The following is a 56358-nucleotide window of genomic DNA, read 5'->3' on the forward strand; positions in this document are numbered from 1 at the left end:
CCGCTGCGCCCGGCTGCGCCGCGCTGGCGATCACCACTGAGCCGATGGTGGTGACCCGCTGCGCCCGGCTGCGCCGCGCTGGCGATCACCACTGAAGCCGGGTTACCCTGCCTCCCATGCCGAATGCCGCCAAGACCGAAGCGATCAGAAGCACGGTCCACCGCTACATCGAGCTGGTCGCCAAGGGCAGCGCCGACGACTTAGTCGAGCTGTACGCCGACGACGCCACGGTCGAGGACCCCGTCGGCGGCGAGGTACACATCGGGCGCCAGGCGATCCACGGCTTCTACTCCGCGGTCGACAACCTGCAGCGCGAATGCGAACTGAAGACGCTGCGCGTGGCCGGCAACGAGGCGGCCTTCCAGTTCCGGTTGACCGTGACCGCCGGCGAGCACCGGATGGTGATCGAGCCGATCGATGTCATGGTCTTCGACGGCAGCGGGAAGATCGCGGCGATGAAGGCGTACTGGTCACCCGACGACGACGTCGACCAGGGCTAGCCGGGCGATCAGGCCCCCAACAGCCACGCGTGTTCTTCCGTGTAGAACACGGCGAACCACATGGCGATGTAGTGCAGGATCGCCGCGATCGCGGTGAAGGCGTGGAAGAACTCGTGATAGCCGAACGTCCGCGGCCACAGGTCGGGCCAGCGTAGACCGTAGAAAATGCCACCGACGCTGTAGAACACGCCGCCCACGGCCAGCAGCACCATCGCGGCCACCCCGGCCTGGTGCAGGATCGTCGGCGCGTACCAGATCGCCACCCAGCCCAGCAGCAGATAGAGCGGTACGCCCAGCCAGCGCGGCGCCGTCGGCCAGCAAACCTTCAGCGCGATGCCCGCGAGCGCGCCGCCCCACACGATGCACAGCACCACCACGCCGGTGTCCTGCGGCATGACCAGCCGCGCGAACGGCGTGTAGCTGCCGGCGATGAAGATGAAGATCATCGAATGGTCGAGCCGCTTCATGCGAATCCGGGCCAGGTCCGACTTCCAGTGCACCCGGTGATAGGTCGCGCTGACCGCGAACAACGCCACCGTGCACGCGGCGTAGATCAGCGTCGAATGCCCGGCGCGGGGCGAGGACGCCGCCCACGACACCGACACCAGCGTGGCGCCGGCGATGATCGCCAGCCACGCCGAGTAGAAGTGGATCCAGCCGCGCATCCGGGGTTTGCCCAAAACATTGGCGGCCCCTTCGGCGAGTCGCTCGACGGTGTTGCCCGGGGCGATCGGCTCGGGTTCGCGCTCAGGATGCGGGACGGTGCTGGTCTGGCTGCTCATGTCTCCTGTGGAATGTCGCTGCAACGGGGGACGCCGGTGGCCAAGGTGCCATGGGCGGGTGTAAGAGCCAGAGTAGCCAGGGATGGTTACGGCGCGGTGTCGACTTCTCGGCCGGCTGCTCGGATGACCGGCCGAAATCGCAACCCGGAATCCATTGCGCCTGGCAGTAGGGTGTGTGTTCGTGGAAATCATCCCGCGGCGACTCAAAGAGCCGCTGTATCGGATCTACGAGATGCGGCTGCGGCAGGGTCTGACCGCTTCCAAGTCGGAACTGCCCCGCCACATCGCGGTGCTGTGCGACGGGAACCGCCGGTGGGCGCGCGACGCGGGATACGACGACGTGAGCTACGGCTACCGGATGGGTGCGGCCAAGATCGCGGAGATGCTGCGCTGGTGTCAGGAAGCCGGCATCGAGATGACCACCGTGTACCTGCTTTCCACGGAGAACCTGCAGCGCGATCCCGACGAGCTGGCCGGGCTCATCGAGATCATCACCGACGTCGTCGAGGAGATCTGCGCGCCGGCCAACCGCTGGAGCGTGCGCACCGTCGGCGACCTCGAGCTGCTCGGCGAGCAACCGGCCCGCCGGCTGCGTGGGGCGGTGGAGTCCACCCCGGTCGTGGCGCCCTTCCACGTCAACGTCGCCGTCGGCTACGGCGGCCGCCGCGAAATCGTCGACGCGGTGCGGTCGCTGCTGAGCAAGGAACTCGCCAACGGCGCGACCGCCGAAGAGCTGATCGACACCGTCACCGTCGATGCGATCTCGGAAAATCTCTACACCTCCGGTCAGCCCGATCCCGACCTGGTGATCCGCACCTCGGGCGAGCAACGGCTCTCCGGCTTCCTGCTGTGGCAAAGCGCGTACTCGGAGATGTGGTTCACTGAGGCGCACTGGCCCGCCTTCCGCCGCGTCGACTTTTTGCGCGCGCTGCGCGACTACAGCCAGCGGCATCGCCGCTACGGGAAGTAAATCCACTGCCCGTGTGACTCGTGGGGCGGCTGATCCCGCCTGACTGGCGCGTGTCAAATATTTACCCGATAACGGGAATAGCCGGGTGAACCACCTCGTCGTTGTATCCGTGGCAATAGCCAACACCGCCATCGCGAGGAGTAATCACATGATGCTTGTTTCTGGTGAATCCGGCCTCACCACGCGGCCCCTCTACGACGCGACCGACTCGCTGTTGCGTTTCGCCGTGCGCGCCGACGCCACCCTGACGGGACTCTTCGGCTTGGTCATCGCCTTCCTCGCCGACCCGCTCTCGTCCCTGACCGGCCTGACGTCCTTCGAGAATTACGCCATGGGGGCCTTCTTCGTGATCTACGGCCTCGTGGTGTTCAGCCTCGGGGCGTTGCCGGACGTGCGCGGTGTCGGCATCGGCGTGATCGTGGCCAACATCTTTTTCACGCTGTCCTCGATCGTGGCGGCCGAAGCATTGTCGCTGACCGTCACCGGGGCCGCGCTGACGCTGGCCAGCGGCGCCTACGCCGCCGCGTTCGCCGCGCTCCAGTACCTGGGCGTGCGTCGGCTCGAGACGGCGTAGTCGCGCCTAGAGCTTGCGCAGCCGCAGCCGGTTGATGGAGTGGTCGGCGTCCTTGCGCAGCACCAGCGTGGCGCGCGGCCGGGTGGGCAGGATGTTCTCGACCAGGTTGGGCCGGTTGATGGAGCGCCAGATCTCGCGGGCGGCGGCGACGGCCTTGGTGTCGTTGAGCGCCGCGTAGTGGTGGAAGTGCGATTCGGGATCGGCGAAGGCCGTGCTGCGCATGGCCAAAAACCGCGAGATGTACCACTGCTCGATGTCCTCGATCCGCGCGTCCACATAGACGCCGAAGTCGAACAGGTCCGACACCATCAGGGTCGGACCGGTCTGCAAAACGTTGAGGCCCTCGAGGATCAAGATGTCGGGATGCCGCACCACGTGCTTGGCCCCGGGGATCACGTCGTATTTCAAATGCGAATACACCGGCGCGCACGCGTAGTCCGAGCCCGACTTGACCGACGTCACGAACCGCATCAGCGCCCGACGGTTGTAGCTTTCCGGAAACCCCTTGCGATGCATCAGGTTTCGCCGGTCCAGCTCGGCATTGGGGTACAGGAATCCATCGGTGGTCACCAGGTCCACCCGGGGATGATGGTCCCAGCGCGCCAAGAGCGCCTGCAGCACACGGGCGGTCGTCGACTTGCCGACCGCCACGCTGCCGGCGACCCCGATGATGAACGGCACCGGCCGGTCCGGGTTTTGCTGAGGTTCACCCAGGAACTCTGCGGTGGCGGCGAACAACCGCTGGCGCGCCGCGACCTGCAGGTGAATCAGCCGGGCCAGCGGCAGGTAAACCTCTTCGACTTCGAGCAAGTCGATCTGTTCACCCAGACCGCGCAGGCCGACCAGTTCCTCCTCGGTGAGGGCCAGCGGCGTCGACATACGAAGCGCACGCCATTGCTTTCGGTCGAACTCCACATAAGGGCTCGGCTCGCTAAGCCGCGGCATAGTGCAAGTGTTGCAGGAGCGCCGAAATGCCCGACGGCTGGGCTGGCGAAAAGTCGGCGCTGGATAGACTGGCGCCGTGACTGCTGCACCTGACGCCCGCGCCACCACCTCCGTGATGTCCGCCCCGCTCGCCGAGGTCGATCCCGACATCGCCGGGCTGCTGGGCCAGGAGCTGGGCCGCCAGCGCGACATGCTGGAAATGATCGCGTCGGAGAACTTCGTCCCGCGCGCGGTGCTGCAGGCCCAGGGCAGCGTGCTGACCAACAAATACGCCGAGGGCTTGCCGGGGCGCCGCTACTACGGCGGCTGCGAGTACGTCGACGTCGTGGAGAACATCGCCCGCGACCGGGCCAAGGCCCTCTTCGGCGCCGACTTCGCCAACGTGCAGCCGCATTCGGGCGCCCAGGCCAACGCCGCTGTCCTGCACGCGCTGATGACGCCGGGGGAGCGGCTGCTGGGTCTGGACCTGGCCAACGGCGGCCACCTGACGCACGGCATGAAGCTGAACTTCTCCGGCAAGCTCTACGAGAACGGTTTCTACGGTGTCGACCCGATGACGCATCTCGTCGACATGGACGCGGTGCGCGCCAAGGCGCTGGAATTTCGCCCCAAGGTCATCATCGCCGGTTGGTCGGCCTACCCGCGGATCCTCGACTTCGCGGCGTTCGCCTCGATCGCCGACGAGGTGGACGCCAAGCTCTGGGTGGACATGGCGCACTTCGCGGGCTTGGTCGCGGCCGGCCTGCACCCCTCGCCGGTGCCGCACGCCGACATCGTGTCGACGACCATTCACAAGACGCTGGGCGGCGGCCGCTCGGGCATGATCCTCGGCAAGCAGGAGTACGCCAAGGCGATCAACTCGGCGGTGTTCCCCGGCCAGCAGGGCGGACCGCTCATGCACGTCATCGCGGGCAAGGCCGTCGCGCTGAAGATCGCGAGCACCCCCGAATTTGTCGAGCGGCAGCAGCGCACCCTGTCGGGCGCGCGCATCCTCGCCGACCGGCTGTTGGCCGCCGACGTCGCCAAGGCCGGCGTATCGGTGGTCAGCGGCGGCACCGACGTGCACCTGGTGCTGGTGGATCTGCGCAACTCCCCGCTCGACGGCCAAGCCGCCGAGGACCTGCTGCACGAGGTCGGCATCACCGTCAACCGCAACGCCGTGCCCAACGACCCGCGGCCGCCGATGGTCACGTCGGGCCTGCGGATCGGCACGCCCGCCCTGGCCACCCGCGGCTTCGGCGACGCCGAGTTCAGCGAGGTCGCCGACGTCATCGCCACCGCCCTGGCCGCGGGGCGCTCGGCCGACGTGGCGGGGCTGCGCCAGCGCGTGACACGGCTGGCGCAGGAGTTCCCGCTGTACGACGGCCTCGAAGACTGGGCGCTGGTGGGCCGCTGACGCCCGTCCGGTCGGGTTCGAGGATCAACGTCACCACTTGCTCCGACACGACCCCGCCGATTTCATGAACCTGTGTACGCGGGTTACAGTTATCTCATGGCCGAAAGACCCGTCGCTAACGCGCTGACCCTGGAACTCGAGCCGGTCGTCGAAGCGAACGTCGACCGCCACCTGTCCACCGAAGAGCTCTGGTTCGCCCACGATTACGTGCCGTTCGATCGGGGCGAGAACTTCGCATTCCTCGGTGGGCGCGATTGGGACCCGTCGTCAATGACGTTGCCGAGACCGCTGACCGACGCCTGCGAGATCATGCTGCTGCTCAAGGACAACCTGGCCGCGCACCACCGCGAGCTGGTCGAGCACTTCATCCTCGAGGACTACTGGGGCCGCTGGCTGGGGCGGTGGACCGCCGAGGAGCACCTGCACGCCATCGCGTTGCGCGAGTACCTGGTGGTGACCCGTGAGGTCGACCCGACCGCCAACGAAGAGGCCCGCGTCCAGTACGTCATGAAGGGTTACCGCGCCGACACCTACTCGCAGGTGGAGACCCTGGTGTACATGGCGTTCGTCGAACGCACCCACGCCGTGTTCTGCGAGAACCTGGCAGCCAAGCTCGAGGAGCCCATCCTGGCCGGCCTGATCGACCGAATCGCCCGCGACGAGCGGCGGCACGAACTGTTCTTCTCCAACCTCGTCGAGCATTGCCTGGGATACACCCGCGACGAGACGATCGCGGCGATCGCCGCCCGTGCCGCCGACCTGGATGTGCCCGGCGCCGACATCGACGCGTACCGCGACAAGGTGCAGAACGTCGAAAAGGCAGGCATTTTCGGTCCGGAGCAGTTGCGTCAGGCGATCTCCGACCGCATCACCGCGTGGGGGCTCGCGGACGAGCCCGCGCTGCGGCAATTCATCGTCGGCTGAGCCGCGGCCCCTCCCCGCCGATCTCTTTGGGGGGTCGTCGCGGCCCGTCATGTCGGCGCGCCTGCACAGCGGGCACGCGACCACGGGAGTAGCGTCGTTCCCGATGGTCAGCGTCATGCTCTGCTGCCAGGGCGGCACCTCCCGTCACCACAACGGAAGGACCGGCCCCGGTCCTGGTGCTGCGGTTCCCGTCGACATGCCTGTGCGGGTCCGCGCGGGCTCATCCCGCTCGAGGAGCGCTACGTGACCGATATCCGGACCTACGTGATCGACACTTCCGTGCTGCTGTCCGACCCATGGGCGTGCAGCCGGTTCGCCGAACACGAGGTGGTTGTTCCGTTGGTGGTGATCAGCGAGCTGGAGGCCAAACGCCACCACCACGAGCTGGGATGGTTCGCCCGCCAGGCGTTGCGCCTGTTCGACGATCTTCGGCTTGTGCATGGGCGCCTGGATCAACCCATTCCCGTTGGGACACAAGGCGGTACGCTCCACGTCGAGCTCAACCACACGGACCCGGCGGTGCTGCCCGCCGGCTTCCGCAACGACAACAACGACTGCCGGATCCTGAGTTGCGCCGCCAACCTGGCCGCCGAAGGGAAACGAGTCACGTTGGTCAGCAAGGACATTCCGCTTCGGGTCAAAGCCGCCGCGGTGGGGCTGGCCGCCGACGAATACCACGCCCAAGACGTCGTGGCCTCCGGATGGTCGGGCATGCGCGAGATCGAAACCGCCACCGAGGATATCGACGCCCTGTTCAGCGACGGCGAGATCGATCTGGCGGAAGCCCGAGACCTGCCCTGCCACACCGGAATTCGGCTGCTCGGTGGCAGCTCTCACGCGCTGGGCAGGGTCAACGCGGACAAGCGCGTTCAGCTGGTCCGCGGTGACCGCGAGGTGTTCGGATTGCGTGGGCGGTCCGCCGAACAGCGGGTCGCGCTGGACTTGCTGCTCGACGAGTCGGTCGGCATCGTGTCGCTGGGCGGCAAGGCCGGCACCGGCAAGTCGGCGCTGGCGCTGTGCGCCGGGCTGGAGGCCGTGCTGGAGCGGCGGACCCAGCGCAAGGTGGTGGTCTTCCGCCCGTTGTACGCCGTCGGCGGCCAGGAGCTGGGATACCTGCCCGGCAGCGAGAGCGAAAAGATGGGCCCGTGGGCGCAGGCCGTGTTCGACACCCTCGAGGGGCTGGCCAGCCCGGCGGTCCTCGAGGAAGTGCTGTCCCGCGGCATGCTCGAAGTGCTGCCGCTGACCCACATCCGGGGACGATCGCTGCACGACTCGTTCGTCATCGTCGACGAGGCGCAGTCGCTGGAGCGCAACGTGTTGCTGACCGTGCTGTCGCGGCTGGGCACCGGGTCGCGGGTGGTCCTGACCCACGACATCGCCCAGCGCGACAACCTGCGGGTGGGCCGCCACGACGGGGTCGCGGCGGTGATCGAGAAGCTCAAGGGCCACCCGCTGTTCGCCCACATCACCCTGTTGCGCAGCGAGCGCTCGCCGATCGCGGCGCTGGTCACCGAGATGCTCGAGGAGATCGCCGGGCCGCACTGAGCGGTTTCGCCGCGAAGCTGTATTCCACGACAGCTCCACTCGCGATATGTGTCGCTGGTTGCAGTCTCGCGGTGAGTACGCTTTTACCGTGGCGAAACGACCCGACACCTTGGCCTGGCGCTACGGGCGCACGCTGGCCGGTGTCGTCGCCGCCGTCGCGGTGCTGGTGATCGGCGGGCTGACAGGTCACGTGACGCGCGCCGACGACCTGTCCTGCTCGGTCGTCAAATGCGTCGCGTTGACGTTCGATGACGGCCCCGGCCCCTTCGACGAGCGGCTGCTGCAGATCCTCAAGGGCAACGACGCGAAGGCCACCTTCTTTCTGATCGGCAACAAGGTGGCCGCCAACCCGGCGGGGGCCAAGCGCATCGCCGACGCGGGGATGGAAATCGGCAGCCACACCTGGGAACACCCCAACATGACCACCATCCCGCGGGAGGACATCGCCGCGCAGTTCTCCAAGGCGAATGACGCGATCACCGCCGCGACCGGCCACACGCCGACGTTGTACCGGCCCGCGGGCGGCTTGTCCGACCCGGTGGTGCGCCAGACCGCCGGGCAATTCGGGCTGGCCGAAATCCTGTGGGACGTCATTCCTTTCGATTGGGCCAACGACTCGAACACCGCGGCGACGCGATCGATGCTGATGACCTACATCAAACCGGGCTCGGTGGTGCTGTTCCATAACACTTACTCGAGCACCGTCGATCTGGTCTATCAGTTCATCCCGGTGCTCAAGGCCAACGGCTACCGGATGGTGACGGTCAGCGAACTGCTGGGACCACGCGCGCTCGGCAGCAGTTACGGCGGCCGGGAGAACGGGCCACCCGTCAACGGTCTGCGCGACATCCCCGCCGGCGACATCCCCACGCTGCCCAACACGCCCTCACCCAAGCCGATGCCCAACTTCCCGATCACCGACATCCCCGGGCAGAATTCCGGCGGGCCGAACAACGGTGCCTAGCGCGACGATCGGGCCCGCGACGAAAGGACGAAAGTCCGCTCGACGGTGGATGTTTCACTACGGCCTCGACCTGAGTCTGTCGTATGTGCTGGCGGTCGTCGAAGCGGCCGCCATCTTGATCCCGTTGCGCGGCCACACGTCCGTCCGGGACAACGCCGACTTCGCGCGGCACAGCACGGGGCCGGTGGCGCTGCTCGTCGTGCTCGGCATCATCGGCGTCTCGGTGGCCGGCGCCTTGAGCCTGGCGCCCACACTGCGCTGGTTCGTGGCGGGCGACGAACCGACCCCACAACAGCGCGAGGCCGTGATGAAGCTCGCCGGGCGCCAGTCGGCGATCCTGGTGACGGCCTGGGCGCTGAGCGGCGGAACCTTCGTCCTGCTGAATCTCGGTGGCGGGGCCCGGCTTCTGCTGCCCATCGTGCTCGGCGTGCTGCTCGGCGGCTCGGCCGCCGCCGGCACGGGGATGCTGCTCGCGCAACGCACCCTGCGCCCCATCATGCGTGCCGCCACGCTGGGCGCCGAGCCACGGCTGGCCGTGCCGAGCGTGTACGCGCGACTGGTTCTGCTGTGGTTCCTCTGCAGCGCGTTTCCCATCGCGGTCATCGCGTCCCTGGTCGTTCTGCGCTCCTACGGGTGGCTGATCGAGAAGTCGGCATCGTTGGACGTGCCGATCCTGGTGGTGTCGCTGGCGGCGCTGGTGTTGGGACTGCCGACGATGATCCTGACCTCGCGGTCCATCTCGGACCCGATCGGGGAGGTCGTCGACGCCATGGCGGAGGTTGAACATGGCCGCATGGAAACCTACGTCGGCGCCTACGAACGTTCCCAGATCGGGCGGCTGCAAACGGGTTTCAACCGTATGGTGGCCGGGCTCGCCGAGCGCGACCGGCTGCGTGACCTGTTCGGCCGCCACGTCGGCGCCGACGTCGCGCAGCGCGCCGTCGAAGAGGGAGCCTCCCTGTCCGGCGACGTGGTCGAAGCGGCGGTGCTCTTCATCGACCTGGTGGGTTCCACGCAGCTCGCGGAAAGCCGCCCGCCGCAAGAAGTCGCCGAGGTGCTCAACGACTTCTTCCGGATCGTCGTCAACGCCGTCGACGAACACCACGGATTGATCAACAAATTCGCCGGAGACGCCGCGCTGGCCGTCTTCGGGGTGCCATTGCCGACCAGCGAGCCGGCGTCCGCGGCGCTGGCGACGGCCCGGGCGCTGGCCATCCAACTGCGCCGGTTGCCAGTCGATTTCGGCGTCGGCGTCTCCGCGGGGCGCGTGTTCGCCGGCAACGTCGGCGCCGAGAACCGGTACGAATACACCGTGATCGGCGACGCCGTCAACGAGGCCGCGCGGCTGGCCGACCTCGCCAAGACGTCAGACCGGCGAATCCTGTGTTCGGCGGCCGCCATCGATGCGGCCGGTGAGGCCGAACGCGGGCACTGGGCCGAATGTTATTCCACCGTATTGCGTGGGCGATCCGAGGCCACGCACGTCTCGGCGCCGACCACCTAGGACCAGGGCCGCGTCAGGATTTCGCGACCTTCAGCGCGGCGATGATCTTGCCGACGAGGTCCGCCGACGCGGTGTCACCGATGGGCGTGCTGCCGATGAACACGGTGACCGGCTTGGTGTCGACCGCGATGATGCTGACCGAGTCGCCCTTGACGTTGCGGGTGGGATCGGCGATCGTGACGTCGGCGTCGGCCCGCACCGCCTTGGTCCCGTCCACGGTGATCGACGACGTCTTGACCGGTCCCAGCGTGGGTGTCGCGTTGGCGTAGCCGGGGCCGTTGACCACGCACTGCATCAGTTTGGTGGCCTGCGCCGTGAGGTCCATGCTGGCAACGAAATTGGTGACGCCGACCTCGGCCGTCATCATCCACTGATTCGCCCCGGGCACGTCCTGGGCGACGCCGAGTCCGCCGATCAGGTTGGGGCCCTGGTCATCGGAGAACACCGTCCACCCGGACGGCGCCGCACTGGCCGGGAACGACAGCTTTCCGGCGGTGATCGCATCGCCCCGGGGCATTTCACCGCCGGACACGTTCGGGGTGCAATCGGTGGCGTTCTGTGCCGAATTCTTCGGTTGCGAGACCGACGTGCTCGTCGACGGCGGCGCGGCGCTCGATCGCTTGTTGCCGTGGCCGCCCTTCATCACCACGAGGGTGGCCACCAACGCGATCACGGCCAGCGCGACCAGGCCGGCGACGATCAGCCAGGGCAGCTTCGAGCCGCCTGGGGGAGGGCCGGGCGGGTAGGGCCCGCCGGGCGGAAATGGTTGTCCCGGCGGGGGATACTGCGGTGCCTGGTACGGATTGACGGCGGGACCACCCGGCGGCGGATACGGGTACTGACCGCCCGGCGGGTAGCCGTAGGGACCGCCCTGCGGGTAAGGACCCTGCGGGTAAGCGCCGCCGGCCGGCGGCTGGCCACCCCAATTCGGTTCCTGCCCATACGGATTGCTTCCGTAAGGCCCAGGGCCGTAGGGGCCGCCGCCGGGAGGAGCCGTCATGGAAAAACCACCCTTACACTCATCGACACCGTCGCCGCGTGACGGTCGGGCCTAGTCTTCCGGCTTGACCTTCGCCATGGCCAGCACGTCGAGCCGGCGGTCGAGCTCCTCGATCGACAGCTTGTCGCCGATCAGGCCGCGGTCGATCACGGTCTGGCGAATCGTCTTGCGCTCCTTGAAAGCCTGCTTGGCGACCGCGGCGGCCTCCTCGTATCCGATCGCCGAGTTCAGCGGCGTCACGATGGACGGCGACGACTCGGCGAGCTCGCGCAGGTGCTCGACGTTGGCCGCCAGGCCGGTGATGCAGCGCTCCGCGAACAGCTTCGAGACGTTGGTCAGCAGTTTGAACGACTCGAGGATGTTGCGGGCCATCATCGGGATGTACACGTTGAGCTCGAACGCACCGTTCCCGCCGCCCCACGCGACCGCGGCGTCGTTGCCGATCACCTGCGCGGCCACCTGCGTAACTGCTTCGGGGAGAACCGGATTCACCTTGCCAGGCATGATCGAGCTACCCGGTTGGAGGTCGGGCAGCTGAATCTCGGCCAGGCCGGTCAGCGGGCCCGAGCCCATCCAGCGGACGTCGTTGGCGATCTTGGTCAGCGACACGGCGATGGTGCGCAGCGCACCGGACGCCTCGACCAGCCCGTCGCGCGCGGCCTGGGCCTCGAAGGAGTTTGCCGCCGTGCGTAATTCGCTCAGGCCGGTGGAGGCAACCAACGTTTCGACGACTTTGGCGCCGAAGCCGTCGGGAGCGTTGAGGCCGGTGCCCACCGCGGTGCCGCCGATCGCCAGCTCACCGAGCCGGGGCAGCGTGGCGCGCACCCGCTCGATGCCGGCCTCGATCTGGCGGGCGTACCCGCTGAATTCCTGGCCGAGCGTCACGGGCACGGCGTCCATCAGGTGGGTGCGGCCCGACTTGACCACGGTGTGCCATTCGCGGGCCTTGCTCGCCAGCGCGTCGTGCAGCACCTCGAGCGCCGGAATGAGGTGGCGCACGGCGGCTTCGGTGGCCGCGATGTGGGTCGCGGTGGGGAAGGTGTCATTCGAGGACTGCGACATGTTGACGTCGTCGTTCGGGTGCACCGTGACGCCGTTGGCCGCGGCGATGCTGGCGATCACCTCGTTGGTGTTCATGTTGGAGCTGGTGCCCGAACCGGTCTGGAAGACGTCGATCGGAAACTGGTCGTCGTGGCGGCCGTCGGCGATCTCGGCGGCCGCGGCGATGATCGCGTCGGCCTTCTCCGGGGCCAGCAGCCCGAGGTCCTTGTTGACCTGCGCGCACGCGCCCTTCAGCAGGCCCAGGGCGCGGATCTGGGTGCGCTCCAGCCCGCGGCCCGAGATCGGAAAGTTCTCGACCGCGCGCTGGGTTTGGGCGCGCCACAACGCTTTTGCGGGGACGCGGACCTCGCCCATGGTGTCGTGCTCGATGCGGTACTCGGTGTCATCCGTGGCCATAGAGTGCTGGCTTCCTCGTTCTTCGATCTGGCGGTCAGGGCAGGGGATAGGCGGCAGAACTGTCGCCGGTGAAGTCGATGGCGGAGTATTCGTTGAGCTTCGAAAGCCGGTGGTAGGCCTCGATCATGCGGACGGTCCCCGATTTCGACCGCATGACGATCGACTGGGTGGTGCAGCCGCCGGGGTAGTACTGCACCCCCTTGAGCAGGTCACCGTTGGTGACCCCGGTGGCGCAGAAGAAGACGTTCTCGCCGGACACGAGGTCCTCGGTGGTCAAGATCTGATCGAGGTCATAGCCGGCGTCGATGGCCTTTTGGCGTTCCTCGTCGTCGGTGGGGGCCAGCTGCGCCTGGATGGCGCCACCCATGCACCGGATCGCGGCGGCCGCGATGATGCCTTCCGGCGTACCGCCGATCCCGGCCAGCATGTCGGTGCCCGAGTGCGGCCGGCAGGCCGAGATCGCGCCCGCGACGTCGCCGTCGGTGATCAGCCGGATGCGGGCCCCGGTGGCCCGGACGTCCTCGATCAGCTGGGCGTGCCGCGGCCGGTCGAGAATGCATACGGTCATGTCGCGCACCGACAACGCCTTCACCTTGGCGACGGCCTTGATGTTCTCGGCGATCGGCGCGGTGATGTCGAGCACGTGCGCCGCCTCGGGGCCGACGGCGATCTTGTTCATGTAGAAGACCGCCGACGGGTCGAACATCGCGCCGCGATCGGCCACCGCCAGCACGGAGATGGCGTTGGGCATGCCCTTGCTCATCAGCGTGGTGCCGTCGATCGGATCGACGGCGAAGTCGCACTCTGCGCCGTCCCCGTTGCCGACCTCTTCGCCGTTGTAGAGCATCGGCGCGTGGTCCTTCTCACCCTCGCCGATCACGACCACGCCGCGCATCGACACCGAGTTGACCAGCTCGCGCATCGCGTCGACGGCCGCGCCGTCACCGCCCTCTTTGTCGCCGCGGCCTACCCAGCGTCCGGCCGCCATGGCGCCGGCCTCGGTGACCCGGACGAGTTCCAAGGCCAGGTTGCGGTCTGGAGCCTCACCGCGCGGCCGCGCCTGCGCTGGAGCTCGGCCATTGGCGGTGGACGAGCGGTCGCCCTCAACTGTCATGGTTGCTGATTGTCCCAGAAGCGGATCGGTCCGCTGGAACTGGGATACTCGGGGGATGACCGAGAAGCCGCCGCTGAATGCCAGCTCGGACGGCTCTGTGGCCGACGAGCCGGCCCCGGCCGCCGGGCCCGCGCCCAGGCCGGCGAAGCCCCGGCTGCTGCAGGACGGCCGGGACATGTTTTGGTCCCTGATTCCGCTGGTCATCGGCTGCGTGGTGCTGGCCGGCCTGCTGGGCATGTGTTCGTTTCAGCTCGGCAGCCGCAAGGGCCCCATCCCGTCCTATGACGCCGCGGCGGCCCTGCGGGCGGACGCGGCGACGCTCGGCTTTCCCATCCGCCAACCGCAGTTGCCCAGCGGCTGGCAGGCCAACTCCGGGCACCGCGGCGGCATCCCCAACGGGCGATCCGACCCCGCGACGGGTCAACGCGTGAACGCGGCCATCTCGGTGGTCGGATACATCAGCCCGAGCGGCATGTATCTGAGCCTGACCCAGAGCAACGCCGACGAGGACAAGCTGATCAACTCGATCCATCCGTCGGCGTATCCGACCGGGGCGGTCGACGTCGGCGGGACCAACTGGGTCGTCTATCAGGGGTCCGGCGAAAGCGGCGCGGACGCCGAAGCCGTGTGGACGACCCGGCTAAGCGGCCCGGGCGGCGCGACGCAGATCGCGATAACCGGCGCCGGAAGCAGCGATCAGTTTCGTACGCTGGCCTCGGCGACGCAATCGCAGCCGCCGCTGCCGACGAGCCGATAGAAGGGACTCGCATGGGTGCACCGGAGGCAGATCTGTCCGGATGGTCGGCGGCGCCGTTCAGCGGTGGCGGCTACACCCACGACGTCTACCGCAAGGGCGCCGGCCCCGGTGTGGTGCTGATCCCTGAGCTGCCCGGAATACATCCCGGCGTGCTGGGCTTGGGTAATCACCTGGTGGACAACGGTTTCACCGTCGCCATCCCGTCGCTGTTCGGCGAGCCGGGCCGTGCCACGACGGCCGGTTACCTCGTCGGCGCCATCGGGAGAGCCTGTGTGGCAAGGGAATTCGCGGCGTTGGCGCTGAACAAGCAGCGGCCGGTGTCGGCGTTCCTGCGCGCGCTGGCGCGCGACCTCAACGCCTCGACGCCCGGCAAGGGCGTCGGCGTGATCGGCCAATGTTTCACCGGGGGATTCGCCTTGGCCGCCGCGGTCGACGACAGCGTGCTGGCCCCGGTACTGTCGCAGCCGTCGGTGCCGTTCCCGCTCGGCGCCGCGCGGCGCCGTGACCCCGGGCTGAGCGAGTCCGAGCTGGCCACCGTGGCCGACCGCTGCGCCACCGACGGCTTGTGCGCCATGGGATTACGATTCAGCGAGGACAAACTGGCACCGGGCGAGCGGTTCGCGACGCTTAAGCAGCGCCTCGGGGACGCCTTCGAGGTGATCGACATCGATTCGGGCCCGACCAACCAGCACGGCTTCGGCAAGGCGGCGCATTCGGTGCTGACGGATGAGGTCCGCGAAATCGACGGACACCCCGCCTACGAGGCCCGTAAACGGGTGGTCCAATTCCTCACCGAGCGGCTCACCTAGCGGTTCGCTAGGCAGACCGCCTCGAACTGGCGAAATTCTCGGCGAGATCTGCCGCCTTGGCGACGCTTTCGGCGGGTGTCGTCATCCGACCGGCAAGGTCGCGAGCTCGGATTGCGTACTCCGGCGCCAAGATTCGGCGCAGGTCTGCGACGAGGGATTCCCGGGTGGTAGCTGATAGGCGGCGGTGGGTGCCCACCTTGAGGCGGCGTTTCACCTGGGCTCCCCAGATGATCTGATTGCCGTCCACGGAAAGGACCAGGGTGGGAATTCCGGCGCGCAGACTTGCGGCGGTGGTGCCCGACCCGCCGTGGTGCACGGCCGCGCGGCACAGGGGAAAGATGGACGCGTAGTTCAGCGCGCCGACCACCTTGACGTGATCGGAATGCGGGACGTCGTCGAAGTCGCTCCAGCCGGCGCAAATCAACGCCCGCTCGCCCAACTGCGCGCACGCTCCGCTGATCATCTCGATCGTGTCGGACGGAGAGTCCACCGGCATGCTGCCGAAGCCGAAGAAAATCGGCGGTGTTCCCGCGGCAATCCACGATGCGGCCTCGTCGTCGGCGCCCGTCGCCAACTCCATCGTCAGCGCGCCCACGAAGGGCCGTTGGCGCCGCCATTTCGCCCATTCGGCCGCCAATCCCGGGAAGGCAACCTCGTCGTATGCCTGAATTTCCAAGGCTCTCAATGCGGCAATTCGTCGCGGTGAGGAAGACGTTGTCTTCGGCAGGCCGAGTTCGCCGCGCTGCGCGTCCTCGAGCTTTTTGCTCAGGCGCCACGTCAGCCAGTCGAACACCCGCACCGCGAAGCGAGAGGCCGGTGCCGGCAAGATCGCCACAACCTGGCCGTTGGGACGCATCGGAACATGGTGCAGGGTAACCAACGGAAGACCATGGTATTCAGCCACATTGGCGGCGATTTCCTGATAGGTCTGCCCGGCGAGTACCAAGTCGGCCCCCTCCGCCAACGACTCCAATGTCTCGTTCATGTGCGCCCAAGACTGGTCGGTGACCTTCTTGATTTCGAGCCCAGACCGCGCTATGTCCCGAACCCTCCAGAACCTGCTGAACAGCGTCGTGGTGAAGGTGCGAAACGCGTCCATCCAGGCGTTCGTCTCCGCCCCGTAGGGCACCGCGGAAAGGCCGGCCGATTGCGCGAAGCCGACCAAATCGGGCGGGACTGCGATGCACACGTCATGCCCTCTGCGCTGCAGTTCGCGGCCGACAACAACAGCAGGCTCGATATCGCCTCGAGTTCCATAGCTTGCCAGCGCAAATCTCATGACGGATCTCAAACTTTCAATCGAGTGAAACCGGGACGGGTCACGTTATCTCTGAGTACAATTCGCACCATTTCACGATGTCGTCCAGGGGGCTGAGGAAATCGGTGTGCCTAATATCGCTGCACTCTATGGCAGCTCTGTCGGCGTGTGAACGGTGAAAATGGAATCTGATGGCGGCGCGTTACCGGCGGCCGCGGCGGCCGAACCGGCCAAGAGGTTGTTGTCGATCGACCTACTCGATGCCGATGAACACAGCCAGCTCGACGATTGGGGCAACCGAGCGGTGCTCGCACAGCCGGCTCCCACGCCGGTCTCGATTCCGCAATTGTTCGCGGCGCAGGTGGCCCGCGACGCGGAGGCGGTAGCGATCACGTGCGGGAGCCGCTCGATGACCTACGGCGAGCTGGACGCGGCATCTAATCGATTGGCGCACCTGCTCGTTGACCGCGGCGCCGCCCCGGGCGAGCGTGTGGCGATGCTGCTGCCGCGCTGCGCCGAGGCGATCGTGGCGGTCCTGGCCGTGATCAAGACCGGGGCGGCCTACGTGCCGATGGATCCGGCGCACCCCGACGCGCGCCTCGGGATGGTCCTCGGTGACGCTGCCCCGATCGCCGTGATCACCACCGCGGACCTGCGTCTGCGGGTGGACGCCTCGGACGTGCCCGTCATCGACATCAACGACTCCGCGATCGACGCCGGAGTTGCTGCCGCGTTGCCGGCCCCCGCCGCCGACAACCTCGCCTACATCGTTTACACCTCGGGCACCACCGGCATGCCCAAGGGCGTGGCCGTCACGCACCGCAATGTGACCCGGCTCCTCGAGTCACTCGACGCCGAACTGGCGCGGGGACAGGTGTGGACGCAATGCCATTCCCTGGCCTTCGACTACTCCGTCTGGGAAATCTGGGCCCCGCTTCTGTACGGCGCTCGGCTGCTGATCGTGCCCGACGGTGTCGTGCGTTCGTCGGAAGAATTCCACGCCCTGCTCGTGCGCGAACAGGTCAGCGTCTTGAGCCAGACCCCGTCGGCGTTCCACGCGCTGCAGACCGCCGACGCGCTGCACTCCGAGATGGGGCAGCTGAACCTCCAGACGGTGGTCTTCGGCGGCGAAGCGCTTGAACCGCAACGCCTTGCGTCGTGGTTCCGTAATCATCCGGGGTCGCCGCGGATGATCAACATGTACGGCATCACCGAGACGACGGTGCACGCCTCGTTCCGGGAGATCGCCGTCCGCGACGTCGAGAACAGCGTCAGCCCGATCGGCGTGCCGTTGGCGCATCTCGCCTTCTTCGTGCTGGATAAGTTCCTGCGTCGGGTGTCGGCGGGCGCCGTCGGTGAGCTGTATGTGGCCGGTGCGGGAGTGGCCTCCGGATACTGGGGCCGGTCCGGGTTGACGGCGTCGCGGTTCGTGGCGTGCCCGTTCGGCGATGCCCAGGCGCCCGGTCAACGTATGTATCGCACGGGCGATCTGGTGCGCTGGGACGCTGACGGTGAGCTGCAGTATGTGGGCCGCGCGGATGAGCAGGTCAAAATCCGCGGATATCGCATCGAGTTGGGCGAGGTCAAGGCGGCACTCGGCGCGATGGACGGCGTCGAGCAGGCTGCCGTGATCGCCCGTGAGGACCGTCCCGGCGACAAGCGCCTGGTCGGCTACGTCACCGGGACCGCCGATCCGGTCAAGGTGCGCGCGCAACTGGCGGATCGATTGCCGGAATATATGGTGCCGGCCGCGGTCGTGGGGCTGCAGGCTCTGCCGCTGACGGTCAACGGCAAACTCGACGCACGCGCCCTGCCGGCACCGGAGTACCGGGACGCCGACCGTTACCGCGCCCCGGGAGACGCGGTAGAGCAGGTCCTCGCCGACATCTATGCCCAGGTCCTCGGTGTCGATCGGGTCGGCGTGGACGACTCGTTCTTCGACCTGGGCGGGGACAGCGTGTTGTCGATGCAGGTGGTGGCCCGGGCGCGCGCGGCCGGTGTGGCGTGTCGACAGCGCGATGTCTTCGTCGAGCAGACGGTGGCCCGGCTTGCGCAGGTGGCCGTCTTGCTCGATGGCGAGGCGGCGGAGGTCGACGAGGGCGTCGGTGCGGTGGTGGCCACCCCGATCATGCGCTGGCTACACGATTTTGACGGTCCGGTCGATGAGTACAACCAGACGGTGGTGCTGCAAGCTCCCCCCGGAGTGACCGAGGCCGACGTCGTCGTCGTGTTGCAAGCCCTGCTGGACCGCCACGCCATGCTGCGGCTGCGCGCCGCGGACACCGGGGACGGGGATTGGTCGCTGTGGGTGCCCGAGGTAGGGGCCGTGGACGCCCGCGCCTGCCTGCAGTCGGTGGATGCGCTGTCCGACGAGGCGCTCGTGGCCGCCCGGTCGCGGTTGAATCCGGCGGCCGGGGCGATGTTCACCGCGTTGTGGGTGCCGAACACGGGCCAGTTGGCGTTGATGATTCACCACCTGTCCGTGGATGTGCCGTCGTGGCGAATCCTGTTCGAAGACTTGAACATTGCATGGGCGCAACATCACCACGGGCAGCCGGTCGAATTGCCCACTGGTGGAACGTCGTTCGCGCGGTGGGCGGCGGTACTGAGTGAGCACGCGCGCAGCCCGGCGGTCGTGGACCTGGCCGACGCATGGCGCCAATTGCTGGCGACGCCCGCCGCGTTGCCCGCGGTGCAACCGGCGGTCGACACCTACGCCCGCGCTGGTCACCTGTTGGCGACGCTGGATATCGAGACCACTCACCAGTTGCTGGGCGAGGTGTCGGCCGCGTTTCACGCCGGGGTGCAAGACGTTCTGTTGATCGCGTTCGGGTTGGCCTGGAACGAATTCCTCGGCGCCGCCGGCGCACCGATCGGTATCAGCGTCAAAGGTCACGGCCGCGCCGAAGAACTGCGGCGCGACGTCGACCTGTCGCGCACCGTGGGATGGTTCACCAGTAAGTACCCGGTGGCGCTGACGGTGGGCGAATTGCCGTGGGCGCACGTAGCCGCCGGCGGGGCCGCGCTGGGGCCGTTGATCGCGGCGGCTTTGGAACGGCTTCGCGCCATGCCTGACGGTCTGACCTACGGTCTCCTGCGCTATTTGAATCCCGAAGTGGGACTGGCTGGTTCGGAGCCGACCATCGAATTCAACTACCTCGGGCGGTTTGACGCCGATGCGGCCGTTCTGTCCGAAAATCTCTGGCGGGTCGACGAGGACGCCATGGCGACCATCCCCGCGGCGTCGGCGATACCCACGCCGCTCGGCCACACCGTGGAATTCAACGCCGCCCTCCTGGATACCGGTACCGGCCAGCGCCTGCACACGACATGGACGTGGGCACCCTCGGCACTGGACGAGGAACAGATCCAGCGGCTGAACCGGCTGTTGTTCGAGGCACTGACCGGCATCTGCGCGCATGTGCGGCACGGTGGCGGCGGTGAGCCGGCATCGTCGGCCTGATCGTCGACGATAATGGCGTAACGACCCTGTTGAGCTCACTCGGGAGATTGTGCACGCGCATGGCGATCGACGACCTGGTGGTCGAAACCAGCAACGGCCCGGTCCGCGGCGTCGACGACGGCCGCGTCAAGGCATGGAAGGGCATCCGCTACGCGGCGGCGCCGGTGGGCGACCTACGTTTCCGGGCGCCGCAACCGCCCGAGCGCTGGACCGAGATCGCTGACGCCACCGTGTTCGGGCCGGCCTGCCCGCAACCGGTCTTCCCCAACATGCCGCTGGATCTGGGCGCGCCGCAAGGCGAGGACTGCCTGCGGCTCAACGTCTGGGCATCCTCCGAGACCCGGCCCGGCGACGCCAAACCGGTCCTGGTGTGGCTGCACGGCGGCGCCTATGTCCTGGGATCGAGCAGCCAGACGCTCTATGACGGCAGCAGGTTGGTCAGCCACGGCGACGTCGTCGTGGTGACGGTCAACTATCGGCTCGGCGTGCTCGGCTTCCTGGACCTGACGTCGTTGGACACCGCGGGGCGACGGTTCGACTCGAACGTCGGGCTGCGCGACGCGCTCGCGGCGCTGGAGTGGGTGCGCGACAACGTCGCCGCCTTCGGCGGCGATCCGCACCGGGTCACGCTGTTCGGTGAATCCGCCGGGGCGGGCATCGTCACCACGCTGCTGGCCAGCCCGGCGGCCGAGGGCCTGTTCGCCGGCGCGATCGCGCAGAGCTCGCCGGCCACCTCGGTGTACGACCGCGACCGCGCGCACCGGGTCACCCAGGCCTTCCTCGGCAAACTGGGAATCGCCCCGTCGGAGGCGCAGCGGTTGGTCGACCTGCCGATGGCGGCGATCCTGGCCGCGTCGCAAGAGGTGTTCGACGAAGTGCCGGCGCGCAACCCGGGGACGCTGGCGTTCGTGCCGATCGTCGACGGCGACGTGCTGGGCGACTACCCGGTCAAGCTGGCGCAGGAGGGCCGCACCCACCCGGTCCCGCTGATCATCGGCACCAACAAACACGAGGCGGCCCTCTTCCGGCTGATGCGCTCGCCGCTGATGCCGATCACCCCGAGCGCGATCACCTCGATGTTCAACCAGATCGCCGCCGAGCAACCCGATCTGCAGTTGCCCACCGAGGAGGAGATCGGCTCGGCGTATTCGCGATTGCGGCGCAAGGCGCGGAGTTTGAGCATCGCCACCGACGTCGGCTTCCGGATGCCCTCGGTGTGGCTGGCCGAGGGACACGCCCACGCGGCACCGGTGTATCTGTACCGGTTCGATTACTCGACCCCGTTGTTGAGGCTGCTGACGGTCGGAGCCGCGCACGCCACCGAATTGCCTTACGTCTGGGGGACTCTCGGTGCGCCCAAGGATCCCACGCTGAAGCTCGGCGGCACCAGAACCGCCAAGGCGGTCTCCAAAAGGGTGCGCACCCGATGGATCAATTTCGCCGCGCACGGCGCGCCCGCGGGACCCCCCGGCGAGCCGGAATGGCCGCGCTACCGGGCGACCGATCGTGCCTGCCTGCTCATCGGCAAGAAGGACACCCTCGCCCATGACGTCGACGCGAACATCCGCGCCGCCTGGGGCAGCGAGATGGTGAGCTTTCGCTAACCGGATGCCTTGGCCGTCAACGCCTCTCGCTTCATCTGCTCGAACATGCCCACGTAGTACGGCAGGCATTCCGACAGCGCCTGCTCCGTGGTGAACAACGGTTGATAGCCGAGGTCACGAGACGCCTTGGCGATCGAGAAGAAGTTGTCCAGGTACAGCCGCTCGACGGCCAGTGGCTCGAGCAGCGGCGCGGGTATCCCAAACCGGAAATGCAGCCGTTGCCAACCCGTCATCGCCGCGCGCACGACGGGGCCGTTCACCCGGACGCGGGGCCAATTCTCGCCGCAGGCCTCGATCACCGGCCGCGCGAACTCGAACATGTTGATCGGCTCGGCGTCGTTGATGAAGTACGCCTGACCGGGTGCGGTGCCGCCTGGTACCAGATGCTGGGCCGCCAGGATGAAACCGTGAATCAGGTTGTGCACGTAGGAGTTGTCCAACCGGGCCGATTTGCGGCCGATCAACACCTTGACGTGACCGGCGATCACGCTCTCGAACAGCTTGCGGAACATCGTCTGGTCGCCGCGGCCCCAGATGCCGCTGGGCCGAATCGCACACGTCAGGAGGCCGTCAACATTGTTCTGGCCCAATACAAATCGCTCGGCGATCACTTTGGTTTCGGTGTACAGATCGTTGAACCGGTCGGTGTAGGGCAGCGTCTCGTCGCCGCCCGCGATGTTCTGGCCGCCCATCACGACACTGTTCGACGAGGTGTAGACGAAGCGCTGCACCCCGGCCGCCTGCCCGGCGCGGACCAGGTTCTCGGTGCCCCCGACGTTGACCCCGAAGCTGCGCTGGCGGTACTCCTCGGTCACCGACGCGCCGCCCATCAGGTCGATGATCGCCGCGGTGTGAAACACCGTGTCGATGCCGTCGACCGCTCGGGCGCACACGGCCGTGTCGGTGATGTCTCCGTGCAGCACCTCCAACTGGGGATGCTCCGGTAGCGGCGAGGGGGCGCGGTCAAACGAGCGGACCTGATGCCCGCGGTCGAGCAGGGTGGTCACCAGGTTGGCGCCGACGAATCCGGACCCCCCGGTGACCAGGACGCGGCCGAGCTCGGCCGTCAGCGATGCATCACCCATGCGCGAAATCATAACTGAAACGTGTTCCAGTTCGGAAAAAATCTTTCAACGCGGCCCTCCGATGTTGCGGGTCTCAGGCGTCGTCGGCGTCGCCGGAGGCGAGCGCGTCCTCGATCCGCTTGCGGGCGCCAGCTAAATGCTCCTCGCAGCGTTTAGCCAGCTGTTCGCCTCGTTCCCATAGCTGCAGCGACGCATCGAGGTCCCGCCCGCCCTGCTCCAGTAGCCGCACGACCTCGATCAGTTCGTCCCGGCACGCTTCGTAGCCCAGCTGACTAATAGGTGTAATGGATTCGGTCCCCTCCGGCTCGGCGGGGCCGTCCCCGCCGTCGTTCTTACGGGCCATCGGCCGGCCCCTCGCTGACGGCGGCCACGGCGCCGTCGGCCACCCGCACCCGCAAGCGGGTGCCCGTCGGCGCGTCGTCGACCGAACGCAGCACCCGGCTCTCGGCGGGACCGACCGATTGCACGACCGCATAGCCGCGCGCCAATGTGGCGGCCGGGCCCAGCGTCGCCAGCCGCGCGCCCAGATGGCCGATCCGCTCGGTTTCGGTGGCGGCCAGCCGGGTGATGTCGCGGCGGATCGCCGACCGGGCGCGGTGAATCTCCTCGGCGCGCGCCGTCAGCGCCGTCAGTGGCTCGGCGAGCACCGGGCGGCTGCGTATCTGGGCCAGGGCGCGTTGCTCGCGAGACACCCAGTTGCGCAACGCCTGCGCGCTGCGCCGGCGCAGGTCGTCGATCAGCCGCTGTTCGGCCGCGGTGTCGGGAACCACCTTCTTGGCCGCGTCTGTCGGGGTGGCCGCACGCAGATCGGCGACCAGATCGCACAGCGGATTGTCGGGCTCGTGGCCGACGGCGCTGATCACCGGAGTGCGGCACGCCGCGATCGCGCGGCACAGCGTCTCGTCGGAAAACGGCAACAGGTCCTCGACGCTGCCGCCACCGCGGGCGAGGACGATGACGTCGACATCGGCGTCGCGGTCGAGCTCACGTAGGGCGTCGACGATCTGCGCAACCGCGCTGGGCCCCTGGACCGCCGTGTTGCGCACCGCGAAACGCACCGCAGGCCAGCGTCCCGCCGCCACCGTCCTCACGTCGCGCTCGGCCGCGCTCGCCCGGCCGGTGATCAGGCCGATCATGTTGGGCAGGAAGGGGATTGGGCGCTTGAGCCGCGGATCGAAAAGCCCTTCGGCGTCCAACAGCCTGCGCAGCCGATCGATGCGTGCCAGCAGCTCTCCGACCCCCACCGCGCGAATCTCGCTGAGCCGCAACGAAAACGTGCCGCGACCGGTGTAGAACGACGGCTTGCCGCACACCACCACCTGCGTGCCCTCCGCCAGCTTCACCGGCGCATTCAGCACCAGGTCGCGCGGGCACGTCACGCTCAGCGACATGTCGGCGGCGGGGTCACGCAGCACCATGAACACGGTCTTGGAATCCGGCCGCATCGAGACCTGGGCGAGCTGACCCTCCACCCAGACGGTGCCCAGCTTGTCGATCCAGCCGGCCACCCGGATCGCCACCGCGCGCACCGGAAAAGGGTTTTCCGCGGAATTCGGTTCGGACGTATTGGCTCGGGTCACTTCGCGTTCGCGCGCGTGATCCTGTTGGCGAGCAACGTCTGGAACGGGGCGCGGCCCTTGGTCGCCTGCTCGTAGGCCAGCAGGTCTTCGAGTTCATCCACGCTCAGCGATTGCAGACGGGCCCGCAACTGCGCCAACGTCAGCGCCGAGTAGTCCAGTTCGGCGGCCACCGCCGGTTGCGAAACCGAGGCACCGGCCGCCGGCTTCTTCGATGGGCGGGCGGGTTTGGTCAGCGCGCTGGCATCTTCGTGCGCGTCGGCCACCGAGTACAGCGCGAACCGTCCCTCGGCCCGGCGTTCGCCCTCGCCGCCGTCGGTCACCGTGGCATAAGCCCCGTCGATCGCGTCGTCCACGTCCTCGTCGAACGTCGCCCATTCCGGCTTCTCGTCCTTGGGCGGGAAAATCGACTCGAGGGTGCTGTCCCCCTTGATCACCAGCTCGGCGAGGTTTTGCTGGAAGCGCATCACGATGTGCGCCGCCTGACTGGCCAGTGTCATCGGGTACATCAGGATGGTTTTCGGCAGCCTGATGGTCTCCTCAACGGCGACCGTCGCCGCGCCGACCAGCAGCCGAACCCCATACGGTGCAGTAGCCATGGGTCCAAGATTGCCTTAAGCGGCGGCTAACTCCAAGCCCGCCGCCGCGAGCTGGCAGCCCCGTGTCGGCAGAACGTACCCTGGGGGACATGCCCTCGACCGTCGACATGGGGATTCTTGGCGCAGCCAGCTCGGTCGCCGTCCCCCCGACCCGCAAGCGCGTGCTCCTGGCCGAGCCGCGCGGTTACTGCGCGGGCGTGGACAGGGCCGTCGAGACCGTGGAGCGCGCGCTGGAAAAGCACGGGCCGCCGGTCTATGTGCGTCACGAGATCGTGCACAACCGGCACGTGGTCAGCACGCTGGAGAAGGCCGGTGCGGTGTTCGTCGAGGAGACCGACGAGGTGCCCGAAGGCGCCATCGTGGTGTTCTCCGCGCACGGCGTCGCCCCCTCGGTGCACTCGGCGGCCGCCGAACGCAACCTGCACACCATCGACGCCACCTGCCCCCTGGTCACCAAGGTGCACAACGAGGCCCGGCGATTCGCCCGCAACGACTACGACATCCTGCTCATCGGCCACGAGGGCCACGAGGAGGTCGTCGGCACCGCCGGGGAGGCGCCCGACCATGTGCAGCTGGTCGACGGGGTCGCCGCCGTGGACAACGTGACGGTCCGCGACGAGGACAAGGTGGTGTGGCTCTCCCAGACCACGCTGTCGGTCGACGAGACCATGGAAATCGTCGAACGGCTGCGGCAACGATTCCCCAAGCTGCAGGACCCGCCGAGCGACGACATCTGCTATGCCACCCAAAACCGGCAGGTTGCGGTCAAGGCGATGGCGCCGGAGTGCGAGCTGGTGATCGTCGTCGGGTCGCGCAATTCGTCGAACTCGGTGCGCCTGGTGGAAGTGGCGTTGGGCGGCGGGGCCGCCGCGGCCCACCTGGTCGACTGGGCCGACGACATCGACCCGGCCTGGCTCGAAGGTGTCACCACGGTCGGAGTCACGTCCGGGGCGTCCGTTCCCGAGGTCTTGGTGCAAGGGGTGCTCGAGCGGCTCGCTGAGTGCGGCTTTGACCTGGTGCAACCGGTCACCACCGCGCACGAGACCCTCGTGTTCGCGCTGCCGCGCGAGATCCGCTCAGCCCTCTGAGGGCCTTGGACCGCTGGCGGTGACCCGCTACGCCGGGCCGCGCCGTTAGACGTCGTACTCCCAGGATTCCGCCGCGGGCCGCCCGTGCGCGCGACCCGCTGTGCGTGAGCGACTCCGGCGCTCGGTGTGCGGCTCCCGCGGTTGGTCCTGGGTGCCGCCACGGTAGCGGACCTGCGAGATGGGGTGATGCGTGCCGCCGCTCCCGGTCGACGGCGGCCGCCGGCGCCGCGGCTCGTAGGGCTCGCGGCTCTCCTCGTACCTGTCGCCGTACGGCTCAAAGCCGTCGAAACGGCTGCCGCGGGGCGCGGGCCGGTCGTAGGGGCGCTCGTAGGGATTGCGGCGGGTGCGCGGCTCGCGGCGCGGCTCCCGGGGGGCTTGGCCGCGCAAGTCCGGGTCGCCCTCCGGCCTGGGCCGGCGCCGTGACCGACGGGGCGGTTCGGCGTCGTAGTCGCGGGCCGACCGACGAGTGCTGCGCCTTGGGCGCTCGGGCCGCTCGACCGACTCGTCGTCGAGGGGCGGTCGCGCATGCCGGGAGCGAGAACGCGTGGAACGCGTGGCGGAGCGACCGTCACGCGCCGTTCGTCGGGTCCTGGCCGACGAGCCCGACGTGCGGCCGCGGCGCGACTCGGTGGCCTCGTCGCTGTCGTCGGCATCGGGCTGCAGCGCCGACTGCAATTTGGCGCCGATGCTGTTGAAGAAGGACTTGACGTCGACACCGGTGGCGCCGGCGGAATCGGCCGCGGTGCTCGCCGCCTTCGCGCCCTGGGCGTTTCCGAAATACCAGCGGGCCAGCCCGATCGCCAGGACGGCGCCGGCGGTGCCCAGCATGAGCGGGAAGCGCTCGATGAGCGGATAGCCGCAATTGATCAGCAGGTCTTTGAGGCGGCCGACCTTGGCGTCGTGGAACAGCCAGTAGGCACCGGGCACCGCGCAGAACAGGATCAGCGGCGGCTGGATGATGGTGGTGAAAATGCCGTCCTGGCGCACCGCGAGCACCGCCGCCACGCAACCCGCTATATAGAAGCCCGCGAAGACGTGGGTCAGTTCCTTGTGACCAGCGTCGATTCCGTAGCCGATAGCTGTCGCGGTGACGGCGATAAGCAGGGCCGCATACCAGGGGGCGCCTGGGATGTTGGGGTGGACCGAACGGTGAGCACCATCCACCGTCGCACTAGCCCGCTGTGCTGACACATGTAGACCGTACCGGGAATGGACCGAAAGGCTCGTAAATACCTCGTAGCGATCCTGTGGCGTGCCCCATTGTCGCGCACCATCGGCCGCGTGAGGCCCACGCCGCCGTGCCCCTAGACTTGGCTCCCTGTGAGCCTGAGCCTGGGAATAGTCGGCCTGCCGAACGTCGGCAAGTCCACTTTGTTCAACGCGCTGACCCGGAACAACGTGGTGGCGGCCAACTACCCGTTCGCGACGATCGAACCCAACGAGGGCGTCGTTCCGTTGCCCGATCCGCGGCTGGACAAGCTGGCGGAGATGTTCGATTCCGAGAAAATCGTGCCGGCGCCGGTCACATTCGTCGACATCGCCGGGATCGTGAAGGGCGCGTCCGAGGGCGCCGGGCTGGGCAACAAGTTCCTGGCCAACATCCGCGAGTGTGACGCGATCTGTCAGGTGGTGCGGGTGTTCGCCGACGACGACGTCGTGCACGTCGACGGCAAGGTCGATCCGCGCTCGGACATCGAGGTGATCGAGACCGAGCTGATCCTCGCCGACATGCAAACCCTGGAAAAGGCCGTGCCGCGGCTGGAGAAGGAAGCCCGCAACAACAAGGAGCGCAAGCCCGTGCATGAGGCGGCCGTCGCCGCGGAGGCCGTGCTGAACTCGGGCAAGACGCTGTTCGCGGCCGGCGTCGACGCGTCCCTGCTGCGCGAGCTGAACCTGATGACCACCAAGCCGTTTCTGTACGTGTTCAACGCCGACGAGTCAGTGCTGACCGACGACGCCCGCAAGGCCGAGCTGTCCGCGATGGTCGCCCCCGCCGACGCGGTGTTTCTGGACGCGAAGATCGAGGCCGAGCTGCAGGAGCTCGACGACGAGTCCGCCGCCGAGCTGCTCGAGTCCATCGGGCAAACCGAGCGGGGGCTGGATGCGTTGGCGCGGGCCGGTTTTCACACACTCAAGCTGCAGACCTACCTGACGGCGGGCCCAAAAGAGGCGCGCGCCTGGGTGATTCACCAGGGCGACACCGCTCCCAAGGCCGCCGGGGTGATCCATACCGACTTCGAAAAAGGCTTCATCAAGGCCGAGATCGTGTCCTACGACGACCTGATCGCCGCGGGTTCGATGGCGGCGGCCAAGGCGGCCGGCAAGGTCCGCATGGAGGGCAAGGACTACGTCATGGCCGACGGTGACGTGGTGGAGTTCCGGTTCAACGTGTGACCGTCTGCGGTCAAGGATGAGCGAGGGACGGGTGACAGCAGGTGTCCCTGACGCCGCCATAGACATCCCGGGCCGGGTCTTGGATCTTGCCGGGACGGACAAGATTGAGCTCGTTTGGCGTAATGAGCTGGACGGGTTGACGTTTCGGTCTCGTGGTCAGAAGGGGACCCGTTACATCAAGTGGCAGTCCTATGCTGGCGTGCGCCCCGCGGTACGCGGCGATGTGGATCTCGCCGTGGAGTCCGAGAAGCTGCGGTGGGCGGGTCAGTTCGTCCCAGTTCCCGGAGTCCTTGATTTCGGTGAGGACGGGGACGCTGCTTGGCTGGTAACCGAGGCGATCGACGCGACACCGGCTTGCGATGTCCGATGGCGCGGCGATCCGGAGGTTGCCGTTCGGGCGATCGCCATGGGGTTACGCCGGTTCCACGACACGTTGCCGGTGGACGGCTGTCCTTACCGTGGCAGCTGGTCGTCACGCGAGCCGTCAGCGCCGGCGTCGGCGAGCCTGGTGGTTTGTCACGGCGATCCGTGCGTGCCGAACACCCTGCTGGACAGCGCGGGTGAGTTCGCCGGGCACGTCGATCTCAGCCGGCTTGGTGTTGCGGATCGATGGGCCGACTTGGCTATCGCGACCTACAGCATCAGTTGGGATGCGAACTTCGGGAAGAGCTACGACCACCTGTTTTTCGGGGCCTACGGAATCGAACCAGACCTGGAACGGATTCGGTTCTACCGAGAACTTTGGGACGAGGAATGATCTTGCCCGACGGTGACGGGGGATTTCCGATTCGACCCCTAGGTCGAGAACCTCGACTTGTCCTATAACGCGCTAGAATTCTGTACATGTCGACGCTTCCGCTGGCCGAGGTCCGAGCCAACCTTTCCAAGCTGGTCGACGAGGCCGTCCGGACCCATGAGCGCATCGAGGTCACCAGGCAAGGTCGCCGCGCGGCGGTGATTCTCAGCGCGGATGACTTCGATTCGATTATGGAAACTCTGGCCATCCTCAGCGATCAAGACTTGATGCGCGAAGTCCGAGCGGCAGAGTCAGAGGCAGAGGACGGCGCGCTCTACACACTCGATCAGGTGACCGAGGAGATGCGTGCTGTCGGCCGGCTCCCGCGGTGACGTATCGAATCGAGATGACGGCAGCTGCGAAGAGGGCGCTCACTCATTTGTTGCCCGAGTCAGTGGCCATTGCTTGCTGGGAGTTCATTCGGGGTCCGCTCGCGGAGAACCCGCAGCGGGTGGGCAAGCCGCTTCGCGGCCAGTTGGAAGGGCGATACTCGGCGCGCAGGGGCGAGTTTCGCGTCATTTACCGGATCTTCGACGAACGGGTGGTGGTCCGCGTCATCCACATCGCGCATCGCCGCGACGTTTACCGGTGAGGCGATCGCGTCAACGGCAACACGGAGGAGGCGCTATGCGGTGGCGGGGTGTGTGTCACGTCGAGTTCGCGGTGCTGGACTACGACGACTCGATCGCGTTCTACGACGCGTTGTTCGGCTGGCTCGGCTACAGCAGCTTCTCGTCGCTCAACATGGAATACCAGTCGACGTATTACATGACCCGTAATGTCAACCCGCACAGCTACATCGGCATCCAGCCCGCCCGCACCGGCGACAAGTTGACGCACTCCGACCAGGCGGTCGGCATCAACCACATCGCGTTGTGGGCGCGCAGCAGGACCGAGGTCGACCGCTTCCATCGTGAATTCTTGGTCGAACGCGCGATCCCCGTCACCGACGAGCCGAAGGAGTACCCGCAGTACTGGCCCGGCTACTACGCGGTGTTCTTCGACGACCCGATCAATGGGATTCATTGGGAGTTGGCCTGGGTACCGAAAATCCCTACGCCTCGCCAACTTTGGTCGTTTTATCGCACGATTCGTGCCTTCGCGAAGAGTCGGCCGGACCTGGCGAACACAGTCCTGGGCGTCACGATGCAGGCCAGGAGAACCCTGCCGGCCCGATGACCGCCGCCGTGTCGGGGGTGGCGGTTAGCATCCTTCGCGCACGACACCCACACCGCTAGGGGCCTGCAGGAGGACCGCATGAAGTTCGTATCGACCCGCATCATCACCGCCGACGTCAAGCGGCTGGTGGGTTTCTACGAGATGGTCACCCAGATCGCGGCCGTGTGGGGCAACGAGTTATTCGCGGAGATTCCGACCCCGGCCGGCACGCTGGCCATCGGTAGCGACAAGACGGTGCCCCTGTTCGGGGCGGGATCGGCCGAGCCGGCGGCGAACCGCAGCGCCATCGTGGAATTCCTCGTCGAGGACGTGGACGCCGAGTTCGAGCGGCTGCGCGAGCGTGTCACCGAGGTCGTGACGACCCCGACGACCATGCCCTGGGGCAACCGCGCACTGCTGTTCCGGGATCCCGACGGAAACCTCGTCAACCTGTTCACTCCGGTCACGGACGAGGCGCGCGCCAAGTTCGGGCTCTGATCGCCGGGGGCCACGATGAGGCGGACGAACGCCTCGACGGAAAGGCGCCGACGTGGCATCATGAATAGCATCAATGATGCTCGCGGAGGTGCAGATGCGGACCACAGTCACGATCGACGACGACCTGTTGGCCAAGGCTGCTGAGTTGACCGGCGTGCGCGAGAACGTCGCGTTGCTCCGCGAGGGATTGCAGACGCTGATCAGGGTGGAAAGCGCTCGCCGACTTGCCGCGCTCGGCGGGACGGATGCCGGGGCGGTGGCCGCTCCCCGGCGCCGCCGTGGGACTGGATGATCCTCGTTGACACCGCGGTGTGGATCGATCATCTACACACCGCGGAGTTGCGGCTAGTCAAGCTGCTGGAGATCGACCAAGTTGGCTGTCATGCGCTGGTCATCGAAGAGCTGGCGCTGGGGTCGATCTCGCGACGTGAGGTGGTGCTCGACCTCCTCGCGAATCTTCGCCAGTTTCCGACCGTCCAGCACGCCGAGATCCTTCACCTCACCGGTCAACGCAAACTGTATGGACGCGGTCTCAGTGCGGTCGACGTCCATCTCATGGCCGCCGTCGCCCTGGTTGAAGGCGCGCAGCTGTGGACGAGAGACAAGCGGTTGAAGGCTGCGTCGGTCGATGCGGGCATCGCACTCTTCGATGCCTGAGTTATCCGGGGCGCGATGCGGTCGAAGCCCGCTACGAACTCGTAGGTAACCGGGCGAAGGAAGTGATCGAGGGGGCCTGGGGTTCCAGACGGCCCGAACAACTACTTGCCCGGATCCCGGTCCAGGGAAATCCTTGGGAGATGGCAACTGTCAAGCGAACGGGACCGTGGCCGAGGCGGGCTATGCGCGTGCTGGTGGGCAGCTTGTTGGCATTGTCCGCGTTGGGACTGGCCGGCGGCCCGCACGCGCAGGCGGCACCGGCGCCCACCGACCACTGGTGCCCGGGCGAGCCGTGGAACCCGGCCTGGGGCAACGTCTTGGACTGGGACTGGAATCGCTGCCACGACTGGCAACATCCGGGCGGTCCGACCGCCCCGTCGGGCTGGGGCCCCTGGGGACCCCCGCCGGCGTGGGCGCCGCCGCAGCCACCTCAACCCGCGTGGGCGCCGGGGGCTCAACTGATGTGGAACCTGACTGACGCCGATTGGGGCCTGTGGAACAACGGGATATGGACGCCCATCTGAGCAGGCACCGTCGCGGGCCAGGCCCGCTTTGATCAGGCGCGTTTGGCGGCGCCAACGGTCGGCACTCCCGGCGTTAGGGTGAACTGTGGCCGCAGACGACCGCGCCGATCCGTCCGAGGAGCCGGAATGCGGGGCCGACGCGCTCGAGGACCGCGAAAGGGCCCTGGTCCGGCGGGAGGCTGAGCTCCGAAAGCGCGAATTTCTGGCCGGCAGAAGGGACCGGGTCGCCGATCAGCGCGACCAGATTGCCGACGAGCGCGAGCGGGTGGCGGACGAACGTGAGCAGCGCGCGGACGAACGCGAGGGCACGAGCGAAGAGCAGGAACGCGCGCGATTGCGGCGCGCCGACGAAGGGGTGCAGCGCGCACAGGCGCGCGCGAAGCGGGACCAGGCCGACGTTGACCGCGAGATTGCGCAAAGCGAACGGGGCCCCGACCCCGCCTGATGGGCGACGCGACCGGGGTATCGCCCTGAAACGGAATCACCTAAATGCGGGCAATTTGCCGCCAAAAATATACCCGTGTGTAATAAATTTGCTTTAGCTGCGGCACAGGTCATTGTTGGTTTAGCGAATGACGTGCGCCACAAATTTTGGTTGGCAATATATGTTATTGCTAGCCTCGCTGCCCATGGTCGTTATTGCTACATTGATGTCGTTGATCAATCAGGTCTCCGGCACGCCGTATATCGCGGGCGGAGATTCTCCCGCCGGGACCGATTGTTCGGGACTCGCTTCGTGGATTGCGAATGCCGCAACCGATAGGCCAGTTTTTGGGGATCGATTTAATACCGGAAACGAAGAAGCGGCGTTGCTGGCGCGAGGGTTCCAATACGGGACCGCGCCCAACGCCTTGGTCATCGGATGGAACGGTGGCCACACCGCGGTGACGCTGCCCGACGGGACGTCGGTGGCCAGCGGTGAGCGCGGCGGCGTCCACGTGGGCGGCCCCGGCGCCTACCAGGCCGGATTCACGCACCACATGTTCCTTCCGATGGAGTTGGAGGACGCGTTGCCGCCGCCGCCGGACGCCCCCCCGCCGCCGGACGCGTTGCCGCCTCCGCCCGACGCCCCTCCGCCGGCGGACGCTTTGCCGCCTCCGCCCGACGCCCCTCCGCCGGCCGACGCGCCCGCGCCCCCGCCGGAAGAGCCCGCCGTTTTGATCGACGCTCCGGCGCCGCCGATGGACGCCCCGCCGGCACTTTAATTGTATTTGTTCGACAGCGCGGTAATTGCGGATTCATAACAAATGAAATAGGTGCCGTCGGCCATTTATCGGTTCTTTCCGACGATTGGCGGCGGCCATCCCATGGGCCGGCACAATAGTGAAATGACACGATCACCGAGTCGTGTGTGAGCTACGACACTGCCTTCGGAAAAGTGGCGGAAGTGCGCGCCGCGGCGAAAGTTTCTCGTGGGTTGCTTGTGACTCGTGAGAACACTTTGCTGCCGCCTTCGCTGACCGGAAACGCGCCCGACAACCCGCCGCGGCAGTGCCCGCCGCCAGATAGGCTGGCGCTGCCCGCGGTGCGGGCACACCGAAATCGGCGAACCGAGGCGGGGCCGCAATGATCTTCATCGTCGTCAAGTTCGAAACCAAACCCGACTGGACCGACCGGTGGCCTGAACTCGTCGCCGCGTTCACGGCGGCGACTCGCGCCGAGGAAGGCAACCTGTGGTTCGAGTGGTCGCGCAGCCTGGACAACCCGGCGGAGTACGTCCTGGTGGAGGCGTTCCGCGACGATGAGGCGGGCGGTGTCCACGTCAACAGCGATCACTTCAAACGCGCCATGCAAGAACTTCCGCAGGCGTTGAAGTCGACGCCGAAGATCATCAACCAGACGATCGATGCCACCGGATGGTCCGAGATGGGCGAGATGTCGGTCGGCTAGCCGCCGGCCACGGATGTCGGCGGCCGGCCTTGGACCATCAACGTCGCCGCGCCGCGATAGTGCCGACCCGAGAATCAGCGACGGTGACGTCCCGGTCGAACGGCGCGATCTGATCGTTCCAGCTGCGGAACTCGGTGTCCCACCCGAGGTCGTTGAGCCATCGCTCGGTGTCGAACTCAGCACCGTCGCCCGGGTTGGTCGCCGTCGCGGGGACGGTTGCCTCCCCGGCAACGAGGGTTCGCAGATCCCGGTACCGGGCATCATCGGGGTCGCTGATAAAACGGCCGACACCGAAGAGACTGCCTCGCGCGGACAATCCCGTCAGAGTCCGCACAACGTGCTGGTTCCACTCTTGCGTCAGGAAACCGAGCGTGCCTTCGTCAACCCAATATGACGGTTCGTCCTCACGAAAGCCGTTCTCGCACAGTGGCGTAACCCAGTCGCCGCGCAGATCGGCGGCTACGACATGTCGCTGGCAATCCGGCACCGCCCCGGCCCCCTGCACAACCGGCTCTTTGAACGCAAACAGCTCGGCTAAGTCGATCTCGAAGACCGCGACTCGCCGATGCCATCCCATCCGGAATGCCCGCGTGTCCAATCCCGCGCCCAACAGCACGATTTGATTGACGCCTGCCTCCACGGCTTCGCGAAGGCGATCATCGACCAACCGCACCCCAACGGTGCGGCCGTCAAAGAACTGGTCCGCCAGCGATTCCAGTTGTGCCCAACGCTCCGCGGTGAAGCCCGCGCGCGCCGCATCGACGAAATGATGCGCGAGCGGGTCGTCATATAGCCGATCGGGCCGCCTGGACTCGCGAGCGCGAATGACGGCGACGCCGATGGCCGTCAGTGCGACACCGTCAACGGGCACACGTGGTACGTGGTCAGACACCCTTCCCCCCAAGCTAGCCGGCCACTACGATCTCGATTTCGTCGCCCAGCGCGTATCCCGGTGTGAGCGGCAGGCTGTCACCGCTCCAGAACGAGCCGGGGTCAAACCAGTTCGAGTACTTCTCCGTGGCCATCAAACCCATTTCCTCGTAGGTGATGGCCACCGTTTCCGCGCAGTAGGCGGCCTCCAGGCCGAGGCGCTGGCGCTCCTTGCGCCGCAGCGTCGACTCTCGAACCTTCCTGTCCACGAACGGGATTCCGCGCGCCCAGTCGTACGCGTTCGGCAGGCGGCCGCGCAACCACCGGCCGGTCAGGCGCATGGTGGTCGGAAACGCGGTGCCGTCCATGCGGGCGATGACGCGCAGCAGCTTGTTCTCTTGCTCGCGGTTGGCCGGCGGCGTCAGCTGGCGCAGCCAGCACCGCTGGTGGTAGCGCTGGGACCACTGCAAGACGGACTGCTGCAGATCGTTGAGTTGCACGCCCCGGTGGTTCGTCCCGGTCCACAGGTCGGCGAGCTTGTCGCCCAGTTCGGCGTGCCAGATCAGCGGCGGCAAGTCGTCGATGGCCACCGTCATGCCTACGTGGTTCACCGGGGCGTTCGTCAAGGTCTGGATGGCACGGTCGGGTCCCGAACCGCCGCGAAACAGCCAAAGATCGCCCGTGCGGGTTTCCTCGAGCGCTTGGTTCAAGGTGAGCATGGTTGTGTAAGCCCGTTCGCCGCTGCGGCTTTCGCCGATCTCCTCGTCTCCTGAGCCCGCCTGCGCGTCGCGGTGCCGTGCCTCGCGGGCACACCAGTCAATCACAACCAGCGCGCGACGACGGGGACTACGCATAGCCTGGTCTCATGCGCAGTGTGTGGAAGTGGCTGGGACTGGCCGGTGCCGCCGGCGTCGTCGCCGGGGGCGTGCTGGTGGCTCGCGATCAGCGCAAGCGACGCGCCTACACCGCCGACGAGGTCCGCAATCGGCTGCATCAGCGGTTGGCCGACTACGAAGGGGGAGGCCTTCAGTCCGGGCCGGGATCGGAGGAGGGCTCAACGGCGAACAACCGATAGCTGCCCGAAAAACCCTTCAGCTCGACGTCGCGGCCGCCGTCGAAACGGATGCCCTCGGACTCCGAAAGCGCGTCCCGCACCGGCTGACTCACCAAGATCTCGCCACCGGCGGCTTGTGCCGCGACCCGCGCCGCCATGGCGACATTGCGGCCGAACAAGTCATCGCCGCGGCGCACCGACCGTCCCATATGGATGCCGATCCGAACGCGAATCTCCTCGTGCCGCTTGCGGTTTGCGTCCCTGCGCAACGCGCGTTGCAGGTCGATCCCGCAGCGCACCGCCTCTTCGGCGCGCGCGAAGGCGATCATGAATCCGTCGCCCTGACTCTTCACCACGTGCCCGGACCGCCGCTGCACCAGATCCGAGACCAGCTTGTCGTGCGAGCTGATCAGTTTGACCCACGCCCGGTCCCCGATGCGCTCGTTCAGCGCGGTGGACTCCTCGATGTCGGAGAACAGGATCACCACCCGGCCGTCCGGCGTGACCCGCGCGAGGTCGGGCCGTTCGACCTCGGCCCAGTCCGCGAGGTCTTCGATCGAGCTGCGCACTGCCGCCCCGAAGCCCTCCTTGCGCACCAGGTTGGCGGTGTTCCACACCGTCTTCACGGCTTCGCGGCCGCCCGACAGCAACCAGCTGCGGGCGTCGTTTCGCTGGCGCAGCTCGTCGAGCTCGCGCTGACTGCGCGCCAGCAGCTGCCACAGCACCACCAACCCGATGGCCTCGATCGCAGCAAACCCGGCCAGAATGTAGACCGAGACATGCAGCGCGTCACCCATGCCGGTCATCCTTGCAAGGCCGCGGTCCGGCTAGGTTGTCGGCCCTGTGAGCAGTGTCTAGGGTTGAGTCCGCCGACCGCGGGTAGTGATCTCAGGGGCGTCCCATCAGGTGACTTTCGGGAGGAGCGGTTTTGGCCGACGGCGACGGTGATTCATCCGACCTGCTGGTGATCTTCGGAATCACCGGCGACCTGGCGCGCAAGATGACGTTTCGCGCCCTGTATCGCCTCGAGCGCCGCGACGAGCTGCACCACCCGATCATCGGCGTGGCCAGCGACGACATCACCACCGAGCAGCTGCTGGACCGCGCGCGCGACGCCATCGAGAAATCGGGCGAGAAGTTTGACGACGCGGTGTTCGACCGGCTGGCCGGCCGGATCTCCTACTTGCACGGCGACGTCACCGATGCCGATCTCTACAAGCAGCTCGCCAAGAAGATCGATTCGGACGCGCATCCGCTCTACTACCTCGAGATGCCGCCGGCGCTGTTCGCGCCCATCGTGGAGAACCTGGCGAAGGCCGACCTGCTGGAGCGGGCGCGGGTGGCGATCGAGAAGCCGTTCGGCCACGACCTGGAATCGGCGCGCGACCTCAACGCCCGGCTGCGCGCGGTGCTAGACGAAGACCAAATCCTGCGCGTGGACCACTTTTTGGGCAAACAACCCGTCGAAGAACTGCAGTACCTGCGCTTCGCCAACAACGGCCTGGCGAAGCTGTGGGACCGCGAGAGCATCTCCGAGATCCACATCACCATGGCCGAGGACTTCGGGATCGAGGACCGCGGCAAGTTCTACGACGCGGTGGGAGCGCTGCGCGACGTCGTGCAAAACCATCTGCTGCAGGTGCTCGCGCTGGTCGCCATGGAGCCTCCGGTGGGCGCCGGCGACGACGACCTCAACGACAAGAAGGCCGAGGTTTTCCGGGCCATGCCCGCGCTGGACCCGGAGCGCTGCGTGCGTGGGCAGTACCGCGGTTATACCGAAGTCGCCGGCGTGGCAAAGGATTCCACCACCGAGACCTACGTCGCGCTGCGCACCGAGATCGACAACTGGCGCTGGGCCGGCGTGCCGATCTTCCTGCGCGCCGGCAAGGCGCTGCCGGAAAAGGTCACCGAGGTCCGGATGTTCCTGCACCATGTTCCCGGGTTTTCGTTCCTGCCCAACCGTCGCCCACCCGATCCCAACCAGATCGTGCTGCGCATCGACCCCGACCCCGGGATGCGGCTGCAGCTGTCCGCTCAGGTCGGCGATTCGTGGCACGACGTTCACCTGGACTCGTCGTTCGCCGAGGATCTCGGCGAGCCGGTACGCCCCTACGAACGGCTGCTCTACGCCGCGTTCAACGGAGATCGCCAGCTGTTCGCCCGCGAGGACGCCATCGAAGAGACGTGGCGGATCGTGCAGCCGTTGCTGGACAAGCCGGGTCGAATCCACCACTACGACCAAGGCTCCTGGGGGCCGGAGGCCGCCGAAGCGCTGGTGCGTGGCCACCACGCCTGGCAGGAGCCGTGGCTGCCACGCAGCACGGCCACGAAACAGTAAGGAGACCAGGGACAGCATGCAGCTTGGGATGATCGGCCTCGGCCGGATGGGCGCCAACATCGTCCGACGCGTGGTCGCGGGAGGACATGAATGCGTGGTGTACGACCACAACCCCGACGCGGTGGAGGCGATGGCGGGGGAGGACAAGACCACCGGGGTGTCCTCGCTGCAAGAGCTCGCCGAGAAGATGACCGCGCCGCGCGTCGTGTGGGTGATGGTGCCGGCCGGGACGATCACCACCGGGGTGATCGACGAACTGGCCAAGACCCTCGAGTCCGGCGACATCGTCATCGACGGCGGGAACTCCTACTACCGCGACGACATCAGCCACGCAAAGACGCTGTCGGAGAAGGGAATTCATTTCCTGGACTGCGGCACCAGCGGCGGGGTGTGGGGCCGCGAACGTGGGTACTGCCTGATGGTCGGCGGTGACGACGAAGCGTTCGCGCGCGCCGAGCCGATCTTCGCCACCGTCGCGCCGGGCGTCGACGCGGCCCCGCGCACACCGGGCCGCGACGGCGAGGTCGCGACGTCGGAGCAGGGGTACTTGCATTGCGGGCCGGCCGGCGCCGGGCACTTTGTGAAGATGGTGCACAACGGCATCGAGTACGGCATGATGGCCTCGCTCGCCGAGGGGCTGAACATTTTGCGCAACGCCGACATCGGCAAGCACGTCCAGGAAGGTGACGCGGAAACGGCGCCGCTGTCGAACCCGGAGTTCTACCAGTACGACTTCGACATCCCCGAGGTCGCCGAGGTGTGGCGGCGCGGCAGCGTCATCGGCTCCTGGCTCTTGGACCTGACGGCGATCGCCCTGCACGAATCCCCGGAGCTGAAGGAATTCTCCGGGCGCGTCTCGGACTCCGGAGAGGGACGGTGGACGTCCATCGCCGCGATCGACGAGGGAGTCCCCTCGCCGGTGTTGACCACCGCGTTGCAGTCGCGCTTCGCCTCGCGGTCACTCGACGACTTCGCCAACAAGGCGCTCTCGGCGATGCGTAAACAATTCGGCGGGCACGCGGAGAAGCCGGCGAACTGACCGAACCGGTCAGTGGCGTTGGACGAATTTCACCACGGCGTCGCTGAACGCGTCGTTGTCGTCGCCGGCCGCGGTGTGCCCGGCGTTGGACAGCTCGACGAACTCCGCGCGCGGCACGGTGGCCAGGAAGTGCCGAACGCCCTCGGGGCTCACCACGTCGGAGAGCTTGCCGCGGATCAGCAGGACGGGAATCCTCAGGTTCTTGGCGGCCTGCTCGAAGCTCTCGGTGCGCAGTTCGGGATCGTCGCCGGGCTTGGTCATGAACGCCGGGTCCCAGTGCCAGTACCAGCGGCCGTCGCGCAGGCGCAGGTTCTTCTTCAGCCCCTCGGGGCTGCGGGGCTTGCTGCGGTAGGGCAGGTAGGCGGCGACGGCGTCGGCCGCTTCCTCCAGCGACTCGAACCCCTCGAGGCCGCTGAACATGAAATCGCGGATGCGGGCGCTGCCGCCCTTCTCGAATCGGGGTACGACGTCGACCAGCACCAGGCGGGTCACCTTCGCCGGGCCGGCCCGGTGCGCGGCGAGGATGCCGGTCAACCCGCCCATGCTCGCCCCGATGATGGTCACCGGCCGCCCGATCGCGTCCAGCACCCGCAGGACGTCGGTCGTCAACGTCTCGATCTCGTAGTCGGCATCGGGTGAGCGATCGCTGTCACCGTGCCCGCGGGAGTCCAGGGCCACCACATGCAAACCCTCGTCGGCCAGCCTCTGACCGGTGTTCTTCCAGGAAAACCGGTTCTGGCCGCCCCCGTGCAGCATCAGAATGCTCGGCCGGCCGGCGGCATCGGTGCCCCGATTCCATTCGTCGGCGATCAGGGTGATGCCCTTGGCGCCGGCAAACTCAACCGTCTGGGGGCTGCTGCTGACGGTGCTCATGCGTCCTGACGTTACATAGGTCGCATAAGCACTCTTGCGCGGGTCGACGACGCGATGACTTTCCGTGTTCGCGGGGGTCTGTCTGTCGAACCCCCACGAGCGACCCAGGAGGCCATGCACATGCCATCGATCACCCCGTCGTTATGGTTCGACGACAACCTGGAGGAAGCCGCCGGCTTCTACACCTCGGTGTTCCCGAACTCCCACATCGAGGGGCTCAACCGGACCACCGACGCCGGACCGGGGGAGCCCGGCACCGTCCTGTCCGGCAGCTTCGTGCTCGACGGCGCGCGATTCATCGGGATCAACGGCGGTCCGCACTTCCAGTTCAGCGAGGCGGTCTCCTTCACGGTCGGATGCAAGGACCAGGACGAGGTCGACTACTACTGGGACCGGTTGGCCGACGGCGGCGAGGAATCGCAATGCGGCTGGCTCAAGGACCGCTTCGGCCTGAGCTGGCAAATCGTCCCCGATCGGCTCTACGAATTGATCGGCGATCCCGATCGCGCCCGGGCGGCGGCCGCCACCCGGGCGATGTACGGCATGCGCAAGATCATCATCGCCGAGCTGGAACGGGCCGCGGAGGCGTCCGGCGATCCCGCGCGGTGATGACTCACTCTGACCGCGAAACCCCCTGAGGCGGGCCATATTTGACGAATATTCCGCGCCGGTCGGTGCATCGCTGAGTCCCACGGGTTAGGTTTGTCCGTGCGGACGCGCCGAACAGGAGTGGATATGGCGGACAACGCGAGATGACCGAGCCGCGGTGGATCGACGTGCCGGGGCCCCCCGGGGATCTCAAGGCGCTGACCTGGGGACCCGCCGACGGCCCGATCGCCCTATGCCTGCACGGGTTTCCCGACACGGCCTACGGCTGGCGCAAGATGGCCCCCCTCCTTGCGGCGGCGGGCTGGCGGGTCATCGCGCCGTTCATGCGCGGATACGCGCCCTCGTCGATTCCCGAGGACGGCAGCTATCACGTCGGGGCGATCATGGACGACGCCCTGCGCGTGCGGGCGGCCGCGGGAGGAACCGACCGCGACGTGGTGATCGGTCACGACTGGGGCGCGCTGGCCGCCACCGGCCTGGCCGCGATGCCCAACAGCCCGTTCACCAAAGCCGTGATCATGTCGGTGCCGGTCTCGGCCGCGTTCCGGGGCCGGGTGAGCGAGCGGGGCCGGCTGGCCCGTCAGCTGCCGCGCCAGTTGTTGCGCAGCTGGTACATGTTCTACTTCCAATTGCCTTTGCTGCCAGAGCGTTCCGCGCGCTGGATCTTGCCGCTGTTGTGGCGGCGATGGTCGCCGGGCTATCGCGGCGCCGACGAGGATTTGCGGCACGTCGACGCCGCGATCGGCACACCGGAAAGTTGGCGCGCGGCCCTGGGGACCTACCGGGCCACCCTGCGCAACACCAAGCCCCCGCAGCGGTACGCCGAGCTGAACGAGCGCTGGACCGAGGCGCCCATCCTGCCGAGCTTGTATCTGCACGGCCTGGACGACGGTTGCATGACTCCGGCTTTCGCCCACTGGACGGAAAAAGTGCTGCCGCCCGGGAGCGACGTGGCCATCATCGATCACGCCGGGCATTTCCTGCAGCTCGAACAGCCCGAGAAGGTGGCCGAGCGGGTGCTTGCGTTCGTCGGCCCACCCGGCTGACGCGATGGCTGCGCGCCGGATGGCGGCCGTCGATGCGCAGTTCTACTGGATGTCGGCGAAAATCCCCAGCGACGAGTTCCTGCTGTACGCCTTCGCCGGCGAGCCCGCCGACCTCGGCCGCGCCGTCGAACAGGTTCGCCGCCGGGCGAATGGTTGCCCTGCCCTGTCGGTGCGGGTCCACGACCGGTCCTTGCTGAGGTATCCGCAGTGGGTTCCCGCTCGGGTGGTGTCGGGGCAGATCGTGCGCCACGAGCCCGTCGAGCGCAGCTGGGATGCGTGCCTGGCGGCGGTGGCCGGCCTCGCCGACAACCAGTTGGACGTTCGCCGGATGCCCTGGCGGGTGCACCTGTTCACGCCGGTGGACGGCATCCCGGGCGTCGACGGCCCGGGCGCGGTCGCGGTCGTGCAGCTCGCGCATGCGCTGGCCGACGGCGGTCGCGGTGCGGCGATGGCGGCCTGGCTGTTCGGCCGGGACGTTCCGGTGCCCGAGGTGCGACGGTTGCCGGCGGGGTTCCTGCCGTGGCGGGCCGTGCAGGCGGCCCGCGGCCACCGCCGCCGGGTCCGCGATATCCGCGCGGGCGTGCTGACGCCCGGTGCCGCGCCCCGCCCGCTGTTGCCGACGAATGCCCGCCCGAACGGCGCGCGCTCGGTGCGCACGCTGGTGCGTCCCCGCGCGCAGCTTCGCGGGCCCACGGTGACCGTCGGGGCTCTCGCCGCCGTGTCGACCGCGCTGTATCGGCTGCTGGGACCGGGATCCGAGACGTTAGGGGCGGAAGTCCCGATGGCCAAACCCGGTGTGCCTCATGCCAATAACCACTTCGGGAACGTGGTCGTCGGGCTGTACCCAGAGCTTGATCTGGACGCGCGGCTGCGGCGGATCGCCGCCGAGTTGGCCGATGGCCGGCGCCGCTTCGAGCATCCGGCCACGCGGACCGCCGACCGGGCCTTCGCCGCGGTGCCCGCACCGCTGTTGCGTTGGGGGATCGACCAGTTCGACCTCGACCAGCGTCCGACGCAGGTGGCCGGCAACACCGTGGTGTCCAGCGTTTACCGCGGCGCCGCCGACCTGAGTTTCGGCGGCGCCCCGGTGGTGCTGACGGCCGGCTATCCGGCGCTGTCGCCGATGATGGGTCTGACGCACGGCGTGCACGGCATCGGCGACACCATCGCGATCAGCGTGCACGCGGCGGCCTCGGCCGTTCCCGATATCGACGCCTACACGGCGCTGCTCGACGCGGCCCTTTAGCTATTGCGCGTCGCCGGATCTGGCCGCTTCCTCGCGGGTCAGGCCGACGGCGACGATGAGTTCTTCGTGCAGCTCGAACCACACCGTGTGGTAGGAGTCGACCAGCGGCCTGGCCAGCCAGGAGGTCTCCCCGGCCTTGATCTTGTCCAGTGCCGCAGCCAGTTTCGTCGCGTAGGCGTTGAGCCGGGGCAGTTGGGCCGCGGCGGCCTCGACGATCGGCGCGGCGCGGGCATGCACACCGTCGAGGCGGGCGAGCACCGCGGCGTCGTACTCGGCGTCGTCGTGGGTGTTGGGAACGCCGCCGGGTCCTCCCCTGAGCTGCCAATCCGTCACGAGGCGCTTGAAGTCGGCGTTGACGGCGCGAAAGTCGTTGTACGCGGCGGCCATCGCGCCCGCATCGATGCCCTCGCGCTCCTCGGCCAGCAGCGTCGCCAACCGGTCGCTGCCGGCGCGGGTGATCCGCATGGTTGCGCCCTCGGCCAGCAGGCCCGCCGCGGTCAGTTGCTCGACGATGGGGGCGATGTCGCCGGGATCGGCGCCCAATGTCGCGGCCAGATCGGTTCTGCTCACCCGGCCCTTGAGCCGGACCCCTTGCAGCACATCAAGTTCGGTCATGGCGCCGCCCCCGCGGCCACGCGCAGCGCGGTCAGCATGACGATCAACGGGGTGGCCGAGACCACGTCGGTGTGTCCGCGGTCGATGGCGGCGCGCACGGCGGCGTCGGAGTTGTCGTCCAGCCGCGGATGGTCGCCGGTGACGTGAGCGCGCAGCGGGCTGACGCGTCGTGCGATGTCGGCCAGCTCGCGCAGCTCCGGCGAATCGTCTTCCGACCACGCGGACAAGGTCAAAAGGCCTTCGCGCACTTCACCTTCGGCGCCATCGACGGTGATCTGTCTGCCTGCCAGCGATGCCGCCACGCCCTGGCCGCAGCCCACCACCGCCACCCGGCCCAATTCGCGGCTGACCACCGCCGCATGACTGGCGGCGCCACCGACCTCGGTGACGACGCCCTGCGCGGCCAGCATCCCCGACACGTCTTCGGGCCGGGTGTGATCGCGCACCAGGATCACCCGTTCACCACGGTCGGCGGCGCGCAACGCCTCGTCGACGTCGGTGTATGCCGTGCCCGATGCCACGCCCGGGCAGGCCGGCAGCCCCTTGGCCAAAAGCGGCGCCGCCAAGCGTATTTCGGGCTGAAGCGCGGGAAGCAGTAGGGTCTGCACGTGCGCCGGGGTCACCCTCCGCAGTGTTTCCGCGTCGTCGATGAGTCCCTCGTGCCGCAGCTGCAGCGCCGTGCGCACCGCGGCCTGCGCCGACCGCTCCGCCGCCCGGGTCTGCAGCAACCACAGTTTGCCGCTTTCGACGGTGAACTCGATCTCTTGGACGTCGGCATCCAGCCGCTCGAGGGTGCCGGCGGCGGCGACCAGCTCGTCGTAGACGGCCGGCTGCTCGTCGCGCAGCGCGGTGATCGGTTGCACCTCAACCGATCCCGACACCACGTCGTCGCCCTGACCGCCGGGGAGCCACTCGCCGAACGGCTCGTTGTCGCCGGTGATCGGATTGCGTGAAATGAACGCCCCGGCACCGGAATTGGGTCCGTAATTCCCGAACACCATGGCCTGGACGACCACGGCGGTGCCGTGCTGATCACCGAAACCGTAGTGGGTGCGGTAGGCGACCGCACGGGGCGAGTTCCACGACGCGAACACGGCCTCGACGCCGGCGCGCAATTGGGCGTACGGGTCGGACGGAACGTCGTGATGTTCACCGCCGCCCACGATGCGTCGGTACATGTCGCAGAACCGCCGGCGGGTGTCGCGGGCGAACGTCGGGTCGCCCACCGCCAACGCCTGCTCGACGTCGTCGTTGATGCCCAGGTCCAAGATGGTGTCCATCATGCCCGGCATGGACTGGGTGGCTCCCGAGCGCACGCTGACCAGCAGGGGATTCGGTCCCCGTCCGAACGTGCGCGAGGTCTGGGTCTCCAGCCAGCCCATCCCGTCGAGCACGTCGTCCCAGATGGCGCCCATCGTCGCCGCGGGGTCGGCGAGGTACCGCAGCCCCACCGCGGTGGTGATGCAGAAGGCTGGCGGCACCGGGAGCTGGTGGCGGCGCATCGTCTGGATGCCGTGGCCCTTGTTGCCCAGCAGTTCGCGCGGGTGGTTCGATGCGCCGTCCAGCAACACCACGGGATGCTCGGCACGCGTGGCCCCGCTCGACGCATGGCGGTGGGCGCCGCTACCTGGTGCGGTGCGAGCCGTGGTGCACCCCCTTTGTGGCCTTAGCTACCGATGCCGACGTCGGAACGCCCGCTATGTTCCCACACGTACCAGCGGATAAAGCGCCGTAGCTGCTCGGCGGCTCTTGTCCTGCCACCCGCCCCATGATCTAGGTTTACAGTTATGACTTCATATGACACGTTCCATGACGTCGGAGTACTGATCCTGCGGCTGGTGTTGGGCGTGACGTTGGCCGCGCATGGCTACAACAAGTTCTTCGGCGGCGGCCGCATCCCGGGCACCGCGCGGTGGTTCGAGAGCATCGGCATGAAACCCGGAAAGTTTCACGCCACGGTGGCGGCGACCACGGAAATGGCCGCTGGCCTGGGCCTGGCGGCGGGCTTGCTCACCCCCATCCCGGCCGCGGGCTTCGTCTCGCTGATGCTGGTCGCGGCCTGGACCGTGCACCGCGCCAATGGCTTCTTCATCGTCAAGGAGGGCTGGGAATACAACCTGGTGCTGGCCGTCAGCGCGGTCGTCGTGGCCACGCTGGGCGCCGGGAAGTACAGCCTGGACTACCTGGTCTTCGGGAAGAACTGGATGGACGGCTGGCACGGCCTGCTGATCTCGGTGGTGCTCGGCCTGGCCGGTGCCATCGGCCAGCTGGTCATCTTCTATCGGCCGCCGGCCAAGCAAGCCGGCTAGCCCCGGCGCCCCCGCGGCGAACGTCGAGTTGTTGGGCCGACACGCCGGCGACGCGCGCAACTAGTCGACGCTCGAGGCCGCCACGGTCGCCGTGTCGGCCGCGGTCACCTCGGCCGCGGCGCGCTCCCCGGAGCGGATCGCGCCGTCGACCCACCCGCACATGACGGCCGAGCTCTCGGTGCCGGCCCAGTGGATGCGGCCGCAGGGTTCGCGCAGGGTGTAACCGAATTCGGTCAGCACGCCGGTGGGCGCGTGGCTGATCATGCCGCCGCCGGAATAGCGCTCCACCGTCCAGTTCTGTTCATGGAATTCGCGGTAATCGTTCGCCTTGCTCCCGAAGCGGTCGACCAGCTCGCCGATGATGACCGCTTGGCGTTCCGCCGCGCCGAGCCTGCCGAGCCGTCGCGCCGCGGGCCCCTCGCTGATGACGCACATGACCCCCGGGTTGCCCGTGTCGGTGCAGGCGTCGATGGTCAGCGTCGCCGGGCATCCCGGCGCGGCCGACTGGCCGGACAGCCCGTCGGCCCGCCAGAAGGGCTCGTCGTAGACGACCGAGATCTTGACGACCGCGCCGCTCGGCATGCGCTGGTGCAGAAACGCCCGATCCACCGGCAGGGCCGGTTCGTAGGCGATCGACGTGGCGATCGCCAGCGGGATCGCCACGATCACCCGCCGCGCCCGCACCGTCATGCCCTCCGCGCTGACGGTGACGCCGTCGGCGTCCTGCGCGACCTGCCGGACCGGCCGCGACAGGTGCACCGCATCACCGAGCTCGGCGGCGATCCGTCGGTAGATGGCGCCCATGCCGCCGACCGGGCGGGCGTCCTGGGAGCCGCCCTTGCCGGAAATGGCGAACGTCGGGCCGCCGGCCGATCCCGTCTGCAGCAGCGCCCACAGCAACGACGTCTCGGATCCCGCCGAGGTGTACAGGCCGGACAGGGCCATGTCCAGCATTTCCCGGGCCGCCTTGGACAGCGTGTGCTTCTCGATCCACTCGCCCAGGCTGATCCGGTCCCACGCGACGGCTTGCGTTGCCTCCCAAGGGGCTTCGCGCGGGAGCGCTTTGCACATTCTCTCGAACGACATCAGGGCGAGGCCCAGGTTGGTGACGGCCCACGGGCTCATCGTCCAGGGGATGGTGCCGCCGTAGCGGTGCTTCTTGCCGCCGACGATCATCATCGCGTCGCCGTCGTTGTGCTGCTTGTACTCCGGCACGCCGAACTCGTTCATCAGCGCGTAGATCCGGTCCTGGCCCGGGCCGATCCACGCGCCGCCGCGGTCGATCCACGTCCCGTCCGGGCGGGTCTCGGTGAAGGTGCGCCCACCGACCCGGTCGCGCGCCTCCAGCAAGGCCACCGATCGGCCGGCCCGCTTGAGCCGCAAGGCGGCCGTCAGGCCCGCGAATCCCGCTCCGACCACGCAATAATCGACGTCGGACATGACCGGCTCCTCACCGTAGTCCCGCCCCAGCAGCAAACTACACCGACGGCGGCGTCCGCGACAGCGAGTTCACCCGGATTTCTGAGCCGACGGTGCGGTCGGCGGCTCACGGAACCACGGGCACATGGCGGTCGTCGGCGGGACCGTTGTTGCCGAACTCGCCCGGCGGCGGGGGCGGAGGTACCACCCGTGGCGACCGCTGCCGTCCACACTTGCCTTGACGAGGGAAGCAACCGCAGTTGAGGCCGATGATGCAGCCAGTGAATCCCGCACCGCCAGCGCGGCTTTCGGGCGAAGCCGGAAGCGGTTGCGCCGGCACCCCGCCGAACGAAGCCGCCGTCATGGTGATCGGCGGGCTCGCTGACCTCGCGACGACGCCGTCGTCGCATCCGACCGCCGAGACAAGCAGCGCGGCACCACCGAGAATTGTGAGGGTCTTCGCGACCAAGAATGTAGACAAAATTTCTCCCTGAAATAGAAGGTCCCGCGCGGACACCCGCCGATTGAGACAGGTGTGCGGTGGCGCGTGAGCAGCAGGAGTTAACGTCGATGCGCCTGAGCGGCCATCGGGCATGGCATGACGGCCGGTCCTGGCCGATCAGCGTCTGGAGACGCAGAGCCGGGTCAAAAGATCTTGGGCGCCAAGGGAAGTGCCGGGTGCACACGAGTTGACGGCGTCGGCTCGCCAACTCGACATGGATGAGGCCGGCGACGGTGACCACGGCGGCGCCGGCGTCCAGCGCGGCGAATTCGCCTGCCGGCCATGAGGTCCGGCCACGGTCGCGGGAGGCTTGTGGTACTCGGCGGACAAACCCTGGTCAGGAGCCGGGTGGTCGTCGTGGCCAATAGCGGCGACCACCGGATGCGGGGCCGCGGACGCGGGAGGCCCGGACCCCGCTGACTCCGAGCGCGACGGGCTGGATCCGACGACCGCGGCTAACAACACCACCATGGCGGCGATCGCAATGACCGGGCGCGACCGTCGCGGTCTGGTTCCGTCGTTGAACCACACAATGATTCAATTCTAGCGACGGCGCGCTGGGCGCTGGGCGAAACTCTGGCCGATCTCATATGTGCCGACCGTGGCCATACAGGCGGCAGATCAGTCCGGTTCGCCGTACTCGTCGAACCAGTACGCCAGTTTGCCGCGGCGACTCACCGCGCGGAGCCTGCGCTCGGTGGGGGCGCGCGTCTTGGGTGTCGTGACGATCAGCAGCTCATCGCCGGCCTGGATGCGGGTATGGGGCTGGGGGACGAAGGTGCGGCCCTTACGGATGATGAGCGTGATGACGGCCGGGTCCGGTAGCCGCAACTCGAGCACCGAGACGTTGTGCAGCCGCGACGGTGGCGACACCGTCATCGTCAACAGTTCGGCCTCCAACACGTCCAGCGGCGCCGCTTCCACCTGGATCTCCCTCGTGGCTTCACGCGAGATCAGCCCGATCCTGTGCGCCAGCAGGCTCAATCCGGGGCCCTGGATCAGGGTGAACACCACGACCAAAATGAACACGATGTTGAGCAGCCGGTAGCTGTCCCCGACCCCTTCGACGATGGGAAACGTCGCCAGCACAATGGGGACCGCGCCGCGCAACCCGGCCCACGAGAGGAACACCTGCTCGCGCCACGGCACCCGAAACGGGGCCAGGGAGATCAAGACCGAGAGCGGCCGACCGAGCAACAGCAACACCCCGCCCACGACGATCGCCGGGATCAGTTCGCTGCCCAATTGGCTCGGGCTCACCAACAGGCCGAGGAGCACGAACAGCCCGATCTGGGCCAGCCAGCCGAGCCCCTCCGCGAAGGACCGGGTGGCCGAGCGATGGGGCAACCCGGAGTTCGCCAATATCACCGCCGACAGATACGCGGCGATGAACCCGCTGGCGTGGGCGCTGGCGGCCGCGGCGAACGCCACCATGCCCAGCGCGAATGTCGCCAACGGATAGAGGCCGGAGGCCGGCAGCGCCGCCCGTCGCATCGCGAAGGCGCCCAGCACGCCGCTGAACAGGCCGACCGCGACGCCCACGACCAGCTCGTACACCACGCCAGTCGCGGCGGTTCCCGGCGCCAGCGTCAGGGGGCTCGTGCTGAACATGAGCACGAGAATCGCGGCGGGCGCGTCGTTGAATCCGGACTCGGCCTCAAGAAGACCGGCGAGGCGCCTGGGCAGCGGTAGGACGCGCAGGACCGAGAACACCGCGGCGGCATCGGTGGGCGAAACGATCGCCCCGAGCAACAACGAGAGCTGCCAGTTGATGCCGAGCAGCAGGTGCGCGCCCGCGGCGGTGATCACCATGCTGATGCCCACCCCGAGGGTGGCCAGCACACCCGCGGGTGCCAGCAGCTTGCGGATGTCGGCGAACCGCGTCGTCAATCCGCCTTCGACCAGAATGACGGCCAGCGCCGTCGTGCCGAGGTCGCTGGCGAGCTGGACGTCGTTGAATTCCAGCCCCAGCCCGTCGTTGCCGAGGGCGACACCGACCGCGAGGAACAGCAGTAGGCTGGGCAACCCCACTTTGGCGGCCGCCCGGGTGGCGACGATGCTGGCCAGCAGCACGAGGCCCCCGACCAGCAGCGTCACGTATAGCTGCTGCAAGGTCATGTTGTTCATCGCCGTTCGGTCGCGGCTCAGGCCAGCGAAGTCGGGTTGTGTGCAAGTGAATCACTAGTAACACTAATGACTAGCTGGGGTACACGCCGACCAGCCGTCAGGAGAGTGGATAGTGCGCATCGGGATCGCCGGCGCGGGCGCGGTCGGTCGTTCGGTCGCACTCGAGCTACTCGAGGCCGGTCACCGGGTCTTGCTGATCGAGCGCAACGTCGACCATTACGTACCGCAGACGGTGCCCGACGCGGAGTGGTTACTCGCCGACGCGTGCGAGCTGGCGTCGCTCCAAGAGTCGGGACTGCAGCTGTGCGATGTCGTCATCGCGGCAACCGGCGACGACAAGGTGAACCTCGCGGCGGCGTTGTTGGCCAAGGCCGAGTTCGGGGTCGCTCGAGTGGTGGCGCGCGTCAACGATTTGAGAAACGAGTGGCTGTTCACCGAGGCGTGGGGCATCGACGTGGCGGTCTCCACGCCCCGCGCCATGGTGGCCGGGGTCGAGGGGGCCATCGACGTCGGCCACCTCGTGCAGCTGATGGGGCTCGCGCGCGGTCAGGTCGGCCTGTCGAAACTGACGCTGCCGGTGGACAACCCGCTTGTCGGCCGCCGGATTAGTGACCTGCCGCTGCCCGACAACGCCGCGTTGATCACCGTGCTGCGCGCCGGCAGCGTCATCTTGCCGCAGCCCGACGACGTGCTCGAGGCCGGCGACGAAATGTTGTTCGTCGCAGGCAGTGCCGCCGAGAATCAGGTCCGCGCCCTGATCGTCCAGGGCGCCCCGGCCCGGGCGGCGCGCCGGCGTGAAATACCGGCCGGCCCGGTGAGAAACTTGCCCGCCTAGTTCGGGCCCAACGCGTGCCACCTACCTAGAACACGTTCTAGTCTGTGGAACCATGGGATTTCTGAAGCCCGAGCTACCGCGGCTCGACATGGCCGAATGGAACAAGGGCAGCCGCAGCGACAAGATCCGCCCGATGGCCAAGCACTGGGCCGAGGTCGGCTTCGGCACGCCGGTCGCGCTGCACCTGTTCTACGTCGTCAAAATCCTGCTCTACATCCTCGGCGCGTGGGTGTTCGCCTCGGCCACCCGCGGCCTCGGCGGGTTCACACAGGTCGCGTCGTGGTGGTCGGAGCCGATCGTGTTCGAGAAGGTCGTGCTCTACACGATGCTGTTCGAGGTGATCGGATTGGGCTGCGGCTTCGGCCCGCTGAACAACCGGTTCTTCCCGCCGATGGGTTCGGTCCTGTACTGGATGCGCTTCGGCACCATCCGGCTGCCACCCTGGCCGGACCGCGTGCCACTGACCAAGGGCACCAAGCGCAAACCGATCGACGTGGCCCTGTATGCGCTGTTCCTTCTGGTGACGTTCGCGGCGCTGTTCGCCGACGGCACCGGGCCGATCCCCGAACTGGGCACGACCATCGGGCTGCTGCCCGCATGGAAGGTCGTGCTGATCCTGCTGCTGCTCGCGGTGCTCGGCCTGCGCGACAAGGTGATCTTCCTGGCCGCGCGTGGTGAGGTCTACGCGACGATGGCCGTGACGTTCCTGTTCGCCGCGCCCGACATGATCGTCGGGTCCAAGGTGGTGTTCCTGGTGATCTGGATGGGCGCGGCGACATCCAAACTCAACAAACACTTTCCGTTCGTGATCTCCACGATGATGTCGAACAATCCGCTGGTGCGGCCGCGCTGGCTGAAACGGCGCTTCTTCGAGAAGTTCCCGGACGACCTGCGGCCGGGGTGGCTGTCGCGGTGGCTGGCGCACCTGAGCACCGCCATCGAGATGCTGGTGCCGCTGCCGCTGTTCTTCTGTCACGGCGGCTGGCCCGTCACGGTGGCCGCGGTGGTGATGGTGTGCTTCCACCTCGGCATCCTCGTCTCGATCCCGATGGGCGTGCCCCTGGAGTGGAACGTCTTCATGATCTTCGGGGTGCTGTCGCTGTTCGTCGCCCACACCCAGCTCGGTCTCGCGGACCTCAAGCACCCGGTGGTGGTGGCGATCCTGTTTGTCGTGATCGCGGGAATCGTTCTGCTGGGCAACATGTTTCCGCGCAAGATCTCGTTTCTGCCCGGGATGCGGTACTACGCGGGCAACTGGGACACCACGCTGTGGTGCATCAAGCCGTCCGCCAACGACAAGATCGGCAGGGGCATCGTGGCGATCGCCAGCATGCCGCAGGCCCAGCTGGAACGGTTCTACGGCAGCCCGGAGGCGGCGCAGATCCCGCTCTACATGGGATATGCGTTCCGCGGCTTCAACACTCACGGCCGGGCGCTGTTCACGCTGGCGCACCGCGCCATGGCCGGCCAGAACGAGGACGACTACGTCCTCACCGACGGCGAGCGGATCTGCAGCACCGCGATCGGCTGGAACTTCGGCGACGGCCACATGCACAACGAGCAGCTGATCAGCGCGCTGCAGGAGCGCTGCCACTTCGAACCGGGCGAGGTCCGCGTGGTTCTGCTTGACGCGCAACCGATTCACAAGCAGACGCAGGCGTATCGGTTGGTCGACGCCGCGACCGGTGAGTTCGAGCGCGGCATCGTCCGGGTCGCCGACATGGTCACCCGCCAGCCCTGGGCCGACGACGTTCCCGTCGAGGTGGTGTCGGGGTAGGCGCGGTTGTAACGCCACGGCGACATTTCCCGCCGGAAACCGCCGTGGCGTTACGCCCGCGAGGCCTCAGACCCCCGCGCGCACTTCCTGCGCGGCGGCGACCATGTTCTTCAGCGACGCGGTCACCTCGTCGGAGTTGCGGGTCTTCAGTCCGCAGTCGGGGTTGACCCAAAGCCGTTCGGCCGGAACGGCTCGCAGCGCCGCGCGCAGCGACTCGGCCATCTCCTCGGTGCTCGGCACCCGGGGCGAGTGGATGTCGTAGACGCCCGGTCCGACGCTGTTGGAGAAGCCGATCGCGTTGAGGTCGTCGAGCACCTCCATGTGTGAGCGTGCCGCCTCGATCGACGTCACGTCGGCATCCAGATCGGCGATCGCGCCGATCACATCACCGAATTCCGAGTAGCACAGGTGGGTGTGGATCTGCGTGGAGTCCGCGACACCCGACGTGGCCAACCGGAAAGCCCCTACGGCCCAACGCAAGTAGTCGTCCTGGTCGGCGCGACGCAGCGGCAGCAGCTCACGCAGCGCCGGCTCGTCGACCTGGATCACCGCGATACCTGCGGACTGCAGGTCCACGGTCTCGTCGCGAATCGCGAGCGCCACCTGGTTGGCGGTGTCGGCCAGCGGCTGGTCGTCGCGCACGAACGACCACGCCAGGATCGTGACCGGACCCGTCAGCATGCCCTTCACCGGCTTGTCGGTCAGTGACTGCGCGTACTTGGCCCACTCCACCGTCATCGGGTGCTGGCGGATCACGTCGCCGTAGAGGATCGGCGGGCGCACGCAGCGGCTGCCGTAGGACTGCACCCAGCCGTTCTTGGTGGCGAAAAAGCCCTCCAGCTGCTCGGCGAAGTACTGCACCATGTCGTTGCGCTCGGGCTCGCCGTGCACCAGCACGTCGATCCCGAGGTTCTCCTGCAGCTTGATGACGTCGGCGATCTCCTGCTTCATCCGCTTTTCGTACTCGGCCGCGTCGATCTCGCCGGCGACCAGCGCCGCGCGGGCCTTGCGGATCTGAACGGTCTGCGGAAACGACCCGATCGTCGTCGTCGGCAGCGGCGGCAGCTGCAGCCGCTCGTCCTGGCTGGCCCGGCGCCTCGCCGCGTCACCGCGGTGTGCGCCGGAGGCCACGATCGAGTCGATGCGGGCACGGATGCGGTCGTTGTGCAGGCGCGGATCGCTCTTGCGGGAGGCCACCGCGGCGTTCGACGCCGCGATCTCGTCGGCGACCGCCTCGCGCCCCTCGCGCAGCGCGCGGGCGAGCGCCACCACCTCGCCGACCTTCTCCTGTCCGAAGGCCAGCCAGCTGCGCAGCGCCTCGTCGAGTCCGGTTTCCGGCTCCAACGAATACGGGACGTGCAGCGTCGAGCAGGACGTCGAGACGGCAACCGCGGCAGCCGAACCCAGCAGGCTCGCCAGTTTGTCCAGCGCCGCCTGCAGGTCGGTGCGCCAGATGTTGCGTCCGTCGACGACGCCGGCCACCAGTACCTTGTCGGCTAGTTCGGGTACCGCAGCGACGGCCGTGTCGGGACCGTAGACCAGGTCGACGCCGATCGCCTCGACGGGCGTGCGGGCCAGACCTGCCAACGCCGCGCCGGGGTCGCCGAAGTAGGTGGCGACGTAGATCGACGGTCGGTTGCTGACCGCGCCGAGCTTGTTGTAGACGGCCTCGGCCAACGCGGGCGCGTCGGGGGAGGCGTCGGTCACCAGCGCCGGCTCGTCGAGCTGCACCCACTGCGCGCCGTTGTCGGCGAGCAGCGACAGCAGTTCGGAATAGATTCCCACCAGTTCCTCGAGTCGTTCGATGGGTGCGCCCGCGCCGTCGACGCCTTTGCTGAGCAGCAGGAAGGTGATCGGCCCGATGACGACCGGCCGCGCGGGAATGCCCTGTGCCAGTGCCTCTTTCAGCTCCGAGAGCACCTTGTCGGGGTTCAGCGCGAATTTCGTGGCGGGGGCGATCTCGGGAACGATGTAGTGGTAGTTGGTGTCGAACCACTTGGTCATTTCCAGCGGCGCGACGTCGGAATTGCCGCGCGCGGCGGCGAAGTAGCGGTCGAGGTCGTCGGAGACCTGCGTGGCCCGGGCCGGCAGCGCGTCGAGCATCACCGCGGTGTCCAGCATCTGGTCGTAGTAGGAGAAGGTGTTCACGGGCACCGAGTCCAGGCCCGCGGCCGCCAGGCTCGCCCAGGTGTCGCGGCGCAGTGTCGCGGCGACGGATTCCAGTTCCGATCTGCTGGTGCGGCCGGCCCAGTAGCCCTCGGTGGCGCGCTTGAGTTCGCGTTTCGGGCCGATGCGCGGCGAGCCGGTAACCGTGGCGGTGAATGGTTGAGTGGTCACGTTTTTCGTCCTTTTATCAACGGTCTGGTCACCGCCGGCGGACGCGAGGCCGAACCGTCTCGCGGTGCGTGCCCGATTTTCTTTCAGGCACTTACCACTAACGGTTACGGTCAAACGCCCATTCCACGAGGCGATGAGCCCGCCGGACGCGGCGCGTCCGGCACAGCTGGCAGGTCTTCGGACTCGCAGGCGCGCACCGGGTGGTGCTCACGCCCGGCCGCTGAGGAGCCGGGCAGTTCCTAATGGCCGTCGCTTCCCAGTCTTTTCGCCAGACCAGTGCTCGTGACGGCGGTCGTTCCTGCATACCGCTGCGGGACAGTCCCGGACTCCCACCGGGTTCCCTCTTGCGAAGCATGTCTAACATGTCTCGCTCGATGCCGACGCCGCGTTGTGCGGTGACGGCAGACCAGCTGCGTAGCGCAGCTTACTCCGCTGGTGACGGGGTCAGCGAGCCAGTGCCTGGGCGATCGGGACGTCGCCGTTGTTGAACTCGATGGTGCGACCGATCGTGGAGTCGTCCGCCAGCGCGGCGGCGGCGACCTGCGCGACGTCGGCGCGCGAAACCGAGCCCTTGCCCTTGTCCAGCGCGATGCGCCCGGTCGCCGGCTCGAGGGTGAGCCGGCCCGGGCCCAGCACCGTCCAGTCCAAGTCGCTGGCGCGCAGGTGGGCGTCCGCGGCCGCCTTGGCCTCCGCGTAGGCGAAGAACGGATCATCTTGCGGCACACCATGACCCGGGCCCGCGCCGAAATAGGACACCATCACGAACCGCGTGACACCCGCCTGGGCAGCGGCATCGATCACCCGGATGGCCGCGTCGCGGTCGACGGCATAGGTCCGTGCCGGGTTGCCGCCGCCGGCCCCGGCGGAGAACACCACCGCGTCATGCCCGGCCAGCAGGCCGGCCAGGGCGTCGGTGTCGAGCCGCTCGATGTCGGCCGTCACGGGTTTGGCGCCGGTGGCGGCGACATCGCCGGCGTGGTCCGGGTTGCGGAAGACCGAGCTCACATCGTCGCCGCGTTCGGTCAGGATCTGGGCCAGTTGCAGGGCGACCTTGCCGTGGCCGCCGATGAGGGCGATGCGAGCCATGCCCCCACGCTACTTCCCGCGAGTCTGGAACTCCCGACGCGAACGCCGGGTAGAGCGGTAGGCGGTTACTGTCTCGCGGGAGAAAGGTTAGAGCTTCACCTTGCCCATGATGATGTCGATGATCGGCTTGCCCGGCGCGTAGGCACCGGTCATCGAGGCCATGGTGTGGCCCGAGTCCACCAGCAGGGTGATCCCGCTGACGCCGCAGGCCGCCTCGCTGTTGAGGAAGGCCATCACGTCGCCCATCTGCTCGGGCGTGTGCACCTTGGAGCCGGTCTCGTCGCGGTAGTCCTGGGCGAAGGACAGCCACAGGTCGGCGTTGGCCTGGGCCAGCGGGGTGTCGGTCGGGCCGGGGCAGATCGCGTTGATGCGAATGCCCTTCTTCGCCAACGGGTAGCCCTGGGTCGCCACGTAGGTGTTGATCACCTTCTTGCTGGTGCCGT

Annotated in this window: 56 protein-coding genes and 1 riboswitch (1 of these 57 cut by a window edge); of the genes, 34 read left to right on the top strand and 22 right to left on the bottom strand. The window is 67.7% G+C overall.

Translation table 11 applies throughout. From position 1 onward, the window contains the following. The first annotated feature begins 116 nt into the window (after positions 1-116). Positions 117-500: a nuclear transport factor 2 family protein gene (locus K883_RS14490; RefSeq protein ID WP_008254332.1), complete on the top strand. Its 384-nt coding sequence runs from the start codon at positions 117-119 to the stop codon at positions 498-500. An 8-nt stretch (positions 501-508) separates the two neighbouring features. On the opposite strand, the gene K883_RS14495 is transcribed toward K883_RS14490, so the two are convergent. Next, the gene (locus tag K883_RS14495; RefSeq protein WP_008254333.1) at positions 509-1282 is read right to left on the bottom strand and encodes a PAQR family membrane homeostasis protein TrhA; all 774 of its coding nucleotides are present in this window, start codon (positions 1280-1282) and stop codon (positions 509-511) included. Between the two features lie 181 nt (positions 1283-1463). Between K883_RS14495 and K883_RS14500 the strand changes: the two genes are divergently transcribed. Both K883_RS14500 and K883_RS14505 read left to right on the top strand, forming a co-directional pair. Further along, positions 1464-2252, top strand: a complete 789-nt coding sequence (locus tag K883_RS14500; RefSeq protein WP_008254334.1) for a (2Z,6E)-farnesyl diphosphate synthase — start codon at positions 1464-1466, stop codon at positions 2250-2252. Positions 2253-2400: 148 nt separating this feature from the next. Further along, a complete protein-coding gene (locus tag K883_RS14505; RefSeq protein WP_020821833.1) occupies positions 2401-2826 on the top strand; it encodes a hypothetical protein in 426 nt (141 codons plus the stop codon). A gap of 6 nt (positions 2827-2832) precedes the next feature. Here the strand turns inward: K883_RS14505 and coaA are convergent, their stop codons facing one another. Further along, positions 2833-3771: a type I pantothenate kinase gene (coaA, locus tag K883_RS14510; RefSeq protein WP_008254336.1), complete on the bottom strand. Its 939-nt coding sequence runs from the start codon at positions 3769-3771 to the stop codon at positions 2833-2835. Positions 3772-3886: 115 nt separating this feature from the next. Between coaA and glyA the strand changes: the two genes are divergently transcribed. The 5 genes from glyA to K883_RS14535 all read left to right on the top strand — a co-directional run bounded on the left by glyA (position 3887) and on the right by K883_RS14535 (position 10104). Further along, positions 3887-5167: a serine hydroxymethyltransferase gene (gene glyA, locus K883_RS14515; protein WP_036454764.1), complete on the top strand. Its 1281-nt coding sequence runs from the start codon at positions 3887-3889 to the stop codon at positions 5165-5167. A 96-nt stretch (positions 5168-5263) separates the two neighbouring features. Beyond that, a complete protein-coding gene (locus K883_RS14520; RefSeq protein ID WP_036455524.1) occupies positions 5264-6091 on the top strand; it encodes an acyl-ACP desaturase in 828 nt (275 codons plus the stop codon). A 243-nt stretch (positions 6092-6334) separates the two neighbouring features. After that, on the top strand, positions 6335-7636 hold the full coding sequence (locus K883_RS14525) for a PhoH family protein (RefSeq protein ID WP_008254341.1): 1302 nt from the start codon (positions 6335-6337) through the stop codon (positions 7634-7636). 88 nt (positions 7637-7724) lie between these two features. After that, positions 7725-8600 carry a polysaccharide deacetylase family protein gene (locus tag K883_RS14530; protein WP_036454766.1) on the top strand — a complete coding sequence of 292 codons (876 nt, stop codon included), beginning with the start codon at positions 7725-7727 and terminating at the stop codon, positions 8598-8600. Between the two features lie 49 nt (positions 8601-8649). Beyond that, positions 8650-10104, top strand: a complete 1455-nt coding sequence (locus K883_RS14535) for an adenylate/guanylate cyclase domain-containing protein (RefSeq protein WP_036454768.1) — start codon at positions 8650-8652, stop codon at positions 10102-10104. Positions 10105-10117: 13 nt separating this feature from the next. On the opposite strand, the gene K883_RS14540 is transcribed toward K883_RS14535, so the two are convergent. From K883_RS14540 to glpX, 3 genes are read right to left on the bottom strand one after another with little or no spacing between them, the layout of a single operon-like run. Continuing rightward, positions 10118-11104, bottom strand: coding sequence for a hypothetical protein (locus K883_RS14540; RefSeq protein WP_036454770.1), 987 nt, complete (start codon positions 11102-11104; stop codon positions 10118-10120). Positions 11105-11155: 51 nt separating this feature from the next. Beyond that, positions 11156-12562 carry a class II fumarate hydratase gene (locus tag K883_RS14545; RefSeq protein WP_036454773.1) on the bottom strand — a complete coding sequence of 469 codons (1407 nt, stop codon included), beginning with the start codon at positions 12560-12562 and terminating at the stop codon, positions 11156-11158. Between the two features lie 34 nt (positions 12563-12596). Next, positions 12597-13676 (bottom strand): class II fructose-bisphosphatase, encoded by a 1080-nt coding sequence (gene glpX / locus K883_RS14550; protein ID WP_026071430.1) that lies wholly within the window; start codon positions 13674-13676, stop codon positions 12597-12599. 55 nt (positions 13677-13731) lie between these two features. On the opposite strand from glpX, the gene K883_RS14555 reads away from it, so the two are divergent. Together K883_RS14555 and K883_RS14560 are read left to right on the top strand one after the other, a co-directional pair. Beyond that, a complete protein-coding gene (locus tag K883_RS14555) occupies positions 13732-14433 on the top strand; it encodes a DUF4245 domain-containing protein (protein ID WP_036454776.1) in 702 nt (233 codons plus the stop codon). A gap of 11 nt (positions 14434-14444) precedes the next feature. Next, complete coding sequence (locus K883_RS14560; protein WP_020821842.1) at positions 14445-15242, top strand: dienelactone hydrolase family protein; 798 nt, start codon at positions 14445-14447, stop codon at positions 15240-15242. Positions 15243-15249: 7 nt separating this feature from the next. Here K883_RS14560 and K883_RS14565 read toward each other — a convergent pair whose 3' ends face one another. Next, positions 15250-16521, bottom strand: coding sequence for a glycosyltransferase (locus tag K883_RS14565; RefSeq protein WP_036454777.1), 1272 nt, complete (start codon positions 16519-16521; stop codon positions 15250-15252). A 154-nt stretch (positions 16522-16675) separates the two neighbouring features. Between K883_RS14565 and K883_RS14570 the strand changes: the two genes are divergently transcribed. Together K883_RS14570 and K883_RS14575 are read left to right on the top strand one after the other, a co-directional pair. Then, the gene (locus K883_RS14570; protein ID WP_335583182.1) at positions 16676-19963 is read left to right on the top strand and encodes an amino acid adenylation domain-containing protein; all 3288 of its coding nucleotides are present in this window, start codon (positions 16676-16678) and stop codon (positions 19961-19963) included. A 59-nt stretch (positions 19964-20022) separates the two neighbouring features. Further along, positions 20023-21567, top strand: coding sequence for a carboxylesterase/lipase family protein (locus K883_RS14575; RefSeq protein ID WP_036454780.1), 1545 nt, complete (start codon positions 20023-20025; stop codon positions 21565-21567). On the opposite strand, the gene K883_RS14580 is transcribed toward K883_RS14575, so the two are convergent. The 4 genes from K883_RS14580 to K883_RS14595 all read right to left on the bottom strand — a co-directional run bounded on the left by K883_RS14580 (position 21564) and on the right by K883_RS14595 (position 24828). Beyond that, the gene (locus tag K883_RS14580) at positions 21564-22664 is read right to left on the bottom strand and encodes a 3-beta-hydroxysteroid dehydrogenase (protein ID WP_036454784.1); all 1101 of its coding nucleotides are present in this window, start codon (positions 22662-22664) and stop codon (positions 21564-21566) included. The two genes, K883_RS14575 and K883_RS14580, sit on opposite strands and share 4 nt — an antisense overlap. Positions 22665-22725: 61 nt before the next feature. Next, entirely contained in the window at positions 22726-22995 is a 270-nt protein-coding gene (locus tag K883_RS14585; RefSeq protein ID WP_036454787.1) for an exodeoxyribonuclease VII small subunit, read from the bottom strand. Then, on the bottom strand, positions 22985-24232 hold the full coding sequence (gene xseA / locus K883_RS14590) for an exodeoxyribonuclease VII large subunit (protein WP_036454789.1): 1248 nt from the start codon (positions 24230-24232) through the stop codon (positions 22985-22987). The genes K883_RS14585 and xseA overlap by 11 nt, the downstream gene beginning before the upstream one ends. After that, positions 24229-24828 carry a lipid droplet-associated protein gene (locus K883_RS14595; RefSeq protein ID WP_036454791.1) on the bottom strand — a complete coding sequence of 200 codons (600 nt, stop codon included), beginning with the start codon at positions 24826-24828 and terminating at the stop codon, positions 24229-24231. Before K883_RS14595 ends, xseA begins: the two co-directional genes overlap by 4 nt. A gap of 89 nt (positions 24829-24917) precedes the next feature. Between K883_RS14595 and K883_RS14600 the strand changes: the two genes are divergently transcribed. Then, positions 24918-25916, top strand: a complete 999-nt coding sequence (locus tag K883_RS14600) for a 4-hydroxy-3-methylbut-2-enyl diphosphate reductase (RefSeq protein WP_036454792.1) — start codon at positions 24918-24920, stop codon at positions 25914-25916. Between the two features lie 45 nt (positions 25917-25961). Here the strand turns inward: K883_RS14600 and K883_RS14605 are convergent, their stop codons facing one another. Next, complete coding sequence (locus K883_RS14605; RefSeq protein WP_179945068.1) at positions 25962-27107, bottom strand: DUF6542 domain-containing protein; 1146 nt, start codon at positions 27105-27107, stop codon at positions 25962-25964. A 129-nt stretch (positions 27108-27236) separates the two neighbouring features. On the opposite strand from K883_RS14605, the gene ychF reads away from it, so the two are divergent. The 12 genes from ychF to K883_RS14665 all read left to right on the top strand — a co-directional run bounded on the left by ychF (position 27237) and on the right by K883_RS14665 (position 33833). After that, positions 27237-28310 carry a redox-regulated ATPase YchF gene (gene ychF / locus K883_RS14610; RefSeq protein ID WP_008254380.1) on the top strand — a complete coding sequence of 358 codons (1074 nt, stop codon included), beginning with the start codon at positions 27237-27239 and terminating at the stop codon, positions 28308-28310. 31 nt (positions 28311-28341) lie between these two features. After that, the gene (locus K883_RS14615; protein WP_231504840.1) at positions 28342-29067 is read left to right on the top strand and encodes an aminoglycoside 3'-phosphotransferase; all 726 of its coding nucleotides are present in this window, start codon (positions 28342-28344) and stop codon (positions 29065-29067) included. An 86-nt stretch (positions 29068-29153) separates the two neighbouring features. Further along, positions 29154-29438 carry a type II toxin-antitoxin system Phd/YefM family antitoxin gene (locus K883_RS14620; protein ID WP_020821851.1) on the top strand — a complete coding sequence of 95 codons (285 nt, stop codon included), beginning with the start codon at positions 29154-29156 and terminating at the stop codon, positions 29436-29438. Positions 29439-29488: 50 nt separating this feature from the next. Next, positions 29489-29698, top strand: coding sequence for a type II toxin-antitoxin system RelE family toxin (locus K883_RS14625; protein WP_369798893.1), 210 nt, complete (start codon positions 29489-29491; stop codon positions 29696-29698). A gap of 35 nt (positions 29699-29733) precedes the next feature. Next, positions 29734-30285, top strand: a complete 552-nt coding sequence (locus K883_RS14630) for a VOC family protein (protein WP_036454798.1) — start codon at positions 29734-29736, stop codon at positions 30283-30285. Between the two features lie 78 nt (positions 30286-30363). Beyond that, positions 30364-30762 (top strand): VOC family protein, encoded by a 399-nt coding sequence (locus K883_RS14635; protein ID WP_036454800.1) that lies wholly within the window; start codon positions 30364-30366, stop codon positions 30760-30762. 94 nt (positions 30763-30856) lie between these two features. Beyond that, positions 30857-31054, top strand: coding sequence for a type II toxin-antitoxin system VapB family antitoxin (locus K883_RS14640; RefSeq protein WP_036455532.1), 198 nt, complete (start codon positions 30857-30859; stop codon positions 31052-31054). Beyond that, a complete protein-coding gene (locus tag K883_RS14645) occupies positions 31051-31419 on the top strand; it encodes a type II toxin-antitoxin system VapC family toxin (RefSeq protein WP_036454801.1) in 369 nt (122 codons plus the stop codon). Before K883_RS14640 ends, K883_RS14645 begins: the two co-directional genes overlap by 4 nt. A gap of 140 nt (positions 31420-31559) precedes the next feature. Then, on the top strand, positions 31560-31943 hold the full coding sequence (locus K883_RS14650) for a hypothetical protein (RefSeq protein ID WP_051701158.1): 384 nt from the start codon (positions 31560-31562) through the stop codon (positions 31941-31943). 85 nt (positions 31944-32028) lie between these two features. Then, complete coding sequence (locus K883_RS27920; RefSeq protein WP_042910935.1) at positions 32029-32388, top strand: hypothetical protein; 360 nt, start codon at positions 32029-32031, stop codon at positions 32386-32388. A 127-nt stretch (positions 32389-32515) separates the two neighbouring features. Then, a complete protein-coding gene (locus K883_RS14660) occupies positions 32516-33148 on the top strand; it encodes a peptidoglycan endopeptidase (protein ID WP_369798894.1) in 633 nt (210 codons plus the stop codon). Positions 33149-33509: 361 nt separating this feature from the next. Further along, on the top strand, positions 33510-33833 hold the full coding sequence (locus tag K883_RS14665) for a putative quinol monooxygenase (protein ID WP_036454806.1): 324 nt from the start codon (positions 33510-33512) through the stop codon (positions 33831-33833). A 37-nt stretch (positions 33834-33870) separates the two neighbouring features. Here the strand turns inward: K883_RS14665 and K883_RS14670 are convergent, their stop codons facing one another. Beyond that, positions 33871-34704, bottom strand: coding sequence for an SAM-dependent methyltransferase (locus K883_RS14670; protein ID WP_036454808.1), 834 nt, complete (start codon positions 34702-34704; stop codon positions 33871-33873). A gap of 34 nt (positions 34705-34738) precedes the next feature. Beyond that, positions 34739-35422, bottom strand: coding sequence for a hypothetical protein (locus tag K883_RS14675; protein WP_036455537.1), 684 nt, complete (start codon positions 35420-35422; stop codon positions 34739-34741). A 146-nt stretch (positions 35423-35568) separates the two neighbouring features. Between K883_RS14675 and K883_RS26825 the strand changes: the two genes are divergently transcribed. Further along, positions 35569-35778 carry a hypothetical protein gene (locus K883_RS26825; RefSeq protein ID WP_072501223.1) on the top strand — a complete coding sequence of 70 codons (210 nt, stop codon included), beginning with the start codon at positions 35569-35571 and terminating at the stop codon, positions 35776-35778. On the opposite strand, the gene K883_RS14680 is transcribed toward K883_RS26825, so the two are convergent. Next, entirely contained in the window at positions 35730-36563 is an 834-nt protein-coding gene (locus K883_RS14680; protein ID WP_036428593.1) for an adenylate/guanylate cyclase domain-containing protein, read from the bottom strand. The two genes, K883_RS26825 and K883_RS14680, sit on opposite strands and share 49 nt — an antisense overlap. 122 nt (positions 36564-36685) lie before the next feature. Here K883_RS14680 and K883_RS14685 point away from each other — a divergent pair, with 122 nt between their 5' ends. Together K883_RS14685 and gnd are read left to right on the top strand one after the other, a co-directional pair. After that, positions 36686-38095, top strand: coding sequence for a glucose-6-phosphate dehydrogenase (locus tag K883_RS14685; RefSeq protein WP_008254396.1), 1410 nt, complete (start codon positions 36686-36688; stop codon positions 38093-38095). Then, positions 38037-39134 carry a phosphogluconate dehydrogenase (NAD(+)-dependent, decarboxylating) gene (gnd, locus tag K883_RS14690; RefSeq protein ID WP_332459553.1) on the top strand — a complete coding sequence of 366 codons (1098 nt, stop codon included), beginning with the start codon at positions 38037-38039 and terminating at the stop codon, positions 39132-39134. Before K883_RS14685 ends, gnd begins: the two co-directional genes overlap by 59 nt. A gap of 9 nt (positions 39135-39143) precedes the next feature. On the opposite strand, the gene K883_RS14695 is transcribed toward gnd, so the two are convergent. Next, positions 39144-40007 (bottom strand): alpha/beta fold hydrolase, encoded by an 864-nt coding sequence (locus K883_RS14695; protein ID WP_008254400.1) that lies wholly within the window; start codon positions 40005-40007, stop codon positions 39144-39146. A 120-nt stretch (positions 40008-40127) separates the two neighbouring features. Between K883_RS14695 and K883_RS14700 the strand changes: the two genes are divergently transcribed. The 3 genes from K883_RS14700 (at position 40128) to K883_RS14710 (ending at position 42908) form a co-directional block, all read left to right on the top strand. After that, positions 40128-40616, top strand: a complete 489-nt coding sequence (locus tag K883_RS14700; RefSeq protein WP_036455540.1) for a VOC family protein — start codon at positions 40128-40130, stop codon at positions 40614-40616. 143 nt (positions 40617-40759) lie between these two features. Continuing rightward, positions 40760-41662 carry an alpha/beta fold hydrolase gene (locus tag K883_RS14705; protein ID WP_036454810.1) on the top strand — a complete coding sequence of 301 codons (903 nt, stop codon included), beginning with the start codon at positions 40760-40762 and terminating at the stop codon, positions 41660-41662. A 4-nt stretch (positions 41663-41666) separates the two neighbouring features. Then, complete coding sequence (locus K883_RS14710; RefSeq protein WP_036454812.1) at positions 41667-42908, top strand: WS/DGAT domain-containing protein; 1242 nt, start codon at positions 41667-41669, stop codon at positions 42906-42908. Here the strand turns inward: K883_RS14710 and K883_RS14715 are convergent, their stop codons facing one another. Then, positions 42909-43523, bottom strand: a complete 615-nt coding sequence (locus K883_RS14715) for a hypothetical protein (protein ID WP_020821865.1) — start codon at positions 43521-43523, stop codon at positions 42909-42911. It abuts the gene before it with no gap. Next, the gene (locus K883_RS14720) at positions 43520-45097 is read right to left on the bottom strand and encodes a pyruvate, phosphate dikinase (RefSeq protein WP_020821866.1); all 1578 of its coding nucleotides are present in this window, start codon (positions 45095-45097) and stop codon (positions 43520-43522) included. Before K883_RS14720 ends, K883_RS14715 begins: the two co-directional genes overlap by 4 nt. A gap of 213 nt (positions 45098-45310) precedes the next feature. Between K883_RS14720 and K883_RS14725 the strand changes: the two genes are divergently transcribed. After that, on the top strand, positions 45311-45832 hold the full coding sequence (locus K883_RS14725; protein ID WP_008254413.1) for a DoxX family protein: 522 nt from the start codon (positions 45311-45313) through the stop codon (positions 45830-45832). Between the two features lie 60 nt (positions 45833-45892). On the opposite strand, the gene K883_RS14730 is transcribed toward K883_RS14725, so the two are convergent. Together K883_RS14730 and K883_RS14735 are read right to left on the bottom strand one after the other, a co-directional pair. Then, complete coding sequence (locus tag K883_RS14730) at positions 45893-47272, bottom strand: flavin monoamine oxidase family protein (protein ID WP_008254415.1); 1380 nt, start codon at positions 47270-47272, stop codon at positions 45893-45895. 1102 nt (positions 47273-48374) lie between these two features. After that, entirely contained in the window at positions 48375-49871 is a 1497-nt protein-coding gene (locus tag K883_RS14735) for a potassium/proton antiporter (protein ID WP_008254417.1), read from the bottom strand. A 121-nt stretch (positions 49872-49992) separates the two neighbouring features. On the opposite strand from K883_RS14735, the gene K883_RS14740 reads away from it, so the two are divergent. Beyond that, entirely contained in the window at positions 49993-50715 is a 723-nt protein-coding gene (locus tag K883_RS14740; RefSeq protein WP_009957546.1) for a potassium channel family protein, read from the top strand. Between the two features lie 52 nt (positions 50716-50767). Further along, positions 50768-52492 (top strand): DUF3556 domain-containing protein, encoded by a 1725-nt coding sequence (locus K883_RS14745; protein ID WP_020821870.1) that lies wholly within the window; start codon positions 50768-50770, stop codon positions 52490-52492. 66 nt (positions 52493-52558) lie between these two features. On the opposite strand, the gene metE is transcribed toward K883_RS14745, so the two are convergent. From metE to K883_RS14760, 3 genes are all read right to left on the bottom strand, one after another. Next, a complete protein-coding gene (gene metE, locus K883_RS14750; RefSeq protein ID WP_020821871.1) occupies positions 52559-54829 on the bottom strand; it encodes a 5-methyltetrahydropteroyltriglutamate--homocysteine S-methyltransferase in 2271 nt (756 codons plus the stop codon). A 150-nt stretch (positions 54830-54979) separates the two neighbouring features. After that, a riboswitch (cobalamin riboswitch) is annotated at positions 54980-55226 on the bottom strand. A gap of 47 nt (positions 55227-55273) precedes the next feature. Beyond that, positions 55274-55915 (bottom strand): SDR family oxidoreductase, encoded by a 642-nt coding sequence (locus K883_RS14755; RefSeq protein WP_020821872.1) that lies wholly within the window; start codon positions 55913-55915, stop codon positions 55274-55276. 87 nt (positions 55916-56002) lie between these two features. Further along, positions 56003-56358, bottom strand: the 3' end of a protein-coding gene (locus tag K883_RS14760; protein WP_008254428.1) for an SDR family oxidoreductase. Its footprint extends 487 nt past the window's final position; the window shows 356 of its 843 coding nt (coding positions 488-843); its start codon lies beyond the right edge, outside the window — the gene reads right to left on this strand; its stop codon occupies positions 56003-56005.

Source organism: Mycobacterium sp. TKK-01-0059 (assembly GCF_000709305.1).
In the GTDB taxonomy this organism is placed as follows: Bacteria; Actinomycetota; Actinomycetes; order Mycobacteriales; family Mycobacteriaceae; genus Mycobacterium; species Mycobacterium intracellulare.

What these genes read in the sequence shown, in the direction of transcription:
- K883_RS14490 (WP_008254332.1), top strand. Translation starts at nt 117, where the DNA reads ATGCCGAATGCCGCCAAGACCGAAGCGATCAGAAGCACGGTCCACCGC.
- K883_RS14495 (WP_008254333.1), bottom strand. Translation starts at nt 1,282, where the DNA reads ATGAGCAGCCAGACCAGCACCGTCCCGCATCCTGAGCGCGAACCCGAG.
- K883_RS14505 (WP_020821833.1), top strand. Translation starts at nt 2,401, where the DNA reads ATGATGCTTGTTTCTGGTGAATCCGGCCTCACCACGCGGCCCCTCTAC.
- coaA (WP_008254336.1), bottom strand. Translation starts at nt 3,771, where the DNA reads ATGCCGCGGCTTAGCGAGCCGAGCCCTTATGTGGAGTTCGACCGAAAG.
- glyA (WP_036454764.1), top strand. Translation starts at nt 3,887, where the DNA reads ATGTCCGCCCCGCTCGCCGAGGTCGATCCCGACATCGCCGGGCTGCTG.
- K883_RS14520 (WP_036455524.1), top strand. Translation starts at nt 5,264, where the DNA reads ATGGCCGAAAGACCCGTCGCTAACGCGCTGACCCTGGAACTCGAGCCG.
- K883_RS14535 (WP_036454768.1), top strand. Translation starts at nt 8,650, where the DNA reads ATGTTTCACTACGGCCTCGACCTGAGTCTGTCGTATGTGCTGGCGGTC.
- K883_RS14540 (WP_036454770.1), bottom strand. Translation starts at nt 11,104, where the DNA reads ATGACGGCTCCTCCCGGCGGCGGCCCCTACGGCCCTGGGCCTTACGGA.
- K883_RS14545 (WP_036454773.1), bottom strand. Translation starts at nt 12,562, where the DNA reads ATGGCCACGGATGACACCGAGTACCGCATCGAGCACGACACCATGGGC.
- glpX (WP_026071430.1), bottom strand. Translation starts at nt 13,676, where the DNA reads ATGACAGTTGAGGGCGACCGCTCGTCCACCGCCAATGGCCGAGCTCCA.
- K883_RS14555 (WP_036454776.1), top strand. Translation starts at nt 13,732, where the DNA reads ATGACCGAGAAGCCGCCGCTGAATGCCAGCTCGGACGGCTCTGTGGCC.
- K883_RS14560 (WP_020821842.1), top strand. Translation starts at nt 14,445, where the DNA reads ATGGGTGCACCGGAGGCAGATCTGTCCGGATGGTCGGCGGCGCCGTTC.
- K883_RS14565 (WP_036454777.1), bottom strand. Translation starts at nt 16,521, where the DNA reads ATGAGATTTGCGCTGGCAAGCTATGGAACTCGAGGCGATATCGAGCCT.
- K883_RS14575 (WP_036454780.1), top strand. Translation starts at nt 20,023, where the DNA reads ATGGCGATCGACGACCTGGTGGTCGAAACCAGCAACGGCCCGGTCCGC.
- K883_RS14580 (WP_036454784.1), bottom strand. Translation starts at nt 22,664, where the DNA reads ATGATTTCGCGCATGGGTGATGCATCGCTGACGGCCGAGCTCGGCCGC.
- K883_RS14585 (WP_036454787.1), bottom strand. Translation starts at nt 22,995, where the DNA reads ATGGCCCGTAAGAACGACGGCGGGGACGGCCCCGCCGAGCCGGAGGGG.
- K883_RS14595 (WP_036454791.1), bottom strand. Translation starts at nt 24,828, where the DNA reads ATGGCTACTGCACCGTATGGGGTTCGGCTGCTGGTCGGCGCGGCGACG.
- K883_RS14600 (WP_036454792.1), top strand. Translation starts at nt 24,918, where the DNA reads ATGCCCTCGACCGTCGACATGGGGATTCTTGGCGCAGCCAGCTCGGTC.
- K883_RS14620 (WP_020821851.1), top strand. Translation starts at nt 29,154, where the DNA reads ATGTCGACGCTTCCGCTGGCCGAGGTCCGAGCCAACCTTTCCAAGCTG.
- K883_RS14630 (WP_036454798.1), top strand. Translation starts at nt 29,734, where the DNA reads ATGCGGTGGCGGGGTGTGTGTCACGTCGAGTTCGCGGTGCTGGACTAC.
- K883_RS14635 (WP_036454800.1), top strand. Translation starts at nt 30,364, where the DNA reads ATGAAGTTCGTATCGACCCGCATCATCACCGCCGACGTCAAGCGGCTG.
- K883_RS14640 (WP_036455532.1), top strand. Translation starts at nt 30,857, where the DNA reads ATGCGGACCACAGTCACGATCGACGACGACCTGTTGGCCAAGGCTGCT.
- K883_RS14645 (WP_036454801.1), top strand. Translation starts at nt 31,051, where the DNA reads ATGATCCTCGTTGACACCGCGGTGTGGATCGATCATCTACACACCGCG.
- K883_RS14650 (WP_051701158.1), top strand. Translation starts at nt 31,560, where the DNA reads ATGGCAACTGTCAAGCGAACGGGACCGTGGCCGAGGCGGGCTATGCGC.
- K883_RS14660 (WP_369798894.1), top strand. Translation starts at nt 32,516, where the DNA reads ATGACGTGCGCCACAAATTTTGGTTGGCAATATATGTTATTGCTAGCC.
- K883_RS14665 (WP_036454806.1), top strand. Translation starts at nt 33,510, where the DNA reads ATGATCTTCATCGTCGTCAAGTTCGAAACCAAACCCGACTGGACCGAC.
- K883_RS14675 (WP_036455537.1), bottom strand. Translation starts at nt 35,422, where the DNA reads ATGCTCACCTTGAACCAAGCGCTCGAGGAAACCCGCACGGGCGATCTT.
- K883_RS26825 (WP_072501223.1), top strand. Translation starts at nt 35,569, where the DNA reads ATGCGCAGTGTGTGGAAGTGGCTGGGACTGGCCGGTGCCGCCGGCGTC.
- K883_RS14680 (WP_036428593.1), bottom strand. Translation starts at nt 36,563, where the DNA reads ATGACCGGCATGGGTGACGCGCTGCATGTCTCGGTCTACATTCTGGCC.
- K883_RS14695 (WP_008254400.1), bottom strand. Translation starts at nt 40,007, where the DNA reads ATGAGCACCGTCAGCAGCAGCCCCCAGACGGTTGAGTTTGCCGGCGCC.
- K883_RS14700 (WP_036455540.1), top strand. Translation starts at nt 40,128, where the DNA reads ATGCCATCGATCACCCCGTCGTTATGGTTCGACGACAACCTGGAGGAA.
- K883_RS14705 (WP_036454810.1), top strand. Translation starts at nt 40,760, where the DNA reads ATGACCGAGCCGCGGTGGATCGACGTGCCGGGGCCCCCCGGGGATCTC.
- K883_RS14710 (WP_036454812.1), top strand. Translation starts at nt 41,667, where the DNA reads ATGGCTGCGCGCCGGATGGCGGCCGTCGATGCGCAGTTCTACTGGATG.
- K883_RS14715 (WP_020821865.1), bottom strand. Translation starts at nt 43,523, where the DNA reads ATGACCGAACTTGATGTGCTGCAAGGGGTCCGGCTCAAGGGCCGGGTG.
- K883_RS14725 (WP_008254413.1), top strand. Translation starts at nt 45,311, where the DNA reads ATGACTTCATATGACACGTTCCATGACGTCGGAGTACTGATCCTGCGG.
- K883_RS14730 (WP_008254415.1), bottom strand. Translation starts at nt 47,272, where the DNA reads ATGTCCGACGTCGATTATTGCGTGGTCGGAGCGGGATTCGCGGGCCTG.
- K883_RS14735 (WP_008254417.1), bottom strand. Translation starts at nt 49,871, where the DNA reads ATGACCTTGCAGCAGCTATACGTGACGCTGCTGGTCGGGGGCCTCGTG.
- K883_RS14745 (WP_020821870.1), top strand. Translation starts at nt 50,768, where the DNA reads ATGGGATTTCTGAAGCCCGAGCTACCGCGGCTCGACATGGCCGAATGG.
- K883_RS14755 (WP_020821872.1), bottom strand. Translation starts at nt 55,915, where the DNA reads ATGGCTCGCATCGCCCTCATCGGCGGCCACGGCAAGGTCGCCCTGCAA.